Source organism: Sporolactobacillus sp. PKPK-6, assembly GCF_056678885.1.
The window spans coordinates 748,795-806,465 of sequence record NZ_JBWXPA010000002.1; the positions used below are offsets into that span (position 1 = coordinate 748,795).

Annotated in this window: 59 protein-coding genes (2 of these 59 only partly in view); 26 read left to right on the plus strand and 33 right to left on the minus strand. The window is 43.1% G+C overall.

Annotated elements, in window-relative coordinates:
• The 4 genes from AC1MBV_RS14430 to AC1MBV_RS14445 all read right to left on the minus strand — a co-directional run.
• On the minus strand, positions 1-510 hold the 5' portion of the coding sequence (locus AC1MBV_RS14430; RefSeq protein ID WP_480948589.1) for a chemotaxis protein CheC. The gene continues 120 nt to the left of window position 1, outside the view; 510 of the gene's 630 nt are visible here — the first part of the coding sequence; it begins with the start codon at positions 508-510; its stop codon lies off the left edge, out of view.
• Positions 500-859, minus strand: a complete 360-nt coding sequence (locus AC1MBV_RS14435; protein ID WP_480948590.1) for a response regulator transcription factor — start codon at positions 857-859, stop codon at positions 500-502. Before AC1MBV_RS14435 ends, AC1MBV_RS14430 begins: the two co-directional genes overlap by 11 nt.
• Before the next feature lie 308 nt (positions 860-1,167).
• Positions 1,168-1,533, minus strand: a complete 366-nt coding sequence (locus AC1MBV_RS14440; RefSeq protein WP_255748890.1) for an MmcQ/YjbR family DNA-binding protein — start codon at positions 1,531-1,533, stop codon at positions 1,168-1,170.
• A gap of 163 nt (positions 1,534-1,696) precedes the next feature.
• Complete coding sequence (locus tag AC1MBV_RS14445; RefSeq protein ID WP_255748891.1) at positions 1,697-1,900, minus strand: hypothetical protein; 204 nt, start codon at positions 1,898-1,900, stop codon at positions 1,697-1,699.
• Positions 1,901-2,161: 261 nt separating this feature from the next.
• Here AC1MBV_RS14445 and AC1MBV_RS14450 point away from each other — a divergent pair, with 261 nt between their 5' ends.
• The 4 genes from AC1MBV_RS14450 to AC1MBV_RS14465 all read left to right on the plus strand — a co-directional run bounded on the left by AC1MBV_RS14450 (position 2,162) and on the right by AC1MBV_RS14465 (position 5,969).
• Positions 2,162-2,335 carry a hypothetical protein gene (locus AC1MBV_RS14450; RefSeq protein WP_255748892.1) on the plus strand — a complete coding sequence of 58 codons (174 nt, stop codon included), beginning with the start codon at positions 2,162-2,164 and terminating at the stop codon, positions 2,333-2,335.
• Positions 2,326-3,285, plus strand: a complete 960-nt coding sequence (locus tag AC1MBV_RS14455; protein ID WP_480948591.1) for a polyprenyl synthetase family protein — start codon at positions 2,326-2,328, stop codon at positions 3,283-3,285. The genes AC1MBV_RS14450 and AC1MBV_RS14455 overlap by 10 nt, the downstream gene beginning before the upstream one ends.
• 553 nt (positions 3,286-3,838) lie before the next feature.
• On the plus strand, positions 3,839-5,395 hold the full coding sequence (locus tag AC1MBV_RS14460) for a sensor histidine kinase (protein WP_480948592.1): 1,557 nt from the start codon (positions 3,839-3,841) through the stop codon (positions 5,393-5,395).
• A complete protein-coding gene (locus AC1MBV_RS14465; protein WP_480948593.1) occupies positions 5,367-5,969 on the plus strand; it encodes a response regulator transcription factor in 603 nt (200 codons plus the stop codon). Before AC1MBV_RS14460 ends, AC1MBV_RS14465 begins: the two co-directional genes overlap by 29 nt.
• Before the next feature lie 35 nt (positions 5,970-6,004).
• Here the strand turns inward: AC1MBV_RS14465 and AC1MBV_RS14470 are convergent, their stop codons facing one another.
• From AC1MBV_RS14470 to AC1MBV_RS14480, 3 genes are read right to left on the minus strand one after another with little or no spacing between them, the layout of a single operon-like run.
• Positions 6,005-6,736 carry an AAA family ATPase gene (locus tag AC1MBV_RS14470; protein WP_255748896.1) on the minus strand — a complete coding sequence of 244 codons (732 nt, stop codon included), beginning with the start codon at positions 6,734-6,736 and terminating at the stop codon, positions 6,005-6,007.
• A 33-nt stretch (positions 6,737-6,769) separates the two neighbouring features.
• The gene (gene aguB / locus AC1MBV_RS14475) at positions 6,770-7,645 is read right to left on the minus strand and encodes an N-carbamoylputrescine amidase (RefSeq protein WP_255748897.1); all 876 of its coding nucleotides are present in this window, start codon (positions 7,643-7,645) and stop codon (positions 6,770-6,772) included.
• Positions 7,642-8,697 (minus strand): agmatine deiminase family protein, encoded by a 1,056-nt coding sequence (locus AC1MBV_RS14480; RefSeq protein ID WP_255748898.1) that lies wholly within the window; start codon positions 8,695-8,697, stop codon positions 7,642-7,644. Before AC1MBV_RS14480 ends, aguB begins: the two co-directional genes overlap by 4 nt.
• A gap of 198 nt (positions 8,698-8,895) precedes the next feature.
• Between AC1MBV_RS14480 and AC1MBV_RS14485 the strand changes: the two genes are divergently transcribed.
• Positions 8,896-9,501, plus strand: a complete 606-nt coding sequence (locus tag AC1MBV_RS14485) for a DedA family protein (RefSeq protein ID WP_480948594.1) — start codon at positions 8,896-8,898, stop codon at positions 9,499-9,501.
• Here the strand turns inward: AC1MBV_RS14485 and AC1MBV_RS14490 are convergent.
• From AC1MBV_RS14490 to AC1MBV_RS14505, 4 genes are all read right to left on the minus strand, one after another.
• Positions 9,496-9,996, minus strand: a complete 501-nt coding sequence (locus AC1MBV_RS14490; protein WP_255748900.1) for a hypothetical protein — start codon at positions 9,994-9,996, stop codon at positions 9,496-9,498. The two genes, AC1MBV_RS14485 and AC1MBV_RS14490, sit on opposite strands and share 6 nt — an antisense overlap.
• Before the next feature lie 83 nt (positions 9,997-10,079).
• The gene (locus tag AC1MBV_RS14495; RefSeq protein ID WP_255748901.1) at positions 10,080-11,264 is read right to left on the minus strand and encodes a GGDEF domain-containing protein; all 1,185 of its coding nucleotides are present in this window, start codon (positions 11,262-11,264) and stop codon (positions 10,080-10,082) included.
• 316 nt (positions 11,265-11,580) lie between these two features.
• The gene (locus AC1MBV_RS14500) at positions 11,581-13,872 is read right to left on the minus strand and encodes a tetratricopeptide repeat protein (protein ID WP_480948595.1); all 2,292 of its coding nucleotides are present in this window, start codon (positions 13,870-13,872) and stop codon (positions 11,581-11,583) included.
• Positions 13,873-14,277: 405 nt separating this feature from the next.
• Complete coding sequence (locus AC1MBV_RS14505) at positions 14,278-14,886, minus strand: FMN-binding negative transcriptional regulator (RefSeq protein ID WP_480948596.1); 609 nt, start codon at positions 14,884-14,886, stop codon at positions 14,278-14,280.
• A 99-nt stretch (positions 14,887-14,985) separates the two neighbouring features.
• Here AC1MBV_RS14505 and AC1MBV_RS14510 point away from each other — a divergent pair, with 99 nt between their 5' ends.
• Both AC1MBV_RS14510 and AC1MBV_RS14515 read left to right on the plus strand, forming a co-directional pair.
• Positions 14,986-16,440 (plus strand): aminotransferase-like domain-containing protein, encoded by a 1,455-nt coding sequence (locus tag AC1MBV_RS14510; RefSeq protein WP_480948597.1) that lies wholly within the window; start codon positions 14,986-14,988, stop codon positions 16,438-16,440.
• A gap of 50 nt (positions 16,441-16,490) precedes the next feature.
• A complete protein-coding gene (locus AC1MBV_RS14515) occupies positions 16,491-17,420 on the plus strand; it encodes a VanW family protein (protein WP_255748904.1) in 930 nt (309 codons plus the stop codon).
• Positions 17,421-17,481: 61 nt separating this feature from the next.
• Here the strand turns inward: AC1MBV_RS14515 and AC1MBV_RS14520 are convergent, their stop codons facing one another.
• The 3 genes from AC1MBV_RS14520 to AC1MBV_RS14530 form a co-directional block, all read right to left on the minus strand.
• Complete coding sequence (locus tag AC1MBV_RS14520; RefSeq protein ID WP_480948598.1) at positions 17,482-18,309, minus strand: hypothetical protein; 828 nt, start codon at positions 18,307-18,309, stop codon at positions 17,482-17,484.
• Positions 18,309-18,779, minus strand: coding sequence for a MarR family winged helix-turn-helix transcriptional regulator (locus AC1MBV_RS14525; protein WP_480948599.1), 471 nt, complete (start codon positions 18,777-18,779; stop codon positions 18,309-18,311). Before AC1MBV_RS14525 ends, AC1MBV_RS14520 begins: the two co-directional genes overlap by 1 nt.
• Positions 18,780-18,873: 94 nt before the next feature.
• Positions 18,874-19,956 (minus strand): serine hydrolase domain-containing protein, encoded by a 1,083-nt coding sequence (locus tag AC1MBV_RS14530; RefSeq protein WP_480948600.1) that lies wholly within the window; start codon positions 19,954-19,956, stop codon positions 18,874-18,876.
• A gap of 455 nt (positions 19,957-20,411) precedes the next feature.
• On the opposite strand from AC1MBV_RS14530, the gene AC1MBV_RS14535 reads away from it, so the two are divergent.
• The 7 genes from AC1MBV_RS14535 (at position 20,412) to AC1MBV_RS14565 (ending at position 27,063) form a co-directional block, all read left to right on the plus strand.
• On the plus strand, positions 20,412-21,887 hold the full coding sequence (locus AC1MBV_RS14535; protein ID WP_480948601.1) for an MFS transporter: 1,476 nt from the start codon (positions 20,412-20,414) through the stop codon (positions 21,885-21,887).
• A complete protein-coding gene (gene aroC / locus AC1MBV_RS14540; RefSeq protein ID WP_480948602.1) occupies positions 21,884-23,050 on the plus strand; it encodes a chorismate synthase in 1,167 nt (388 codons plus the stop codon). Before AC1MBV_RS14535 ends, aroC begins: the two co-directional genes overlap by 4 nt.
• Before the next feature lie 13 nt (positions 23,051-23,063).
• On the plus strand, positions 23,064-23,618 hold the full coding sequence (locus AC1MBV_RS14545) for a hypothetical protein (protein ID WP_255748910.1): 555 nt from the start codon (positions 23,064-23,066) through the stop codon (positions 23,616-23,618).
• A complete protein-coding gene (aroA, locus tag AC1MBV_RS14550; protein WP_255748911.1) occupies positions 23,615-24,925 on the plus strand; it encodes a 3-phosphoshikimate 1-carboxyvinyltransferase in 1,311 nt (436 codons plus the stop codon). Before AC1MBV_RS14545 ends, aroA begins: the two co-directional genes overlap by 4 nt.
• Positions 24,922-26,034: a prephenate dehydrogenase gene (locus tag AC1MBV_RS14555; RefSeq protein ID WP_480948603.1), complete on the plus strand. Its 1,113-nt coding sequence runs from the start codon at positions 24,922-24,924 to the stop codon at positions 26,032-26,034. The genes aroA and AC1MBV_RS14555 overlap by 4 nt, the downstream gene beginning before the upstream one ends.
• Before the next feature lie 3 nt (positions 26,035-26,037).
• Positions 26,038-26,550: a shikimate kinase gene (locus AC1MBV_RS14560; protein ID WP_480948604.1), complete on the plus strand. Its 513-nt coding sequence runs from the start codon at positions 26,038-26,040 to the stop codon at positions 26,548-26,550.
• Between the two features lie 114 nt (positions 26,551-26,664).
• Complete coding sequence (locus AC1MBV_RS14565; protein ID WP_480948605.1) at positions 26,665-27,063, plus strand: (deoxy)nucleoside triphosphate pyrophosphohydrolase; 399 nt, start codon at positions 26,665-26,667, stop codon at positions 27,061-27,063.
• A gap of 190 nt (positions 27,064-27,253) precedes the next feature.
• On the opposite strand, the gene AC1MBV_RS14570 is transcribed toward AC1MBV_RS14565, so the two are convergent.
• The 3 genes from AC1MBV_RS14570 to AC1MBV_RS14580 form a co-directional block, all read right to left on the minus strand.
• Positions 27,254-27,331 carry a putative holin-like toxin gene (locus AC1MBV_RS14570; protein WP_370646115.1) on the minus strand — a complete coding sequence of 26 codons (78 nt, stop codon included), beginning with the start codon at positions 27,329-27,331 and terminating at the stop codon, positions 27,254-27,256.
• A 91-nt stretch (positions 27,332-27,422) separates the two neighbouring features.
• Positions 27,423-30,269 carry a DEAD/DEAH box helicase gene (locus AC1MBV_RS14575; RefSeq protein WP_480948606.1) on the minus strand — a complete coding sequence of 949 codons (2,847 nt, stop codon included), beginning with the start codon at positions 30,267-30,269 and terminating at the stop codon, positions 27,423-27,425.
• 255 nt (positions 30,270-30,524) lie between these two features.
• Positions 30,525-30,608: a putative holin-like toxin gene (locus AC1MBV_RS14580; RefSeq protein ID WP_353958626.1), complete on the minus strand. Its 84-nt coding sequence runs from the start codon at positions 30,606-30,608 to the stop codon at positions 30,525-30,527.
• Positions 30,609-30,878: 270 nt separating this feature from the next.
• Between AC1MBV_RS14580 and AC1MBV_RS14585 the strand changes: the two genes are divergently transcribed.
• The 3 genes from AC1MBV_RS14585 (at position 30,879) to AC1MBV_RS14595 (ending at position 34,444) form a co-directional block, all read left to right on the plus strand.
• Positions 30,879-31,190 (plus strand): hypothetical protein, encoded by a 312-nt coding sequence (locus tag AC1MBV_RS14585; protein ID WP_255749127.1) that lies wholly within the window; start codon positions 30,879-30,881, stop codon positions 31,188-31,190.
• Positions 31,191-31,395: 205 nt separating this feature from the next.
• The gene (locus AC1MBV_RS14590; RefSeq protein WP_480948607.1) at positions 31,396-33,156 is read left to right on the plus strand and encodes an EAL domain-containing protein; all 1,761 of its coding nucleotides are present in this window, start codon (positions 31,396-31,398) and stop codon (positions 33,154-33,156) included.
• A gap of 352 nt (positions 33,157-33,508) precedes the next feature.
• On the plus strand, positions 33,509-34,444 hold the full coding sequence (locus AC1MBV_RS14595; protein WP_255749129.1) for an aldo/keto reductase: 936 nt from the start codon (positions 33,509-33,511) through the stop codon (positions 34,442-34,444).
• Positions 34,445-34,613: 169 nt separating this feature from the next.
• On the opposite strand, the gene AC1MBV_RS14600 is transcribed toward AC1MBV_RS14595, so the two are convergent.
• From AC1MBV_RS14600 to pplA, 8 genes are all read right to left on the minus strand, one after another.
• Complete coding sequence (locus AC1MBV_RS14600) at positions 34,614-35,405, minus strand: alpha/beta fold hydrolase (RefSeq protein WP_255749130.1); 792 nt, start codon at positions 35,403-35,405, stop codon at positions 34,614-34,616.
• Between the two features lie 130 nt (positions 35,406-35,535).
• Complete coding sequence (locus tag AC1MBV_RS14605) at positions 35,536-36,840, minus strand: DedA family protein (protein ID WP_255749131.1); 1,305 nt, start codon at positions 36,838-36,840, stop codon at positions 35,536-35,538.
• A gap of 127 nt (positions 36,841-36,967) precedes the next feature.
• Complete coding sequence (locus AC1MBV_RS14610) at positions 36,968-37,771, minus strand: energy-coupling factor transporter transmembrane component T family protein (RefSeq protein ID WP_255749132.1); 804 nt, start codon at positions 37,769-37,771, stop codon at positions 36,968-36,970.
• Positions 37,768-38,631, minus strand: coding sequence for an energy-coupling factor transporter ATPase (locus AC1MBV_RS14615; protein WP_370646134.1), 864 nt, complete (start codon positions 38,629-38,631; stop codon positions 37,768-37,770). The genes AC1MBV_RS14610 and AC1MBV_RS14615 overlap by 4 nt, the downstream gene beginning before the upstream one ends.
• Entirely contained in the window at positions 38,616-39,425 is an 810-nt protein-coding gene (locus tag AC1MBV_RS14620) for an energy-coupling factor transporter ATPase (RefSeq protein ID WP_255749133.1), read from the minus strand. The genes AC1MBV_RS14615 and AC1MBV_RS14620 overlap by 16 nt, the downstream gene beginning before the upstream one ends.
• Before the next feature lie 16 nt (positions 39,426-39,441).
• Positions 39,442-40,380 (minus strand): 1,4-dihydroxy-2-naphthoate polyprenyltransferase, encoded by a 939-nt coding sequence (gene menA / locus AC1MBV_RS14625; RefSeq protein WP_255749181.1) that lies wholly within the window; start codon positions 40,378-40,380, stop codon positions 39,442-39,444.
• A gap of 61 nt (positions 40,381-40,441) precedes the next feature.
• Positions 40,442-41,494: an FAD:protein FMN transferase gene (locus AC1MBV_RS14630; protein ID WP_255749134.1), complete on the minus strand. Its 1,053-nt coding sequence runs from the start codon at positions 41,492-41,494 to the stop codon at positions 40,442-40,444.
• Positions 41,495-41,593: 99 nt separating this feature from the next.
• Positions 41,594-42,499 carry an extracellular electron transfer flavoprotein PplA gene (gene pplA / locus AC1MBV_RS14635; protein WP_255749135.1) on the minus strand — a complete coding sequence of 302 codons (906 nt, stop codon included), beginning with the start codon at positions 42,497-42,499 and terminating at the stop codon, positions 41,594-41,596.
• A 260-nt stretch (positions 42,500-42,759) separates the two neighbouring features.
• Between pplA and AC1MBV_RS14640 the strand changes: the two genes are divergently transcribed.
• The 5 genes from AC1MBV_RS14640 to AC1MBV_RS14660 all read left to right on the plus strand — a co-directional run bounded on the left by AC1MBV_RS14640 (position 42,760) and on the right by AC1MBV_RS14660 (position 47,308).
• A complete protein-coding gene (locus AC1MBV_RS14640) occupies positions 42,760-44,700 on the plus strand; it encodes an FAD-dependent oxidoreductase (RefSeq protein WP_480948608.1) in 1,941 nt (646 codons plus the stop codon).
• Positions 44,701-44,723: 23 nt separating this feature from the next.
• The gene (locus AC1MBV_RS14645) at positions 44,724-45,143 is read left to right on the plus strand and encodes a NusG domain II-containing protein (protein ID WP_255749137.1); all 420 of its coding nucleotides are present in this window, start codon (positions 44,724-44,726) and stop codon (positions 45,141-45,143) included.
• Between the two features lie 23 nt (positions 45,144-45,166).
• Positions 45,167-45,700, plus strand: a complete 534-nt coding sequence (locus AC1MBV_RS14650) for a Gx transporter family protein (RefSeq protein WP_480948609.1) — start codon at positions 45,167-45,169, stop codon at positions 45,698-45,700.
• A 24-nt stretch (positions 45,701-45,724) separates the two neighbouring features.
• Positions 45,725-46,705, plus strand: coding sequence for a polyprenyl synthetase family protein (locus AC1MBV_RS14655; protein WP_480948610.1), 981 nt, complete (start codon positions 45,725-45,727; stop codon positions 46,703-46,705).
• Between the two features lie 84 nt (positions 46,706-46,789).
• Positions 46,790-47,308 (plus strand): O-acetyl-ADP-ribose deacetylase, encoded by a 519-nt coding sequence (locus tag AC1MBV_RS14660; RefSeq protein WP_480948611.1) that lies wholly within the window; start codon positions 46,790-46,792, stop codon positions 47,306-47,308.
• A gap of 420 nt (positions 47,309-47,728) precedes the next feature.
• Here the strand turns inward: AC1MBV_RS14660 and AC1MBV_RS14665 are convergent, their stop codons facing one another.
• Both AC1MBV_RS14665 and AC1MBV_RS14670 read right to left on the minus strand, forming a co-directional pair.
• A complete protein-coding gene (locus tag AC1MBV_RS14665; RefSeq protein WP_480948612.1) occupies positions 47,729-48,202 on the minus strand; it encodes a GNAT family N-acetyltransferase in 474 nt (157 codons plus the stop codon).
• Between the two features lie 19 nt (positions 48,203-48,221).
• Positions 48,222-48,749, minus strand: coding sequence for an HAD-IIIA family hydrolase (locus tag AC1MBV_RS14670; protein WP_480948613.1), 528 nt, complete (start codon positions 48,747-48,749; stop codon positions 48,222-48,224).
• Positions 48,750-48,863: 114 nt separating this feature from the next.
• Between AC1MBV_RS14670 and AC1MBV_RS14675 the strand changes: the two genes are divergently transcribed.
• Complete coding sequence (locus AC1MBV_RS14675) at positions 48,864-49,283, plus strand: hypothetical protein (protein WP_255749143.1); 420 nt, start codon at positions 48,864-48,866, stop codon at positions 49,281-49,283.
• Between the two features lie 124 nt (positions 49,284-49,407).
• Here AC1MBV_RS14675 and AC1MBV_RS14680 read toward each other — a convergent pair whose 3' ends face one another.
• Positions 49,408-50,622 (minus strand): MFS transporter, encoded by a 1,215-nt coding sequence (locus AC1MBV_RS14680; RefSeq protein WP_480948614.1) that lies wholly within the window; start codon positions 50,620-50,622, stop codon positions 49,408-49,410.
• 135 nt (positions 50,623-50,757) lie between these two features.
• Between AC1MBV_RS14680 and AC1MBV_RS14685 the strand changes: the two genes are divergently transcribed.
• A complete protein-coding gene (locus AC1MBV_RS14685) occupies positions 50,758-51,627 on the plus strand; it encodes a helix-turn-helix transcriptional regulator (RefSeq protein WP_255749146.1) in 870 nt (289 codons plus the stop codon).
• Between the two features lie 75 nt (positions 51,628-51,702).
• On the opposite strand, the gene AC1MBV_RS14690 is transcribed toward AC1MBV_RS14685, so the two are convergent.
• The 3 genes from AC1MBV_RS14690 to AC1MBV_RS14700 form a co-directional block, all read right to left on the minus strand.
• On the minus strand, positions 51,703-52,146 hold the full coding sequence (locus tag AC1MBV_RS14690) for a GNAT family N-acetyltransferase (protein ID WP_255749147.1): 444 nt from the start codon (positions 52,144-52,146) through the stop codon (positions 51,703-51,705).
• Between the two features lie 65 nt (positions 52,147-52,211).
• Entirely contained in the window at positions 52,212-53,114 is a 903-nt protein-coding gene (locus tag AC1MBV_RS14695; protein ID WP_255749148.1) for an aminoglycoside phosphotransferase family protein, read from the minus strand.
• A 20-nt stretch (positions 53,115-53,134) separates the two neighbouring features.
• On the minus strand, positions 53,135-53,656 hold the full coding sequence (locus AC1MBV_RS14700; protein WP_480948615.1) for an N-acetyltransferase family protein: 522 nt from the start codon (positions 53,654-53,656) through the stop codon (positions 53,135-53,137).
• A 99-nt stretch (positions 53,657-53,755) separates the two neighbouring features.
• Here AC1MBV_RS14700 and AC1MBV_RS14705 point away from each other — a divergent pair, with 99 nt between their 5' ends.
• Entirely contained in the window at positions 53,756-53,977 is a 222-nt protein-coding gene (locus AC1MBV_RS14705; protein WP_255749150.1) for a hypothetical protein, read from the plus strand.
• A 535-nt stretch (positions 53,978-54,512) separates the two neighbouring features.
• Here AC1MBV_RS14705 and AC1MBV_RS14710 read toward each other — a convergent pair.
• Together AC1MBV_RS14710 and AC1MBV_RS14715 are read right to left on the minus strand one after the other, a co-directional pair.
• Entirely contained in the window at positions 54,513-55,547 is a 1,035-nt protein-coding gene (locus AC1MBV_RS14710; protein WP_480948616.1) for a threonine aldolase family protein, read from the minus strand.
• Between the two features lie 85 nt (positions 55,548-55,632).
• Positions 55,633-56,109 carry a flavin reductase family protein gene (locus AC1MBV_RS14715; RefSeq protein ID WP_480948617.1) on the minus strand — a complete coding sequence of 159 codons (477 nt, stop codon included), beginning with the start codon at positions 56,107-56,109 and terminating at the stop codon, positions 55,633-55,635.
• Positions 56,110-56,365: 256 nt separating this feature from the next.
• Between AC1MBV_RS14715 and AC1MBV_RS14720 the strand changes: the two genes are divergently transcribed.
• Positions 56,366-57,671: the 5' portion of a glycoside hydrolase family 68 protein gene (locus AC1MBV_RS14720; RefSeq protein ID WP_255749153.1), read on the plus strand. Its footprint extends 35 nt past the window's final position; the window shows 1,306 of its 1,341 coding nt (coding positions 1-1,306); its start codon is at positions 56,366-56,368; its stop codon lies beyond the right edge, outside the window.

Sequence of the window (57,671 nt, forward strand, 5' to 3'; positions counted from 1 at the left end):
CATAAGTACAAGCCGATAATCTTCACAATCAACAAAGTGCTCCGCATTGGCATCATTTAACACATCTATGTCTGGCAAGGTGTATTCAACCGGAATATTTACGGTATTGCTCAGTTCGCCAATAATTGAATTAATAACGATATTGCCGATTTCTTTAATTGTATCAAAATCAATATCCGTGAATTCCAAATTGTTCTCAAATTCATCACGTGTTTCATGAAGGCAGAGATCAATAAAATGGTGCATTTTATCTGCTGGGAAGAGCAGGCTGACTTTGCCTTCCAGCTGACTGTCAAACGAAATAGAGGAGACCATAACCGCTCCCTCAGCAACATTCAGCAAATACTTGTTAAGTTCAATCTTCCCATTAGCAGCGTCCAAAATACGGACATTAGGAATCGTCAGTCCGATTCGTTTATCAATGATGTCCGAAAGCGTGCTGGCCGCTTGACCCACGCCAACATTAAATAATTCGGTTAGGATGTCTTCTCTGCTTATATTATTGGCCACGGCTACCCGTCCCTATGATGTCGCAGATCTCTTTCGCCTTTTTTTCATCTAAAGGCTTATTAATAAAAGAGAGCACACCCATTTTCTCTACAACATCACGCACGCGATTCTGAACATCAGCGGACAAAACAATGACATTTGCATCTCGATCAATTTGTTTCGCTTTTTCAATCAGATCCTGTCCGCGCAATTTCGGCATTAACAGATCAACAATCATAAAATCAGGCTGAGTCTCCGTGAATTTCTCAAGGCCTTCCTGTCCGTCATTTGCAAAAATAAACTCTATATTTTCTAAGTATTGGTTTAAGAATGAATATGTAATTTTCTGTGAAAATTTCGAATCATCCACAATAAGTATTTTTGTCAAAAATACCACCCTTTCTCCGTTTTGGTCACTGATCATAGCATCAATAAAGAGATTGTGCGAACAATCCATAATTACGATAAGCAATAATAACTAGGCCTTTTTACCTTTGAAAATTCAAAAAAAAATATGTTACTACTATTAATTATAAATAGATGCGGAGAAAAGACAAGAATAATAATCCTCTATAATCTGTTCATCTTTTCTCTAAACCGACACAAAAAGCACACATTAAAGAAAGAAATAGACTACCAAGCTTCAGTAAGATCACGTCACGGAGATTACATCTATTACTATGCATTTTCTTTTTCTATTTCTTGACGCACTTTCTTGCTGAGCGACGACAGCACAAGCATGTGTGCCTGATCCAACATCGTCTTTAATACACTCACTGGAATATCCGCTTCAAGATACAGTGAATTCCAATGCGTCTTGTTCATGTAATACCCCGGAACGATTGCATCGTATTCTTCACGCAAATGTGCGCCAAATTCAGGAGACAATTTAACCGTGATAATTGGGCTGCCCTTTTTGTCTCCACCACGCATCGCAAACATTTTGCCGCGTATCATGTATCTGGTCGCTTGCCATTCCTCTTTAAAATCACATTCCGTGCCGATTTTCGTTAAACAGTAGTCATGAATCCATTCAGTGTCCATCACTAACCTCCGATTCTCTTTGTTTTATCAATATATTGTTTATTTTCTTTTGTTTTTCCAAATTTTTCAACATTTATTTTTTGGATTCCAATTATTTACCATCATAATTTAAGCACGCCAAATAGGTGACAGCCGACGACTGTCACCTAGGAATTAGATTCACTTATTTTTGATCGCAGATTTGATGACGGAATTGTATCATACGTTTATCCTCGATAATTGCAACACCCTGTTTACTTACTGCTTCAGCAATGAGTGCCAGTTCCTGTCGCATTGCGCTTGACAGGAAACCGTTTTCAATATTCTTTTTGATCACATAATATAATTCTGTTAAATAAGTGGTTGAATACTGATCATATGAACTCATTTTATTTCCCCCCACATGTGAAACCTAATTATTAATTCGAATAAGTAAATTCTTTTTCTTTTTACCAAATTGTTCTTTTTCTACTTGAAAATACCCATTGATATACTTCTCCCCTATGCCTAATATACCCAATTCAAATTATTTTGGAATCCGTATTTTCCGCAATTATTTCAAATAATTATTTTAAATTTTTTAAAGGAGTTGTGCTTCATAAGTCGAATTATCACTATATGTAAGACAAATTTTGGAGGTGTTTGAGCAATGAATGAAAAATTGTGGGCATTAGTACAGGAATTTGTCGATAAGGCGCATGTAGGCAATGCAGAGTTGGCAGTTGCAGGTGCAGATTTGGATTCGGATGTATCCTCGATTTTTACCAAGCATATGAGCCAAATAAGCGAGTTGCCTGCGAGCGGACCACTTGAATGGGTTTAATAATGCAGAACAGAGATAAAATAAAAAATTTTTTAAATGAGTATATTTCAGAATGTGAAATTAATAGCGATACGAAGGATTTCATTTCTTCTCTTTTGCATTTAAAAGGGAAGATTTTTAATGTCGAATCGGGATTTACATGGGCAGAATTCAATTATCATATTGCCTCACTCTTTGAATCGACTGATAAGAGGGATTCTTCTATAGTTGCCTGCTCTGCAGCCATTGAACTTCTTGTCCTCGCAACAGATATTCTTGATGATTTGGCGGACCAAGATTTAAATGGCGAACTCTTAACATGGGTTCCTGCTCCCCAAGCTGTAAGCTTATCCAGTGTGCTTTTAATGGAAGGATTGCACATCATCAGTCAGTATAAAAATTCTCAAATATTTTTATCTGTGGTAGCGCAATTACGAGAAGCGGCTCAAGGACAAACCATGGATCTGTCCTTCTGTATCAGCAGGAAACACGTACCGACTGAGAAAGAGTACTTTGCGCAAATCAGTCGCAAATCGGTATCATTGACTCGTTTAGTTTTTCATTTAAATGTGCCACATAAAGAGCTCGCATTTTGGAGTAAAGTCGCAGATTACATAGGATTTTCCGGACAAATCAGCAATGATGCACGGGATATTTTTGACGATACGAAAAATGATCTCGTGGATAAAAAAGCAACATTACCCTTGATTAAAGCAATTGAGGCCAGCCAAGCAAGAGATGACGATTGGCTTTTAATGATGCTGACAACCAAGAATTTAAGAGAAAGCCGAGATTTGCTGCCAATTATTCGTTCCTATATAAAAAAGACGGGCGCAATTAAATATTGCGATATTCTTTCTGAAGTTTATTTAAACAAAGCCTTACTTCTTTTAAAGAAAAAACAAGAAACAAGTACCAATAAAATGCACTATACAGACCTGATAAAGTTTCTCGGAGATGATCATCATTAAGTCGAAATTACACGTCTATTCATTATTTACATTATTTATTTTACTCACAGTATATTACTCTTATTACTTTTTATTCCAAGCTAATTCCAATAAAATCGATGTGGATCCAGTTCCTCGTATCGATCAACTTATCATTCTTTTCTCGATTGGCTTCTTTTTTCTTTACAGCGGTTTTTACTGCTATACAACAAAACCTCACTCCGTCATTACCAAGTATTATTTCTATCTTATGTTTATGACTGGTATAGCAATCATCTCCGCTATCCCTTCTGGCTTTAAAAATATCCTTGCACAGCCGATAGAGGTAATTTCTGTATTGTTTACACCCGTCTGCCTTTTACATTTTTTTCTTTTGTTTCCCTCGACAACAAAGCCTAAGCTGTTCAAGTGGCTTTATGTAACTTTAAATAATATTGTTTTATGCTTTTCAATAATCTATTTTTTCGCCACAATCTTTCGGAGGTTCCATAATCCACTTACTGACGTTTCTCGATATTTAATTCTTTTTGTTATTTGTACATCACTTGTACTCTGTATTGTTTTAATCAGCTTAATGCTGAAATCCAATTCTGCAAAGGTCAAGAATCAGCTCTATATTCTCATTGCTTCTTTCTGTCTTTCCTTTTTTCCGGTTATTTTCTTGAGTCTGATCCCGTATATCTTCTTTGCTTCAGAAAATCATATTCCTTTTTATTATAGTTTAATAAGTGTCATCATTTTCCCAATCTCAGTTACCTACATGCTGACGCGTCAAGAGATCATCGATATTCGTATAAAATTTATGACGCTTCTATCGAAAACAGGCATCATTATCCTTTCTTTAATTTTAACAAACAACTTATTGTTTTTATTTTTTCAGGATCATCTGGATCTATTTTTTCGCATCAATCTGTTAATGTCTGCTGCCATCATCATTTTCATTGGATTCAATCAATTTTTCAGTTCACGCTCCTATCGTCACAAGGTTGATAAAACCCAAGAAATTAAAAGAGAAACGCATCGAATCATGCAGCAGGTTTTAAACGGGCAGCATCTAACCTCCTGCGCACGGTTAATTGTTAATCTCATTCAGCAAACAATCGTAATTAATGGTGCCTGCCTCGTGTGGAAGCAAAACCAAATTCCAAAGATTTATTATCAAACCGGGATTTTTTCAAAAGGATCGTTGACACTTAAAATTTTGAACAGCCTAAACTCAGATACAAAAGAGACGATTCAGAAAAAAATGGATGTAACCATCCTTTCGTTATCGGATCAAGAAAGCATCAAAGGATGGATTTTTCTTGGTCAGAAAAAGAACGGAACACGCTTTGAAAAAAATGAGTTTGCATTGATTGATGGAATTTGTGCCGATGCTCTTAATCTGTTAAACAGCTCTGAAGTGCTTTCTCAGATGGATACTGAGCTTGAGAAAACGAGAAGTCAGTCGTACTCGCATGAGCATTTTAATCAACTGCTGATGAATTCCATTGACGAAAGTAAACGAGATGTATCCATTTTTCTGCACGACGAGATTCTTCAAAATGTTATACTATTAGAAAATAGAGTTGATGATCTGCATCATTCACAAAAAATTGATCCGTCTGCTTACAGTGTAATCAAAGAATCGCTTTTGAACACCATTTATGAAATTAGAGAGAAGTCTCGTGAACTTCATCCTTTTATTGTAGAAGATCTCGGATTGCAGCAGAGCGTTCAATCACTGAAAAAGAGATTGCAGAACAACTATAATGTAATTGTGGATACAAGCTTCGATCTCGGAATGAAAATAATTCCGAAGAGAATTGAGCTTGCAGCCTTTCGCATGGTTAAGGAGCTGCTCCACAATTCGATCAAACATGCGTCGATTCCTGTTGTCTCAGTTTCCCTTAAGTGTACGGATTATTACCTGCTGATCATAGTAAGCGACCATGGAAAAGGGTTTAATCTGACCAACATGTTAAGCACTGCCTCCGGCCATATCGGATTGCTCTCGGTACAGAAAAGCGTCGATTTGATGCATGGACTTTTCGACATACAATCGTCATCGGGAAATGGAACAACAATCAATATCACACTGCCCCTAGATTGGAATGATGGACATGACAATCAACATCATCTTAGTGGATGATCATCTGCTCATGCTCATGGGCCTAAAGGAACTGCTTGAGAAAGAGTCCGATTTTCACGTCGTCGACACTCTGCCTGACCCGATAAATCTTAAAAAGGTAATCAGCGCGCAGCCTCCAGACGTCCTTGTACTTGATGTACGTCTTAAGAACACAAACGGCATCGAACTCACCAGAGAAATAAGAAAGCGTCATATTCCGCTTAAGATTATCATTCTCTCCGGCTATCAATATGACGAGTATATTGAAGCAGCAAAACAGGCGGGAGCGGATGCCTATGTCACCAAAGAAGAATCGAATTCACGACTTGCAAAGGTTATCCGCCAAGTCTTTCACGGGGATAAGGTATTTCCAAGGCTTAAGCCGGAAACTCCATGTGAATCGTTAACCTCCAAAGAGCTTGATATATTAAAACTAATTGCTGAAGATATGACAACTAATGAAATCAGTCAAAAACTGTCCGTCAGCAAACGGACCGTTGAATACCATATATCATCTATAATCCAAAAATTAGGCGCTGATTCTCGTGTTGGCGCCGTTGTCAATGCAATTAAAAAGGGCCTGCTCAACCTTTAAGCAGGCCAACTTGAATAAGATTCAATTTTCCATTTCTAATCCAGCAAATAATGCAGCATTTTCTGCGGATCCTCCAAAAAATGACGCATCACATTATAGTGCTCCGTATCCTCATAACGAGTCTTCTTAACACCCTCATTTGATATAAAATAGATATCCGCATTGGGATAAGCCATCAACATAGGTGAATGAGTGGCAATGATCAGCTGTGATTGCTGATTCACCAATTCCTTAATTCTTACGAGCATTGTCATCAATTTTGTAGGAGATAAAGCCGCTTCAGGCTCGTCTAGTATATAAACACCGTGACCGCGAAATCGATGCAGCATGAGTGAAAGAAAGCTTTCTCCATGGGATTGCTGATGCAACGATTTCCCACCGTACTGTTCTAAAAAAATCGGATCACCTATTTCATCAACGTTAGATGCAAGATTGTAAAAGCTCTCCGCTCTCAAGAAAAAACCGTCCTTAGGATGATCCGGCCCCTTGATGACACGCACGGCTTTATATAAATCTGAGTGTGTCATGCTGGTAGAAAAAGTGAAATTCTTCGATCCGCCTTCAGCATTAAATCCCAAGTTAACGGCCAATGCTTCCAAAATTGTTGATTTTCCCGATCCGTTTTCCCCTACAAAAAAGGTTACCGGGCGATGAAAAGAGAAGTCATAAAGATGGCGCAAAGCTGCAATTTTCGATAGATAACTGTCTGCATATTCCGGTGCATGATGGTCGATTCGAAAGCCTTTTATATAGAGTTTGCCTGCCATTTGAACCCTTCCTCGTTTATCTCTTCATCTCCACTAAATGCTCTGTTCCCCGTCATTCGATGTCAGAATTCGGTACAGTTCCGGCCTGCGATCACGAAAAATGCCCCATTCAAACCTTTGCTCCTGAAGCTTGTCCAAATCAAATTCAGCGACTAAGGTCGTTTCGCTTGTTCGATCTGCTTCACAAATCCTGTTGCCTTGCGGTCCGGCAATAAAAGAGGAGCCGTAAAAAGTGATCTTGGAATCCTCATCTGTTTCGGTGCCAACTCGATTGGATGCGATGACCGGGACCAGGTTTGACGCTGCGTGGCCAAGCATGCACGCTTGCCAATGATCCTTAGAATCAATAGTCGCATCATACGGCTCTGTTCCGATTGCCGTCGGATAAAAAAGCAGCTCCGCACCCATTAAAGTCATGCAACGTGCAGATTCCGGAAACCACTGATCCCAGCAAATACCCACACCGATTTTTCCGAAACGCGTGTCCCACACCTTGAACCCGGTATCGCCCGGATTAAAATAAAACTTTTCTTCGTAACCCGGTCCATCGGGAATATGACTTTTTCGATAAGTGCCGAGCACGGTTCCATCTGCATCGATCATTGCCAGCGCATTGTACAATGCATTATTTTTCCGTTCATAAAAGCTAATTGGGAGTACCACTCCGAGTTCCTGAGCTAACTTCTTGAAGTGTGCCACTGCACGGCTTTCGCCAAGTGATTTCGCCAGCGAATAATACTCAGTCTTCTCTTTTTGGCAGAAGTATGGTGTTTCAAAAAGCTCCTGAAGCAGAATGACTTGCGCACCTTGTGCTGCTGCTCGGCGTACCAATTTTTCAGCCTTACTGAGGTTCTCATCAATCGTCCAAGAGCAGCTCATTTGCGTTGCTGCAACCTTAACTTTTCTCATGACTTCACTTCACCTGCTTCTTTCGTTTTCGGCATTTGCTGCGTGCTGCAATGAACATTGCCGCCTTCACGGATAATCGCCATACCGTCAACCGTTCGGATGGTTCGGTCAGGAAACATCTCCGCAAGAATCGATGCTGCCTGTCTATCTGTTTTATCCGCATTCCCTCCGAATACAGGAAGGATAATGCCGTTATTTACAAAATAAAAGTTAAGATAACTCAGAGTTAATCGCGTACCTTGGTAAAAACGAGCCGGCGGCTGCGGTATGCGAATAATTTCAAGCCGTCTTCCCTGGGCATCAACCGCCTTTTCTAGACGTGCGATATTTTCTTTTGTAATCAGATAATTATCATCTTCCGGATCATCGCAGCATTGGATCAGAACTTTTCCTGGTGCCGCAAAACAAGCGATGTTGTCTACATGTCCATCCGTCTCATCACCGGACAAACCATTTTTCAACCAAATGACCTTACTTATATTTAAATACTCCTGCAGACTCTGCTCAATCTGATCACGATTCATCGCAGGATTTCGATTCGCATTGAGCAGGCATTGCTCCGTCGTCAGCAAGGTTCCCTCACCATCCACATGGAAGGATCCGCCTTCCATGACGAGCGGTGCATCGAATCGACGCACCTGTAAGTCGTCAAGGAGCACATGAGCCACCTTATCGTCTAAGTCCCAAGGCTGATATTTTTCACCCCAGGCATTAAAATGCCAATTAATGCCTGCTAAATTCCCCTGTGTATCCTGAACAAATGTCGGACCGTTGTCGCGCAGCCACGAATCATTATGCGGCAAAACAAATTGCTCGAACTGAAAGCGAGATTGATTGACAAACGTATTTACGAAATTCTGTTCATTGGGATTGACCAGTACAGTAACCGGTTCAAAATCAGCGATCGCCTCAATGAAGCCTGCATAGCCAAGGCAGACACGCTCGTAGTCGTTTGGAAAGCACATCGACTCCCGTACCGGCCATGATAGAAACGTGCGCTCGTGAGTCTCCCACTCCGCAGGCATTTTATAATTCAATGTTTTCGGATTCATAGTTACCTCGTATCATTAATGTTGTTCTTATCAGTATGTTATCATAAAATTACTGCCGATAAATAGCAGTATTCTTTGATTCATTGCGTTTTGGTGAAACGCCGCAAACGGTATAGTGTCACACAGTTTAGGGCATTGTGTTGAGAGATGTTAACTTTTTTAGATTACCCCATCCATCAATGGAAGTGAGGAGCATTCATGCAGGATTGGATCGTACAATTTATGGAACAGCATGGCTATGCAGGAATCTTTTTTATGATTTTTTTGGAGAATGTTTTTCCTCCAATCCCTTCAGAAGTCATTCTTACGTTTGGTGGTTTTATGACCACTCATTCGCGCTTGACCGCACCTCTAGTCATTTTTTTTGCGACTCTTGGTTCAGTTACCGGTGCGGCCGTACTATATGCCATAGGACGTTTCTTGAGCATTGAGCGATTGGAACGAATCGTTGCACGTTGGGGGCATGTACTGCGTCTTAAATCGGGGGATCTCACAAAAGCGAGCAGCTGGTTCGAGCGTCACGGCTACCCGGCAGTGTTCTTTTGTCGGATGATTCCCTTGATCCGAAGTCTGATTTCCATTCCTGCTGGTATGGCGAAAATGAATCTGCTGTATTTCCTCCTGATCACGGCATCCGGTACACTTATTTGGAATACCATCTTAGTCCTGCTCGGCTCTTCGCTCGGAAATTCATGGGACAAGGTCCTTGAATGGATGGATGTGTATTCGCACGTGACGTATGTGCTGATCTTAATTGCTGTTGCAGCAGTACTTATTTATTGGGTCAAAAAAAGAAGATCATAAATGCGGGTAAGAAGAAAATCCATTTTCAATCACGCGTTTATGTAACGGCAGCAAACACCCGTAAACGATAAGGTACATGATTACTGAATAATATAGTTTCCAATGAATAAGATGAAAATAATTAACTTGAATCGTAATGAACTCAATACCTAGCGACAACAGTGTAAACAGAATAAGCAACAACCATTTATTTGACTGCGTCCGATAATTAAGGTAGATAATCGCGAGCCCCGAGGGAATGAATGTTATTGATATTAGATCGGCAATACCGATACCATGATCCGTCCCGTAACGAAAGGCATCAAAATAAATTGCTGAGGTAATATCCATAATCCAAGAAAGAGAACAAATTACACCAAATGTCGCGTAAATCTGCCTCCAGGTTACGTGCCTTTTTTTCATGAACAAAATAAATAGAACGACAAATGCTGAAAATGAAATTGGATACCACATTCCTCTTGCTTCTAAATCCAATCTTCCCAAAATTAAAGACATAGAAAAAACACTCCTTCAACTAAACATTTATGACTAGTATCAGAAGTGCAGCAATTTTTCATTCGGAAAAAAGTAAAATTTAATTAAAGTTCATCCTGATATTGCCCACGGTGCACACTGTTTTTCCCATTTTTCTTGGCGTCATATAAAGCATTATCACAGGAAATATAAAGATTTTCTACGTCTGTAAAACGATTGGGGCGAATCGTAAGCAGACCAATACTGATAGTATAGCGCAGCGTTTTATCAAGAAGATCAATTTCAGCGTTTGCGATTTCTGACCTAATCCGCTCAGCCGAGACTGCAGACTGTTCCTCATCCATTCCGGGCATTAATATGGCGAATTCATCGCCGCCAAACCTGCTCAACAGCTGGTCCGTCTCCATTAATCCATAAATACGTCGCGACAGATCGCGAAGTACACGGTCACCGACATCATGCCCGTGAGTATCGTTGATGCATTTAAATTGGTCGACATCAAATAGCAAGAAAGAAAGCTTCTGCTGTTTCTTTGTGTATTGTTCAAGATACTGTTTTGTCCGTGCAAAAAAAGCGCGACGATTGAGCGTCTGTGTCAAATCATCATAATTAGCGAGACGCACAAGTTCTCTGTCTGTCATTTCCTTTAGGAGTAAGATGAAACCGGTACCGCCTAAAATCATTGACAAATTAAGTGTAATAAAAGTGAAACCGTAAATAAAAGACGCACTTAAAGTGCCTGGTTCAAGTGCATGATACATAAATAGCACCATCATTGCTCTTCCTAGAAAAGAGCCCAGAAGTGCAAGATAAAGGTAGCCCATCAAATGCATCAGCAGTGAATGATTCTTACCTTGAACCATACGATATATAGGGAGAACGAGCAACGCTGCCAGACTCAAGGAAGCAAAAACTACCCGCAGATTAAATTGATTATAAAAAATCAAGATCAAATTGAATCCAAGGATGCTTAAGATTGTAATCCAAAGACAAGTTCGATAAGAACTTTTTCCATAGGATCGTGTCAGTTTGAGTAAAGCAACTGCGTCCAGTGCATAACCGACGAACAAGAGACTGTTCGCAAGTGAAATAGCGACAAGGTCAAATGTGCCGCTGCGAAAAACAGCAACAATCCACGCCACCAATTGGATACATTTTCCAAAGAAGAATGTATTTAACGTCTCATCATCGCGATGGTGCCACAAATAGGCACCAATCAACGCCACAGTGACTAAATTTCCACTAATAATGAATGATAAATACATTTTCATATCAAGCAATATATTCACGACCGATCATCCTCATCCGTTGCATCAAGGTTGTGCACTTATTTTATCAAATCTAGTCGAATTATTATATAAATTGACAGGAATTTAAAAAAAGAAGTGAATTGACCCCTAGAAAGCGGACAACAAAATTCATTTATTGATGTATCAATCAAAGTAAATCAATGAAACCATATCCTTTTCTCTTATCAATTTTGTGCAAACCTGCCTTCACTTAACCAAAAACAAGTGAGTGAGCCTTCATTTACTGCAAAAAAATACAGGTTCCCATATAGGAAACCTGTTTAAATGGCTTTTTTAATGGCATCTTCGCACTGTTTCATTCAGTACTCGCAGCCTCCTGCTTCAATAGAGGCGATGCGTGCTCATCCAAAGTAAGTCCGGCATCAATCGCTGCTTGAACAATCTGCCGAACCCACAATTCGGATTCGTTTGAAAGCAGTCCCTTCGCATACCATTCTCCTACTTGTTTACAAGCGAGCGGATAGCCGAGTTCTGCTGATAATAAAAGAAGATGCAGGCCTTGATTTTCGTCCTTTGCCACTTCCTGTCCACCGAACGAACCGCGCAGACGAATCTGTGCAAGTTCGTAGACTGCTTCCGGATGATGAAGACCTGCTGCCTCTTCAATAAGACACAAGCCGCGCTCCGGATTTGGTTCGATATCAGAACCGGATCCGAATGCCATACCAATCTGAAATAGAGCAGGGCTGTATTTTTGTGCGGCACTGCGGAAGAGATATTCAACTGCGCGCTTGTCTGTAATGATCCGATCTTCTGCACCGTCCTTTTTGCTGAGCACCCATAGCTCGTATTGTGCAGAAGGCACTGTTCTTGCAGCCTTTAACAGCCATTGATAGGCACGTTCTTTATTGATTTTATCATTACGTAATGACTTATATCCGGAAAAATAGTAGTGATACAGCGCAAATTGTGCTTCTGGATAATTCAGCGCTGCCGATGTTTCAATTAAGTGCTTTGCTTCAGCCAAATCAGCAGAAACATAAAATCCGTCGAGCAGCACATTAGCGTACCTGTACATTGCTGGTGCATCGCCACTTTTTGCAGCAGCTCTTAAGTAAGTTACTGCTTCACGGTGGTCCATCATCATCTCATTGCCCTGTTCATATTTATCCATAATCAAAACACATGCCCTTGGATTTCCTGACTGAGCAAAGGACTTTAACAGTTTAAGTGCCTTTGTCTGATTCTTTTCGCATAGAATATCTTTGTAGCGTCCCTCATAAAAGCCTTCATATTGCTTCATCTGAGCTTCCCAATCTTTCTGATCAGATGCTTCTTTTAGATAAGCAATGCCTTTGTGATCATCCTTGTCCAAATAATGTCCATCTATGTAAAGATCCCCAAGTCGCGTCTTTGCTTTTGCAAGGCCATGATCCGCGGCAAAGATCAGCCATTTTAGCGCTTTTTCTTGGTCCATTAAAAACTCATTTCCCTGTTCAAAATAGTGCCATAGATCAAAGGCAGCATTAATACCGCCATGCTCCGCGGAGGAAAGCAGCCATGCATAAGCATCCTTTCTGTTTCCCTCCACCGGTTGACCTAAGCATTGGCCTTCATATGAAATACGAAAAAGTAAATACTCCGCAAGAGACTGCTTTTTCTTTGCTGCCATCTTCAGAATGCCTAAATATTCTTGCGCGTCCTCAATTGAAATAAAGATCAAATTCTTCTCGTACGCGCCTGCCAAAGCTCTGACCGCCTTATCAAATCCGCTTTCCGCTGCTGCTTTCACATAGGTAAAAGCACGGCTGCCATTGTACGAAGATCCTTCAGGCAGGCAGCTGTATGCATAAATCATAAACTGAGCTTCTTTGTCGCCGTTTCCCGCCCATTTTTCACATGTTTTTAACGAAGACTCATCACTGATTTGAGCAGGCAATTTCTTAGTCGTGTCAGACTGTGCTTGCGTCTCGTTTTTTTTAGGCAGGTTTTTTATTGAATGATTCTTCCATTTTTCAGCTTCACTTTTATTATGGATCGTAAAGCGACTGTCGCTGTACAGTTCTGCAAGCCTATCTGCCGCTTCATAGGAACCGTGTGTTGCCAGCTCTTTTAGAAGAGCGACTCCCATGTTCACCACTTTATCATTATCCGCATTCCTGCTGATCCAATAATCAATTTTAGCCAATTGAACCTCTGTCCGCTGCTCGGTTTTGAGATAATCACGCATACGCTGATGCGAAAAGAAATCAAGCAAACCGCTTTTCGTTACCAGAAAATCTACGGATTCATAACTGAGCACTTCTCCGGTTACTTTATTTTCCAAACTAATTCTGAGATTGATCAAATCGCCATACGTAAATGATGGCATTGCCGCCTGTGGAATACTTATGGATTGCTTTTCTTGACGAAGCGGTAAGGAAAAATCCAGCTCCCCGTCTTCATTTCGAAATTCCGAACTTTCCGGTTGATCAGCCGCGTGCAAAGGCAGGTTGCCCGGATTTTGAAAAAGTTGAATGTTAATCACACGATGACGCCTTTGTCTCCAGCTTGTTAATGTACTTGCAACCTGCACCGAAATAGACAGCCTTGATTCGTCATCAATTGCGACATCTACTGCCATAGAGCTTTCAGACTTGTTTTCCATAAATGTCTCCTCTTTTTCATTTAATTTTGGCTAAACTGTACACATGTTGATCTATTCAGGGCCGTGTGAATCTTTCACGCACAAAAGGATGAACACTATCATTTTAATGGGATGATGTGGGAGAAACTATCGGACCAACCGCCTGATCCATTCCATGTTGATCGCTATGCTAGGCATAAGCAGCACATCTAATGACGTATATTCTGTTATTTTCAGAAAATAGCAATAGTTCATTTTATTAGTAAGCTTACGATAAAATTTATTTAATGTAAATTAAAACATGATCAACTTCTGCCCAAACAAAAAAAGCACCCGATATGCACAGCACATGAGTGAAAAAATCAGTCTCTTGAACCATTATGACTTCGTCAATACGTTCCTGAGACATAATTTGAGTCCTGGGACTTAGTTCAAATCTTCCTCCATCAACTCAGCAATCAAATGTTCTGCTTCATGAGGACTCTTTTTTAAGTGGTCGACCACTCGTTTTCTCCTCTCTTGAGAATGATTTTGGCTCAGCTTGCATTTTCCTTCCATTCGATCAATAGACACTTTGAAAGCAACGATTCCTCTTAAAAGTCCGCTGATCATCGCAGGTGAAACTTCATCAACACGATATGGCCGGTGCTCATCTTCATAGTTCATCGTCATTAGTTTCATCACAGTCATGATTTCAGTAGGATCACTGATGATCTCTACCTTCCCATAAACGTGCACCGCCACATAGTTCCAAGTCGGCACCGCCTGCTCAGTTTCATACCATGAAGGAGAGATGTAGCAATGCGGTCCATGAAATATGGCAAGTGCCTCCTGTGCGGCAATGCTTTTCCATTGTGTATTTGCTCGTGCAAAATGTCCGTACAGCACACCTGCCTTCCGGTCCAAAATCAATGGCAAATGTGTGGCACACGGTGCACCTTCCTGCACGGAAATCAAAGTGGCAAAACTGTTTTTCTCAACGACTGAGAACATAGCGTTTTCATCAGTCATCGCAAAATGCTTTGGACGATACATCATCGATCACCTCTTACAGAAAGAATAGAACTATGCTATTCTAATGAAAACATCCAATTGGATCCTTAAAAGGCCATCCAATTTAATGAGGAGACTGTTATGACCTTTCATCCGGACAACACAAATCGACTGCCTGTTTATCAGCAAATTGCCCGTCATTTTGAGCAGGACATACTGAAAGGAATCCTTCGCCCAGGGGATAAACTCCCTGCAGAACGAAAGTTGGCCATACAGATCGGTGTCAATCGTACGACAGTGGTTCATGCCTACGACCTTTTGCGTTCCTGCGGCATTGTGACATCAATTAAGGGAAGCGGGACTTGTGTCACTCAGGAACAATGGGGCGTGCGTCCACTTCATCTCCCAAACTGGCAGGACTATGCGAATGGCGGAACCTTTCTTCCGACACTGCCAATTGTGCAACGGCTCGCTGAAGCAAAGCAGCAAAAATTGGGGATCAATTTGTCATCCAGCGAACTGACTCAAGAGGATTACCCCATTTCAATACTTAAACAGATCTGCAAAGAGCTTCCATTCAACGGTTCGCTTGGTTATCCCGATCCTAACGGCTATGAACCGCTTAGAACAGCGCTTCATCAATTCATGGACACACAATTTAAAATGAATACCGATCCGTCGGGTATCCTGGTGACTTCAGGTGCGCAGCAGGCGCTGCTGCTCATCACCCAATGCCTCTTAAATCCCGGCGAGGCAATCGCTGTTGAAAGTCCTTCTTATTTTTATTCATTGCCCCTGTTCCATTCGGCCGGACTGCGCATGTACGGGGTACAAATGGATGATGATGGACTCATTCCTGGTGAATTGGAGCTTTTGTTCAGTACGCGTTCAATCAAAATGCTTTTCCTAAATCCAACGTATCAAAACCCGACCGGACGAACGTTAACTGAAAGACGAAGAAAAGAAGTGCTCACCATTTGCGAAAAGTGGCGTGTGCCCATTGTTGAAGACGATGCTTATCGCTCGCTCGAGTTGAGCGGTGAGACCCAAAGTCCGCAACCATTATTTTCTCTAGATGCCTCACACGAACGCGTGATCTATATCGGAAGTTTGTCAAAAACCGTTGCACCGGGACTGCGTATCGGATGGATCGTCGCGCCCGAACCCGTGCTGAAACGGCTGCGTGAAGCCAAGTATCAAATGGATCATGGTTCAGACATCATAACTCAGCAAATCGCTGAACATTATCTGCGCTCGAACACGTGGGAGAGACAGGTTGAACGGCTGAGGCATTTGCTTGAGCAGCGAAGAAGAGCAATGGTTGACGTCTTGTCTACCCATTGTGGGGAAATACTCAGCTTTACGGTGCCAAAAGGCGGTTATCATTTGTGGTGCCGCTGCACGCCAAATGTCTCCGACACAAAACTGCTTGAGGCATGTATCAAGCAAGGAGTGCTCATTGTGCCCGGAACCGTGTATGGTGCCCATCCTCGATTTGTACGCTTGAGCTTTGCCTGCAATCAAGTGGAAAATATAGCTGAAGGAGTCCTGCGCTTTATTAAGGCGATTAAGCAGTCCTCTCCGGCAGATGATTGAGGCTAAAAAGCGGAAAAGCGCTCATACTAACCTCGGGAGGTGCGCTCACTATGCGACTACTGATGTTGGCAGGCATTCTGCTCTTTGCTCAACCGCAAAGCATTGCTGGCAATTTATTAATTATGTACCACGGAGACACGATTGCCACGGTTAATCGAACAGAGTTTACCTATCCATTTGCTTCTCTTCTAAATCAAGACAAATACGATCATTTAGTCGATCACATTGCTCAAAAGGTCGATCAGGCACCGGTGAACGCTAAAATTAATGATCAAGGTGCCATTGTTCCGGGGAAAAATGGACATAAGCTGTATCGTTCCGCATTCAAAAACCATTTTTATCGCTATTATTATGGCCATGGCCATGCAAAAATGCACGCCCCGTTAATTAAAGATTATCCAAAGGTAGATGCGGAACTGCTCGCCCACATTCGCGTGCAGCGAATCAGCAGCTATGCCACCTTTTTTAATGCAGGGAATGAAAGTCGTGCGCACAATATTGATTTGGCAGCGAAGGCCCTCGACAACCATGTCGTCTTCCCTAACGAGATATTCTCGTTCAATCAGACGGTCGGCATGCGAACAAAACAGAAGGGCTATCGCTCCGCACCGATCATCGTCCGCGGGGAATTTTCCGAGGGAGTAGGTGGCGGGATCTGCCAAGTATCCTCCACCCTTTTTAATGCTGCCGATCGTGCAGGGCTCAAGATTGTGGAACGTTATTCCCACAGCCGCCGTGTCCCATATGTTCCATCCGGACGTGACGCCACTGTCAGCTGGTATGGGCCGGATTTTCGCTTTAAGAATACATACAACCAGCCAATCCTGATCCGCGCACATAAATATGGCGGCAGCATCTCCTTCGCGCTGTATTCATCCGACATGATCAATGTCGCGCCGCGAAAAGTACCGAGCGCCTCCGCGCATCTCCCTAAAGAAGTTCACTTGGAAAAAGAAAGCCTGCATTCAAGCAAGCCTTGAAGTGGTACAAGTAACGCTACAGAAACTTTATGCCTAGACAGCCATATGGTGATCCTGCAGCCTAACTAAGCGTACGCTGTTCTTCCTCCTCTAACTGTCGCAGCATCGCCGAAAAGAAAAAGAGACAAGTCAAGGTCAAGCCAGAGAAAATGATAATCGGTGGCAAAGTATTCACTTTTAGAAACCACATGGAGACAATCATAAGCGAAACGATATTCATTGCCGTCATTGCCGCAAAAAGAATCATTGGCGGAGCTAAGATGTATCCAATCGATCTCTTCTTAATGAGAAGGACTCCGGCCAGAATCATAAGCGGCAGATAAAACGAAAAATCAAGTGCGTGCACCGGATTTGATAAAAGTCCTGCTTTTGTGATACTCTCAGGCGTCTTGTCCGTCAGTATTGCCGGCAGTGCATCCGACAGCCACACCATTGCAAATACCAAAGCAATCATAATAAGAAAAATTCCAACTGATTTTACAGGGACAAGTTTTCCAAACCAAGACTTAAAAGAAACCTTTATATTCCTGTAAAAAAAATATAAGACAGAATAGATGGACAAACCAAGGATTGCACAATAAAAAAGAAACAGGGAATTAAAGTGAAGCGCAAAGCAGTAAATCGCAAAAGAATATATGTTGGTAATCATTGCTCCAAGCCAGATAAGGATGCCGACTCTGCTTCCTTTCGAAGCAAAAATGGAAGAAAAGAATAACAAGGGAGCAACAACAAATAAATTCGAAAAATCTTGGCCAATTGTCTGTGCATACCAGGCAATGGTCTCTTTTGCATAAGTGGCTGAATGTAAGATGCCGAAGCACGAGGTGATCACCATTAAAATAACAACAGGCACTGTGAAGAACAAAACGCCTTTATCCGTTTGTTTCATTATTGTTCCCCCTGTTCCATCTCGATCATATTCTTGATTACTTGTCTCATGACCCTTCTTGCCGTGTGTAACTCTTCATCAGCTACTCCTTTGAATAATGCTTGAGTAAACACGAGTCCCTCATTTCTCAAATCACTCCAAAAATCCATGCTGCGCTTGGTCAGCTTAAGGCGAGTCACGCGCGCGTCATTTTGATCTTTTTCAAGAACAAGCAACCCCTTCTCCTCCAGTTTCAGAGCAATCTGCTTCACATTTTGATGTGAACTTCCCATTTCTCTTGCCGCCTCTTTAACGGTCGGCGCCTCGTCGAATAGGTTGTCGATGACAACGGACAAAAACCATTGCTTTGTCGTCACATCAAATCGTTTAAATTCATGTTGAAGCAGCGTATCAATCCGGTTCGCCGCGACAAAAATAAAGCCAAACAAGAACTGCTGATCAGGCATAGAATCAATTTTTTTAAACTGCATTTTTCTTCTCCTATACAAAAAAAGGTAATGTATTATATATATAGATAATACATTACCTTTTTACTTTTTGACAAGAGGTTAAGCACATCAATCATTAATTGAGACAACGGTTATCATACAATAAAGTCTGCATTTCCCGGTGCATCGCCCAGATATTGCTGTCCTGATTGCTGAGAATCACAATGGAAACATCGGTTTCCGGATAATAGGACAGCATCGCCGCCACGCCGTCGATCATCCCATCCTTGCGCACACAAAAGATTTTCCGGTCGATCGTGACAAATTCGAATCCATAACCAGTCGTGATGGTTGCATTCAGTTCCGGCTTCCATTTTCTGAACGGTTTCTCGAACGCGCAATGTGGCTGAAACAAAAGGCTCGCCATTTTTGGTGATAACAATTCGCCTGAATGTAGTGTTCGGAGAAACGTGTCCAATTCAGCAACCGTTGAATAAATACCTCCGTCCGGAGAACCAATCGGCGGATACGAGTAAATATTCTTTTTCCATTCAACAATGTGGCTATCCTCATCCTCGCATGCAACATAGCCCTCAGCCGTGTTTTCGTTAACCTCGTCCATCGCGCAGAAACGAGTACGCTCAAGTCCGCATGGTTCGACAATCCGTTCCATGACGAACTGGCGATAGTTCATGCCTGACACTTTCTCAATAGCCAGTCCCAAAAGAACAAATGCGCAATTGTTATAGCGCGTATCCGTACCTGCCTGGAATAGTGGTTTCTTGTAGGCGAATTGAGGCAGAAAATTAGAAGTGTTCCGAATTGAATAGTTCGGCTTATCACGAAATAATTCGGCATAGTCCTCGCCTGCTTCCTCATCCGCATCATCGGCAATACCAGACGTATGCGTCAGCAAATGTTCAATCGTCACATCCTGAGGAATTTCGGTTCCCTCGAGATCAATGAGATCAACGATATGATCACTCAGATTCAGTTGCCCTTTTTCAACTAAGAGCAAAACCGCAACCGCCGTAAATACTTTGGTTATCGATGCTGTATCGAATTTTGTATCCAACTGATTCGGCACCTGAAAACCACGATGTGCCATTCCGCAGGCATCCGAAAAAAGGACTCTGTCTGCTTTTTTCACGAGGACAGTCCCGGAAAAGTCATGATTTTGATAAAAATTATCGAGGATTTGTTGCAATTGTTCGCGCATGATGGACTCTCTCCAAGTTAGCTTTTTTTGTAAATTATAACATTTATATGCATCTCAAAAAGGTGAATTTTTTTTCGCTAATCTCTGTACTGGTTATTTGTAACTCATCTGTAAGTAAATCTTGCATTGACAAAAGCGGATGACAGTGATTAAATGATACCTAACCTAATCGAGAGGAAAAATAAAATGAAAAAGTTGCAATTGGCTCAATCATACTTTAATGGCTTCTATTACTACTTTAGATAGTTCGTATCCGCTCTGGATACGAACGCAAACGCGTAAGTATCTAGAGTTGGGAAGCTGTTTTGGTCTGACCAACTAGATGCGTAAGATTAAATCTAATTGGTTGCCATTACAATCCGGATCTTTTTATTTTCCTGACGAAAATTCGTAACCAGTTAGATTAATCATCTAACTGGTTATTTTTTTAACATTTTTTTTGGGGGAAATGGGGCATGAACACATTGACGAAATCAAATAAAATGAGACTAAGTATTTCTTTGTTCCTGAACTACTTCGTCCATGGCATCGGACTATTAATTTTAACGCAAAATATGAGACCGCTCAGCAGCGAATGGGGCACATCAATCGCAACCGTCTCCTACGTTATTTCCGGAGTCGGAATAGGCCGACTGCTTGCCTACTATCTTCTTGGCAGCCTGTCGGACCGCTACGGCCGTAAAAAAATTATTATCTTCGGGATGATCAGCTACTCCATCTTTTTCATCGGGATCCTTTTGACCAAGGACTTTAAAGTGGCTTACTTACTTGCGATCCTCGCCGGGGTGGCGAACTCAGCCCTTGACTCGGGGACCTACCCAACTTTTTTGGAAATGAACCGCAATAATGGAGCGGATAACATTCTCATTAAAGCCGCGATGTCAATCGGAGAGTTTGTTCTGCCTCTATACATCGGCCTGAATGAAAATCTGGGCGGCTGGTACGGATTAAGCTTTATTTTTGCGGCAGCACTCCTACTGATCAATGCCGTGCTGATCAGTCGCTCGCAATTTCCAATGCAGTCAAAACCTGAGAAAACCGCGCAGCATCATTTATTTTCTAATGGAAAGCTTTCAAAATCAAAGATCAGTTTAGTCGCCATTTTATCTTTATACGGATATACATCAATGGCCTTGATGATTCTCTTTACCCAATGGATCACACTCTACGGAATTGATGTATTGCATATGAGCAATATGCAGGCGCATTTTCTACTGTCGCTTTACAGCATCGGATCGATTGTCGGCGTTTTGCTGGTCTTTACTATTCTAAAAAGCGCGCTGATCAAAGATGGCACGTTAATGGTCATTATGAACAGTCTCTCGCTGCTCTTTCTTTTAATCGTCTGTTTTTCACCCAACCATCTATCAGTCACCGTTGCATCCTTTTTCTTCGGTGTCACGGCAGCGGGAGGCATTATGCAGGTTGGTTTGACTATTTTCAGTTCCATGTTTCCTCACGCTAAAGGACGTGTTACAGCAATCTTTTTTTCTTTCGGAAGCATCGCATCATTCACCGTGCCTATTTTCACCGGCATGCTGTCCAATGTTGGAACGGCATACGCCTTGCGCAGCGACCTTGTGATCGCGTCGTTTTCTTTAGTTCTCTGGATCATCGGTCATCGACTGCTCTCTCTTTCCAATGACCAAGCGGGTTACGAGACGGAGCGCAGCCAAATTAATTTTATCGATTACTGGATTATTAAATTACTTCAATGGCGATTCAAGCTTGCCAAGTCGATCGGAATGAAAAAGATGAAACAAGGTCAGCGGGTCTTAGATTCTTTTCGGGAGAAAGAAATTATTTCGAGGATTGATCAGCACGTAAAAGATCATGAGAACCGTGACCATTATCATGAAATTTTCCAAACCATCTTAACGAATTCAAAGCAATGCCAAACGAACTTGCAGGAGAAAGGAAGAGTTAAATGATTTATTTTACAGCAGGAGAGTCGCACGGTCCGCAATTAACAGGAATCATTGAAGGGTTCCCAGCCGGACTCCACTTGTCCATTGAAAAGATCAATCAGAAACTAAGTGAACGGCAAAAAGGCTACGGACGCGGTTATCGCCAGAAGATCGAAAAAGACCAGGTCAAGATTACTTCCGGCGTGCGCCACAGTATCACCTTAGGTTCACCAATTACATTAACCATTGCCAACATTGATCACAAACACTGGAGTGAAATTATGGATCCGGTCCATAAGCCCGATCCGGAAACGAACCTGCGTGAAGTGAAAAACCCGCGCCCCGGTCATGCTGATCTGGTTGGCGGCATGAAATACGGACACCGGGATCTGCGCAATGTGCTTGAGCGCTCTTCCGCCCGCGAAACAGCGATGCGCGTAGCTATCGGTGCTGTCTGCACGCAGCTTCTGAATGAGCTGGGCATCCAAATCGCCGGTTATGTTCGGCAAATTGGTCCCATTGAAGCAGACATTGATCAGCTTTTAACTCCTGATCAAATTGAACAGGAAATCAGCCGCAATGATCTTCGTATCGTCAATCAGGATAAGGTTGAGGCTATTCATGAGTTTATTGATCAAACCAAAAAGGCAGGAGACACATTGGGTGGCATCGTCCGTGTCATTGCCAAAAATGTTCCGGCCGGATTGGGAAGCTATACCTCATGGAACGAGAAACTGGATGCCAAAATAGCAGCGGCGGTTATCGGTATTAATGCGTTCAAAGGTGTGAGCTTTGGCGACGGCTTTGACTTGGGTACAAAACCAGGCAGTCAAGTGATGGATCCCATCTATTGGAATCAAGATCAAGGCTGGTACCGAAGCAGCGATCATCTCGGCGGATTTGAAGGCGGCATGACGAACGGAATGCCACTGATTATTAACGCAGCCATGAAGCCTATACCTACGCTTTACAAGCCTTTGCACAGTGTCGCTATTGATACAAAAGAGGAACATAAAGCCAGTATCGAACGCTCTGATGTCACGGCCATCGTCCCGGCATCGCTTGTCATTGAAGCCGTCGTCGCAATCGAGCTATGCAAAATCATTTTGGACACCTTTGATTGCGCGAGCATGGAACGTTTGAAAAAACAGTATCTCGATTATTGTGATGAGTTGAAAAAATATTAAGGAGACCACGCCGGTGATCATTCATACTCTGGGACCTGAAGCAACGGACAGCTGTCGTGCTGCGCAGTATTATCTGAATGAGCATCCTGGTGACATCCAGATTGAGCTTCATGATTGTTTTGAAAGTATTATTGAGCATTTTAATGACTATCAAGGCGATTATTTTATGATTCCCGCTGCATTTAAGTCATGTCATGAACAGCTTGATTGGGCGGACATTCACTATACCTACTTGGATCAATTGAAGCTTGTCACGTGCTTTCGCTATGCACTTGATCCGCTCGTACTGATACGGCGCCTGAAACCAAACACGAATGCCGCCTATACGCATCCATCAACCGCCGCCTTGATGAAGAACTATCTACGCTCCATTCAAGATGAAGCTGTGATTCATTATACCGACAGTAAGTATTTGGCGTATCAAAACTACAAGGATGCCCAGGCACGCTATGTCATTACCAATCAAAAAAATGTCCAATTGGGGGACGATGAAAAAGTTGAGCGCACCTACACGCCGGACATGGTCTGGTGTCTCTATCAAATTTTGAAAAAACAGGTGATCACATGAAAACCCTAAGAACGAATCAGCAACAAGGACTTCAAGGCGCACTTGAGGTACCCGGGGATAAAAGTATTTCCCATCGAAGCATCTTTTTCGGTGCAATCAGCACCGGCGACACGGAAATCACTCATTTTCTTTCCTCTGAGGACTGCCTGAGAACCATGCAGGCATTTGGGGATATGGGCGTATCGATTGAACGGACAAAAGATCGTGTCCTGGTGCATGGCGTCGGATTAAATGGACTTCGGCAGCCAAACCATGCGTTGAATATGGGCAACTCAGGAACCACAACGCGGCTGATGCTCGGATTATTGAGTGGGCAGCCCTTCACCACAGAATTATTTGGCGACCAGTCACTAAGCAGGCGACCCATGAAACGGGTCACCGAACCGCTCAGCCAACTAGGCGCGCGGTTCAAAGTGACGGAGGACGGAAGATTGCCAATCACGGTTTACGGTTCACCGAATCTCAATCCCGTTGACTACCGCCTGCCGGTCGCCAGCGCTCAGGTAAAAAGTGCGCTGATCTTAGCAGGACTGTGTGCAAACAAGACATCAACCATTATTGAAAAGCAGCAAACTCGCGATCATACCGAACTTATGCTAAGCGCATTCGGCGGACAAATTGAAAAGCAAGGGCTGACACTAAAGGTAGCTGGAAAACCGAAGCTTATCGGTCAGCCCATTAGGGTACCTGGAGATCTGTCATCGGCCGCATTTTTCATTGCTGCTGGCACCCTCGTGCCGCACAGTGCGATTACGCTCCATAATGTCGGACTGAACCCGACCCGTACCGGTTTTCTTCGTGTCCTGAAGCGAATGGGAGCGAATATCACCATTCAGAATCGTTCAACTCATGCAGAACCTTCAGGTGACCTGCACATACGGAGTGCGTCTCTGCGTGCGATTGAGATTACGAGCGATGACATTCCAAGCGTCATTGATGAACTGCCTCTGATCGCTCTCTTGGCGACTCAGGCTGAGGGAACAACGAAAATAACCGGAGCTGAAGAACTGCGCGTTAAAGAAACAGATCGTATCACCGTTGTGGCTGCCGAACTACGAACGCTTGGCGCAGAAATTACGGAACTTCCTGACGGGATGATCATTCAAGGCGGAACACGACTTGCTCCGCAGGAAACCGATCAGGTGGACTCGCACGGAGATCATCGAATTGGCATGATGCTGGCAGTAGCTGCCTTACTTGTTAAAAGCGATCTGACCCTCGCCAATGAATCAGCAATCAATATCTCCTATCCCGATTTCTTCGCTGATCTGAATCAACTCATTCCATCAAGCAGGGCTGCTTTATGATGAAAACAATTGTCATCGACGGCTTGGGGCTCATCGGCGGCTCCATCGCCTTAGCGATTAGGCAGCAGTGGCCGGAGCATAAAATCATCGGTGTCGACATCAATCACCGTTCATTGACGCACGCAAAAGAAAAAGGGATCATTGATGACGGCTTTACACAGCTGCAAGGCTGTGCCGAAAAAGCAGACATCATTCTTTTAACAGCACCGGTCTCCATCATCCTAAAACACATGGAGCAGCTGGCACAGATGCAGCTGAATCCGGAAGTCATCATTACTGATGTCGGCAGTACAAAAAAGCAAATCATGGCTAAATCATCCTTATTTGTCGATCGAGGCATTCATTTTATTGGCGGCCACCCAATGGCCGGTTCACATAAAACAACGATTACAGCAGCGAGAGCTGATCTTTTTCAGAGTGCTTACTACTTCTTAATTTCCGATACGCTCATCGATCAACACGTACAAAAAGCGGTGGATGAACTGCAGGCATTACTATCCGGCTTGAATGTCAAATGGCAACTTGTTTCAGCGCAGCAGCATGACCAAATTGTCGCTCAGATCAGCCACTTGCCTCATATTATCGCAGCAGGATTAGTCAACATGGCGCAGAACGAATTCAGCGGCTCGACTTTATCTTTGAAACTAGCTGCCGGTGGATTTCGAAGCATCACACGGATCGCGTCCTCCGATCCGGACATGTGGACAGACATACTCTTAAGTAATCGTCAGATACTGATTGACAAAATCAACACGTTCAGCGAGCTTTTGAAGCATGTCAAAGAGGCACTCCATTCATCAGATCGTTCTGCCATTCGAAACTACTTTCGGCGTGCCAAAATTACCCGAGACAGCATCAATGCTCAAGCTTCAAGTCATGCACCTAATTTCTATGACTTGTTCGTGAACATTCCCGACCAAGTGGGTGCAGTCGCCGAAGTGACGCGCGTTTTGGCAGAGGCAAAAATCAACTTAATCAACATTCATATTTTGGAAATCAGAGAAGAAATTAATGGCGTTCTTCAGTTGACCTTTTCCAACCAAAATGATCTTGCGGATGCAAAATGCGAACTTATCCAGCATGGGCTGTCCGTAGTGCGAGGTGAATAAATTATGGTACACAGCATACTTGTCGGCTTTATGGGGAGCGGCAAAACAACTGTCGGACAGCTCTTGGCAAAGCATCTGAATTGTCCCCATCTCGATTTAGACGCACTCATCGTCGCACATGAGGGTAAATCTATTAAACAAATTTTCACGGAACACGGGGAAGCATACTTTCGTTCATTGGAATCGGAAATGCTTGCCGAAGCGTTCAAGCGCGAGGGCATTCTGTCCACCGGCGGAGGTACACCTGTCCGCCCCATCAATCGCCGATTATTAATAAATTCCGGCGTCCCTGTCGTGTATTTAAAAGCATCTCCAGAAGTGATTATTGATCGACTGCACGGGGATCAAAACAGACCGCTCTTTCAATCACTAGACAAGAAGAAGCTGATTGAGCTTCATTACGAACGAGAAAAAGCCTATGAACAATCAGCAACAATTAGATTGACTACCGATCATAAAGAGCCATTAGAGATCGTTCGCATTATTTTGAAGAGCATCGGTGCGTCTGTTCAATGAGAAATGCGCCATGTAATCGGGGTTAGTGGTGCAGCGCTTTTCGCTGCACCATTCATTTTCATAATGAAGAATCATGTATAATCTACATGTATGAATTTGATTTGAGGTGATTTGATGCGTAAAACATTGTCTGTTGTTGCGGCAATACTAGTGAACGAAAATGAGGAAATTTTATGTGCTCTGCGTTCGCCAAGAATGTCGATCCCAAACCGTTGGGAATTTCCCGGCGGCAAAGTTCAAGAAGGCGAAACACCTGCAGAAGCTATTGAACGCGAAATTAATGAAGAATTAAAATGCTCGATTGAGGCTAAAGACATTTTTCTCACCAGTCATCACGACTACGATACATTCTCCATTGATTTGACTGCCATTACATGCAAACTTGTAGAGGGGTTCCCAACCGCACATGAACATTCCAAGCTCATTTGGTTAAAAAGAGAAAATCTTGATTCGCTAAAATGGGCACCGGCCGATGTCGCAACAGTGGAACGACTTGTAAAAGAGAGCATGTAATAGTCTTTTTATTTTATTCGAAAAATGTGTATAATAAAGACAGGAAATACGTAAAATAATACCGTCCGAAGTGACGCAATCACCTCGGACGGCTTGAGCTAGGCAATATCCGCATTGAGCGGAATCAGTGCATGAACTGAATCAATTGAAATGATCCGTTTCAGCTATCTGTGGAGAGATATGAGACGGATCATTTTTTGTTTCTTGACAACATCAGCACTAACATTCCAAAGGAAATCATGAGTGTCAGTACTTGAAATGTTGTCATAAGCGCCACCCCCAATCATCAGGGCGTCACCGATCCACTCACATACTTCATCTATTACCTTACCAAATTATAACAGATTAATAGAATCCTTTTATACCTTCGTCGTAAATTCTTGATACAGCGGCATCGGCACTTCATGATGCAAAGCAATCTCAGTAGTAATTGGTTTGTTCCCGCTATATTTAACCACATCTCCTGTTCCGATATAAATATAGGGTTCAGAGATATTTTTCTCTATAGTCTTGAATTTCCGCACAAATAGGTACAGATTTATTCCATATTTTTTATTATTTATAATTCGATGACCTTGAGTTGTATCCTGACTATTTGTATTAGGCGTCTCCCACTGAAAAAGCGAGGGGCTAATAAAATGATCTTGATAGTTGATGCTCTCCTTAATCCCCTCATCTTTGTGAAGATCAATAAACAGATAGTAGTCATTTCCATTTTTGATTGTGCCGGATCCTCGGAATGAACTGAGTATTTTTCTATAATTAGATAGTAAAGCAGATTCCACCATTGAATACTGCTCATATAGTTTTAGAAATGGGATTTTATAATTCTCATGTCCAAACATCTTCTCATAACGATAAATTCCATAATTAAGCACATCAAGAATGTAAGCCTTGTGCTCCTCATTTTCACAGATCCTATCCAAAGTTTCCGACCGTTTCAAAAACTTACCTTCGCGGTCATAGCTTCCCAATTTTACTTCTCGTGATTTCTGCCCTTGATCATCATAGGTTTGATTCAGATGTTCAAACGCATGATCAAGCGTCTCTTCATTTATGGATTCTAATAATTTCTGAACTTCATTTTTTGCCTGTTCCCACGACACGGTTTTATGAGTCATCAATGAACGTAAAATACAAAATTCATAGGGACGTTTTATAGGAAGATCAGAAGATAGCTGTCGCAGCACAGTGTTGAATGGCTCTTCATTCGCCAATTTTTTTAGCTCATCCGTTTTTTCAACAGCCGCAAGAAAAGCAAGATAGGTTTTCTTATTATTAATAAACTTAATTGGATCAGGGGCATTTTCGAATTTTGCATAGTCTAATAAGTAGTAGGGAATGGTTCGATCTTCTGCCCCAGCAACAAATTGTTTCTTAAATTCAAGATACTCTTCCTTCAAATATTTCATCGCACGGAAATTCTCTTGATTTAATTGGTCAATGATTCGTTGCTGCGAAATTCGATCCATCTGAATATGAGTCGCGCCTGGGAGATCCGGGAAACCGCGATGAACTGCAACCTTTAAGCTGTCCTTGTCATAGAAGCGTTTTCCGCTTAATGCAATCGCAATAAGAAAAGTTTTGCTGTGATTGCCGATAAAATCGAGAACTGTTAAAAAGGATTGTCCTTCATATTTTCGCAAGCCACGACCAAGCTGCTGCATGAAGATAATCGGTGAATTGGTTGGGCGTAGCATCAAAACTAAATTTACAGACGGAATATCGATGCCTTCGTTAAAAATGTTGACCGTAAAAATGACTTGCAACGGATCGTCATCATTTTCAAGTCTGCGGACCATTTCTTGGCGCTTAGACTGCTTGTCATCCCCAGTTAAATAGGTGCTGACAATACCGCGTTTATTGAATTCATCGGCCATATATTGGGCATGATCCTTGGTTACACAATAACCCAGACACTTACACTTTTCTCCGTCATAGCCGTAAAAATTCATTTTGTCGATAATAAAATCGACGCGCTCATTCACTTTGAGCCGCTTTGCAACCTCCGCCACATCATCGATGGAGACATCAGAAAGATCCACACCATCCACATCTGAAATGCCGAAGTAATGAAAAGGCAGAACCAAATCTTCCTCTAATGCTTCATTGAGTCGAACTTCAAGCGCAATATTGTTATCAAATAAACCGAAGATATCACCACGGTCACAGCGTTCCGGAGTAGCCGTCATTCCCAGTAAAAATTTCGGTTCAAAATAATCCAGTACGCGTGTATACGTTGAAGCTGTTGCATGGTGCGCCTCGTCAATAATAATATAGTCGAAGTAATCAGCAGGAAACTCGCTATAATGATCCTTGATGGTTTGGATCGTTGTAAAAAGATAATTCTTCTCTTGGTAGTCTTTGCTATTTCCAGTGTACATGCCCATTTGATTGCCGCGACCGAGCAGTCGTTCAAAAGTCTCTTTTGCCTTCGTTAGAATCTCTTCACGGTGCACGATGAAAAGCATTGTCTTGGGCTGAACCTTTTGAACGTCAAACGCTGACATGTACGTTTTCCCTGTACCCGTCGCAGAAATGACGAGTGCTCGCGTTTCGCCATGGCTTCTTAGCCGCTCAAGATTATCAATCGCCTGCTGTTGCATCATATTCGGAACGATCCGCTGCATCTCAGCATTCCCGTAGCTGTTAAAGGATGGCTCACGAGCAACCGCAACCTGAGCTTTCAATCCTTCAATAAACTTCTCGTATTTCTGCAAGAACAGATCATCTGCAACGGTACATTGCGCCCACAACTCTTTGTATTCCTTAATGGCTTTTTCCAGAAATGGGTTCTGCCTCGTGGACACTGTCGACACATTCCACTCAACATTGCTCTTCAGAGCACTCTGCGTAATGTTCGATGAGCCGATCATAACTGTATACATATCTTTATTCTTAAAAATATAAACCTTGCTATGAAAGCCTTGAACCTTGTCAGCCTCAAAAACTCTCAGGTCGATATTATTGAAGGCTTTAATCTTCTTGAGTGCTTTGGGTTCTGTAAAATTCAAATAAGTGGATGTCATGATCTTTCCACGAACGCCACGATCACGCAGCTCTTTCAAATTATCAAGCAGCAGTTGCAATCCGCTGTAGTTAATAAAGGCAACACTAAAGTAGAACTCCTCGCAGGTTGAAAACGCCTGCTGCAGTTCATATAAAAAGGTCTGTCCATTTGAATTTGTGATGAGTTTGGGGGTCATTGACTATCTTCCTTGCAACTATTAGACTGTTTTGACAACATTATACCAGGAAATAGACATAAAATTGACTGCATTGTATAATGTATTTAAATGGTTTAGTGATGTGTCCCTTGGCATACACTAATAAAGCCGTCAGTGCTGTTACACTGATGGCAAGCATGGCAACGTCCGCATTGAGCGGGCAGCAGTGCATGATAAGTAAATCAAAGATGAAAATTGATCCACTTCAGCCACTGCAATGGCATATGAGGCGGATCATTTTCTTTCTTTAAACGACAGTATCGCTATAATAAGTCCCGCAAAAGAAATTGCGAGCATTAGTGCTTGATACACTGTCATGGGCAGCACCTCCAATCTGAAGGTGTCACTGCCATCCGCTCATATGCCTTATTGCCATAATTAAAGTATATCGAATAAGATCATGCGTTCGCAATATGATTCGTATAATTATTTCTCCTAAATCCAATTAGTGACGCCATGAAAGCTACTACGTTAACAAGTAAAGGTTATATATCAAAGTTTCGAACTATCATAAGCACATCAAGCGGTAAATCCATCTTATTTGCTTATAATAGGAATTAGATATCTTGAAACCTAGGAGGCGACCTTATGAATCAACATTCTTTCTTGAAGCTCAATCTCTTCAGCTGTCTGTACGGGTTTCTGCTGTTCGCCCTGACTATGATGTTATTCCGTCCATACCAGGTCGCGGCTATTGTGCATGTTACACCGGAAGAAATCTCCGGTGGATTCTTTTGGGTCGCTATTTTGGCTGCAGTAATCTACATGATGTTTATGAATCGCTTTGCCCGTCAGAGACCGAAAAACTGGAAAGAGGCACTGGGCATCGCTTTATACGCCGTGCTCTGGTTCCCTTATTGGCTTCTTTTTGTTTTTATTGCGTTTCTCATAAGATTCTGAGATATAGACTTCCCCCTAAAAATCTGCCTCCACGCCATGGCACCTGCATCCCTCTTTTCTTTGATCTGCAATGATCTGTACATAAATCTTCTGCCCACCACAACAACAAAATTTACAAATTCTTTACCTCTATGGCCTACGTATCCCTTTTCTGCTCAGTTATAATTATTTAGAAGATACTGGGAAAGAACGGGTACGATGGTCTATGAACAATACAGTAGTAACTGACTTGGACAAGATTATCAATGAACAGAAAATAAAAGCTGTTTTTCAGCCAATCGTCTCTCTGCGTAATGGTGAGATTCATGGCTATGAGGCATTAAGCCGCGTGACATATGAAACAGAATTGGCGAATCCGGAAAAGCTGTTTTTAGCAGCGGCAGAACACAATCGGTTACACGTACTTGATTCGTTGTGCCGCTCCACGTCGTTGCGCTCATTTTATGATCTATGCGCAGGCTCACCACCAATAAAGAAACTGTTTTTGAACGTCAGTCCTGTTATTCTTCAAGACCCGCGGTTCATTCAGACATTTAGTTCTCATTCTTTGAATTCCTATCCCTTCGAGCCGAGCCAAATTGTCTTTGAGGTCACCGAACGGAGTTCCATTAATCATCCGGATCAGTTCGCTGTTTCGATACAGGATCTTAAGTCGCATCACTTTCAGGTTGCCATTGATGACGCGGGAGCTATGTATTCCGGACTAAATTTGATTACGGACACCCACCCGCACTATGTTAAACTTGATCGACGTCTCATTGAGAACATTGATCTTGGTCGTATAAATTTTGCACTCGTCAAGGGACTCGTCGAATTTTGCAGAATTTCTAACATTCATTTGGTTGCCGAAGGTATTGAGACTTTATCTGAATTAACAAGCTTAATTGATCTCGGTGTCTCTTATGGACAAGGGTTCTATCTTCAAAGACCGTCCGAACGGCTTATGGAGATCGATGAAACCATAAAAAAAGAAATTATTGACCATCATAAGATGAAAAATAATGTATTCGGTCAACCTAATGCCAATGGCTATATTTTAAATATTTGCAATCCCACTGAAACCATAACCATGCAAATGAAGATTGAACATGTGCTGGAAAAATTCAAAAAGGATGGAACGATTCCCGGTCTCTGCGTCATTGATAATCATAGAGTGGTCGGTATTATTACCCGATCTCAATTAACGATGCAGGTAAGCGGGCGCTTCGGATTCAGCCTTTATCAAAATCAGCCGATTTCAGTTCTCATGGATCGAGATTTCATTTCGGTTGACTATCGAACGCCAATTAACGAAGTCTCGAAGCTGGCCATGTCGCGACCTCAGGACAAGCTCTATGATTTCATTGTCGTGACTAAAGAAAATCGCTATTTCGGAACGGTGACCATTAAAAATCTGCTGCTTAAATCAACAGAAATAGAGGTTATAAAAGCAAAATACGAGAACCCGTTGACCGGTCTTCCCGGGAATCTGGTGATTGAACAGAAGATGAAGCAAACACTCGAAAAAAACGAGACGTTCAACGTTTTATATATCGATATCAATCATTTCAAGGAATATAACGACGTCTATGGCTTTGAAAACGGTGATTCGATCATTAAATTGCTTGCCGACATTCTCATGCTCTACTTGCCTCGCGGGCAGTTCGTCGGACATGTTGGCGGCGATGATTTTATCACCATCATGGATAAAGGAGCTATTGATAATTACTGTGAAAAAGTCAGTGAACGTTTTCAAGAAAAAGTACTTTACCATTATAATGAGCAAGACCGAGAACGAGGCTTTATCATCACTGAAAATCGTTTAGGAATCGTTGAAGCGTTTTCCATTGTTTCCATATCCATAGCCGGTACCTGTGTCCCATGTGATCATTTTTTGAACTTATTTGAGTTGACAAAGAAGCTGGCGAAGTTAAAAAAGAAATCTAAGAAGCAAAAAGATCAGCACTATTTATATATTGAGTCTTAACCCAAGATCAATGGCAAATCGATTGTTGGGTATGAAGGTGCTGTGTCTTGCTTGGTGAGCCTTTCATTCTTTAGCCACGAAATCCTTTGTAAATCATTTTGCACGTGTATTTTCTTCTGGATTATTTTTCCCTGCACCGTCTGATCCAGTATATCCTCCATCAGGCCGCGACCTTTTTTTCATGCCATTTCTGTGTTTCATGGCAATTTTCCGGGTAAGCTTGGCCATGTAAATTATCATGATTCATTCAATGCCTCATTCATCAAGTCCTATTACTTTAAATTCTCGCTTATCCGTTCTATGATTAATAGCGAAAGGCTTTTCAATAATCGGTATAGTGGAGGGAATTATCTTGAAACAAATCGCAATTGGATCTGAAAAGAAATTGGGATCGGCGGTTGTTCAGGGATGCATGCGCATCGCAGATATGCCTGAGGAAGCGGTAGATCGCCTAATCAAGACCGACCTAGAGAACGGTGTTACATTCTTCGATCATGCGGATGTTTACACGGACGGCGCATGTGAAGCATTGTTTGGCAAGGTACTGGCAAAGCAGCCCGGCTTGCGCGACAAAATCACTTTGCAGACGAAGTGCGGCATTGTTCGCGGCAATGGCGATCACAATAAAGCGTTTGACTTCTCAAAAGAACATTTGCTTGAGACGGTAAACGCTAGTCTGCAACGTCTGCAGACGGATCATGTGGATTATCTGCTTCTGCACCGCCCTGATGCCCTAGTTGAACCTGAAGAAGTGGCTGCTGCATTTGATCAGCTCCACTCTGAAGGGAAAGTTCTTCATTTTGGCGTCAGCAACCAGAATCCATATCAAATAGAACTGTTGAAAAAATCAGTGCGTCAGCCGCTGGAAATTAACCAGTTGCAGCTCAGTATCAAGTTCACCGGAATGATAGACGAGGGATTGAATGTGAATATGACAGTTGGCGGTGCTTCCGTTCGCGATGGCAGTATTCTCGATTATTGCCGGCTGAATGACGTAACCATTCAGGCATGGTCTCCATTCCAATATGGATTCTTCGAAGGCGTGTTCCTCGATAATCCAAAATTTCCTGAATTAAACAAAGAAATTGATAAGGTCGCAACGAAGTATGGTGTCAGTAACAATGCGATTGCGGTTGCCTGGATCCTGCGCCATCCGGCAGAAATGCAAGTCATCCTCGGAACAACGAACGTATCACGTATTGCTGCATCGGCAAAGGGTGCGGACATTACGCTCACTCGTCAAGAATGGTACGATATTTATCAAGCGGCGGGCAACAAGCTGCCTTAACCTTAGAAAACGAGAAGCTGAGCAATAATAGGTCGAGCAGTCAGCTCGACCTATTTTAATTCTGCTTGATCCCTCCTCACAAGAAAAGGATCGATAGTGATGACGAAGGAAACGCGCAGCACTAATTATTGCATTGCGTTTTCAATGCTCGATTTGCCTTTGTTCTTTTTCACGCCTTCTGATTCATGTCGAGCAAAAATCGCTGAATGACCTGATTGAACTGCTCATGTTGGTGCGTCGGAATTTGATGGAAGGCTTTATCAATAAAAATAATTTCTGTTTTTGTAAGAAAATCAAAATACTTTTTGTGTTTACTGATAAATTTATCGCGTGTTCCATAAACAATCCACATGGGAAGCAAATCCAATTGCTTAAGTTGAGCGGAAAAATCCGTTTTCAGTCCTGCTTTATATAGATCGAGCACCGCGTGAACATTAGCTTTTTTACAATATGTGTAAAACATTTTTTTGTCTTCTTGGGTCATTTTATGGGCATTCGCTAATAGGTTACTCAAAGCCTTTTGACCGCCGCTCGCTTTCATGATTAGAACGCCGAGCTGATATTCCATGAACAGCATTGCTGAGCCGACACAAGGAAATCCGCCGGAGAGAATCATTCCACCAACCTCATTGGGGAAAGTCAGTGCATAAGAAAGAGCTATTAAACCGCCGCTTGAGTAACTGGAAAGGATTGGCTGCTTCAATTGAAGTTCTTGAATGAGTGTTCTAAGATCAGCGACATGATCCGGAATCACACGTTCAAGGGAACGAGAAGGTTGATAACTGCTCCGTCCATGTCCTCTTTGGTCATATAAAATAATCTGTGCATGTTCGGATAAAATCTTTTGATAATGAAAAACGACATGGCCCATTAAAGGGGGATGAATGAAGATAATGGGTCTCCCTTTTCCACTTTTTTCGTAATACAAGCAAATGTCCTTTGTCGTGTTGATATACGGCATCGTAAGTCTCTCCGAGTGATCGTTTTATATTAGAATGCTTATGGCCTATTCTGCCCCTAACATTGTCATTCAAACAGTCACCTAGCATTGTTTTTAAACACACTACTGAAGGCATCTGCCTTTTAGATCATTAATGATGCACCTCGTCATTGCTAAAATTTTTCTTTAATAGCGACAGAAAACGAAACAGTTCCAATGAAAGGATTAAACCACTGACCCATACTGCTCCGAAAACATATCCTGCCACGAGATCACTTGGGGTAATGCCGAAGGCGCTGATTGCGCTTGCTGTGTAAGCAAGCAAAACGATTAAGAAGAAAAATAATTCGGACATACTGATCATGTACTTTTTTTGATGGCGTACCAGCATCATCAAAAAATACCCTAAGAGAATCAGCAGCATCATCGACTTCTTATTTGGAAAATCCAGACTCATGTAGGTTCCAGTCAGAATAAAGTGAAACAGCCAGCGCACGCCGTTTGCGAAGATAAATCCCCCGGATAATGTCAGCCCAAGAAAAAGCAGTTCAAGCCATTTGTCCCTGTTATTAAGAAGAATTGTGACCGCTGTAAGAATGATGATTACAGAGAGTGTTGACCAGGAAGACAATCCATAAACATGCTGCAGCGCCTGCTGCCATTGATTATCCACAATGAATGAAACAATTCGTCTGGAAACCTTGTCGAACGGCACAAATTCATTGCTGAGAAAATCCTGGATCATTCCTGCCATCAAAGTGATGAGTGAAATAAATGCAGCCAGAATCAAGAAAATAAATAGTTTGATCTTCAAAAAGCTTTTATACCGTTTAAAGGTTGCTTGAAAGAGGAGCAAAAGCGATTCCTTGATATATCTTCGATTCGTTCTAATCACGATATAACATAGCAATACGAGGGCAAGCAAAACGCTTGCCAGCACCAGCCATTTCTTGATTTCCACCTGATACTTGTCCCATTCCGGTCCTAATACATACCCAAGTGATATAAAGGTTCCGGTCCAAAGAAAAACACCGATATAGGCAAACACACTAAAGGACTTAAAGGGCAAGCGGATCACTCCGGATATAATGCTCGCGATATGCCTGATGCCGGGAACGAAGAACGAAAAAATGAGCAGAACCTTCCCATACTTTTGGTACCATTTAGATATGTGTTCCATCTTTTCCTGCCCCATATGAATGTACCGACCATATTTACGAAAGAAAGGTACGCCAAGCTTGTAGCCGATCCAATAGGAGATCGTCGCGCCGATCATGCCCCCAGCTCCCGAGGAGCACAAAGACAAGAAAAGATTCATCTGTCCATGAAAGGATAAGATGCCCACATAGCTCAGCAAGGCTTCATTTGGAATAGGAACACAAACCAGTTCAAGCATTAACGCAAAAAAAAGTGTCAAATATCCGTATTCATTCAGTAATTGATCTAAAACACTCATTCATGGTTCCTCCGCATGGCAGCAAATCCATAGTCAATTTCACTTAATAGTATTCGATTCGCTTCACCGTTACAGTACCTTTATTATTCAAAAAAATGATCCACTCTCCGATGAGAATGGATCAACGTTAATCAATAACAAGATTAAGAACTGCAAAAGCAGCGATAAGCAGCAAAATGACAAGTATGCAGACCGTATCTTTTATTTTCCAAGTCAACTGACGAAACGAAGAACGCGGCAGCTCGGAGCGATAGCCGCGAACGTCCATGACGTTGGCAAGCTCCTCCCCACGATTCAACGATCCCGAAAATAGCGGCAAGAAGATCGGAACCAGTGCCTTCATCTGGCGAAAAAGGGAACCTTCACCAAACACTGCACCTCGCGCCTTTTGCGCATCCATAATCCGTTGCGTTTCATCGAGCAGATTAGGGATAAAACGAAGTGAGATGGACAGCATGATCGATAATTCATCGACCGGAACATGCAGAAAACGAAGCGGACGCATAAGAAAGTTCAAGCCGTCCGTAAGTTCCATAGGCTTCGTTGTTAAGGTAACGGCAGTCGTAACGAAAATGATTGTTACGAAACGGGAAAAAATAAACAGTGCATTAATTAAACCGAATTCGGAGATTTTGATTGGCCCCCAAGTGAAATAAATGATTCCGCCGGCAGTAAAAAGAATCTGAAGGAATACCGTGAATAAAATCAACCAAATTAATGGCCGAACGCCGCGAAAGAAAACTCGGAAACCGATTTTCGTCAAGCTCATCACAAAAAAAGTAAACAGCCACAATAAAATGAGCCCCTGTCCGTTTTTCGCCATAAAAGAAATAAAAATAAAAGCAATACCTGCGATCATTTTGGCACGTGGATCAAGCTTGTGAATTGGTGAATCACCTGGAAAATAACGTCCGAGAATCAGTTTATTCATACACGTCCCACCCCGATCAAAGCCTCTGCCAGTTCTTCCTCTGTCAGGCAGACATTTGGCAATCGAATACCTGAATAAGTCTCAAATGCCAACTGGAACCGCCTCGCTTCAGGAACATCCAGCTGCCATCTGTTCAACTTTTCGCTGTCCGCAAATAGGCTGCGCACGCTTCCATGATAGACAACTTTTCCTTGATCCATGACGACCGCATCATCTGCGTAGCGTGCCGCTGTCTCCATATCATGAGTAACAAGAATAACAGTCAATCGTTTACATTTGTTCCATTGCTTAAACAGCGACATCAATTCCGCTTTTCCTGAAGGGTCAAGGCCTGCGGTTGGTTCGTCCAGTGCAATCACTTCAGGTTCCTGAGCGAGAACGCCGGCAATCGCCACTCTCCTTTTCTGTCCGCCGGAAAGTGAGAACGGCGACTGTTGAAGAATAGATTCATCCAGCCCAACTTGGCGAATCATCTTGATTGCCAGATCATGTGCTGCTTCCGGACTCGCACCGAAGTTCAGCGGACCGAAGCTGATGTCTTGTTCCACAGTTTCAGCGAACAGCTGCGATTCAGGAAATTGGAACACCATCCCGATATGCTTCCGGACTGCTTTCAACGCTTTTTTGCTCGTTTTACTGTCAATCTTAATGTCACCAACCTCTGCCCAACCGGATTTTGGAAGCAGCAATCCGTTCAGCACTTTTAGCAGACTCGACTTACCGGCTCCAGTAGGACCAACGACTGCCGTAAACGTTCCCGGAGCTATTTGCAGGCTGACGTCCTGAAGAACACGAGGGCTGTGCACCGGGCCAAGCTGATAATCTGCGCTCACTTGATTCAGTCTTATTTGCATAGCCATTGGATCCATTCACTTTCCGTCAGATAGGATTCCGGAGTGCGTCGCTCTTTGCTCATAAGCAGACGCCGCAATCGTTCGCTGAACGGTGCCTCTACGTCCATTTCCTCGCTAAAAATATCCGCAGGCAATCCACTGTTCGCCACGCTGCCGTTTTTCAACACAAGGATACGGTCACTTGCTGCTGCCTCATTCATGTCATGGGTGATGGACAAAATGGTTAATCCTTGTTCAGCCCTCAACTGTTTTAAAGTTGCCAATAGCTCTCTCCTGCTTCGAGGATCCAGCATAACAAAGGCTTCGTCCAAAATAAGCAGATCAGGATGAAGGGCAAGCACACCGGCAATCGCGACGCGCTGTTTCTGACCACCAGATAAACGGGAGGGATCTGCCTCACGATGCTCCAGCATACCGACGAGCTCCAAGGCTTCTGTTACACGCTGCCGCATGTCTTCAACCGGCATGTTGAGGTTTTCCATGCCGAATGCAACATCATCCTGCACGGTTGCTCCGATGAATTGATTATCAGGATTTTGAAAAACAATACCTGCATGACGACGAATCGTCCACTTTGTTTCCTCATTCAAGGGCATACCGCATACGAAAACGGATCCGCTCTGTGGTTTCAACAGCCCAATCAGCAGCAATGCCAAGGTAGACTTACCCGCACCATTATTACCGATAACAGACAGCCATTCACCTTTATTAACGGCAAAGGAAACAGAAGATAATGTATTGTTTTTTGCAGGTTCATATTTAAATGTCAGATCTTTAACTTGGATTATTTGCTCGTTCATCGGACATACCCTCTTTTCACAAGACAACGGCAACGAACAGTAATAACGCAACGGTTCCATTCACAAGCACCAGATTTTTCACAGCAACCACAAAGGTTTTCGATTTGACTTGAATTTGATTGAACTGTTTCACCTGTTTAGATACAGGAATGATGGCCAGCAGTGCAAGCAGCATAATCATCGGCAGTATTTTAAACAGGACACAGACAACAATTGCAGCAAAGGTCGCAGCATAGAGTCCATTAAAAAGCCAAATTGCGTAACGTTTGCCAATGTAATAGGGCAGCGTAAAGCGATGATTCTTAATGTCATCATCCAGATCGCAAATGTTATTCGCCAGCATGATATTCGCTATGGTGAACATGCACGGCAGCGAGACGAGCACGATTTCAAAGAGCAGGAGCAGATCGGCCTGCACGGTTATTGTCCGTCCTTCCCAAATCAAATTGACAATGCCTTGGTCCGTTGCGTTGACATAAACGGTTAAAAATAAAACACCGAGCCCTTCCGTGATCCCTGAAAAAATTTCACCGATCGGCATTCGTGACAGTGGAATTGGTCCGAACGAATAAAGGATGCCAATTCCAAAGCAAGCCATGCCTACGAGTAAAACAATTAGATCAGTACGTACCACAAGTACCAGTCCCAGCACCGTCGCAATCGCCAAAAGGATGACGATGGTAAACGCGACCAAAGGTTCCGAAATATGCTCCTGTCCAATGATGTTTTCTCTTCTGCGATACTCCTCACTCGTTGCTTTTCGATAATCCATGTAGTTATTAATCGCCGTTGCTGTCATATCAAAAAAGAGCATGGAAGCAAAGAAAATCGTTGTGTTGATTGGATCCAGTAGATGGAACCGGTATGAAACAAAGAGACAGCCAACAATAAAAGGAAAGAGACTGGCTAATTTGGTCTGAATTTCAACGAGTTTAAGGAACGCGCCCAGCGACATCTTTTTCACCCCTTCTTCAATTTAACCCCTTCGACACCTTCTGAAAAAAATACAGTCCTTTTTATTCTATAAGTTTAAAAGCTTTATTCGTCAGCACAAAATTATTTTTTAGATTAGGTGTTATATAGACTTTCTTATCGCGCGTCACAAATACGGCCTTAATCCCCCATTTTTTCGCATCGCTCATTCCGCCTTTAAGCCCGCCCGCAAACAGGACGGTGGAAAGCGCATCTCCGTCAGTCGAAGCATCTGTAATTACTGATACCCCTGCAATGTCATTCATAAATGGATAGCCGTCAAATGGGTTCAACAAATGATGATAGGTCTTACCATTCACCTTAATGAATCGTTCATAGATTCCAGATGTGACAATGGACTGATTGGACTCCTCGATTTTCCCGACAATCGCCCCGCGCGGTTCAAAAGGATTCTGGATACCAACGTTCCACTTTTCATCTGAGGCATTCTTCCCCAGTACGTAAATATTTCCGCCAAGGTCAACAATCGCAGACTGAACATGGTATTTCTTCAACACAGTTACCACTTCATCCGTGATAAAACCTTTAGCAATGGCGCCTAAGTCCAACCGCATGCCTTTATTTTTGAGAAAGATCGTGTGCTTTGAATCATTGAGGATCATTCGTTTGTATCCGATTAACGGAAGCACATGGTCAATCTCGCTCTGCTTCGGTTTTCTTGCATCGGAATAGCCGATATGCCACAGCTTCGAGAGCGGTCCAATGGTCAGATCAAAACCGCCATTTGAGCGTCCGCTGTACTTCTTCCCAATCTTGATCATGCGGTAAATGTCATTAGATACCTTAACCGGCTTAATTCCTGCCTCTTCATTCACCTGATCAATCTCAGACGAATCATGCTTATCTTCAACAGTCGTCGCGTCCGCCAACTCTTCGATCCGTTTAAAAACCGGCTTGAGTACATCTGCTTTCCCTTTATCAAAAATTTTCACCGTAACTACCGTGCCCATTATAAATTCGGTCCTGCTGTATGGGCTGCTGAGAATCTCCGCCTTAACAGGCTGCGCTTTATGCCCACATCCTGTCGTAATCAGCAGGCACACGATGACCATAAACATAATACCGATCTTCCTCATCGGACTCATTCCTTCCCAATGGTTAACTGCTCCTTAGAGTAAGAAAGGCTTTAGAGCAATTCCGCGCTCTAAAGCCTTTGATGGCACTGCTTCCATTCATTATTTCTCTTGGAAAACAAGATTATCGACTTCGATTGGCGTTGTATCGCCCTTTTGAGCCGCGTTAATCAGCTGTGCCGCATAAATACGGAACGAATGACTGGAGTGTGTCGCGCCGGAGACAACATCCACTTCTTCTGCATTTTGTTTGTCAAGTAACGATTTGCTGAGTGCCGGAATATATTCTTTTGGTCCAACCCCGGATTTTGCTTTCATTGCCTTTTCATATGCGGCATTTTCTGATTTTAGTTTTCCATTTTTGTCCAGAAAATCATAATTAACTTTTGTGATCTTACCGCCTTTAACCGTCATATCAATAAATGTTTTCCAACCGGTAGTGCCCAGATTTTTTTCTGCCAACTTGTACGTTCCATCCTTCAGCTTGGCATATGCATCAATGACAATTGGTGTCGTGTCGCCTTTTTGTGCTGCCTGAATCAATTGCTGCGCATAATTAATGAAATGATTAGATGATTCGGTTGCACCGGATACGGCTTCAACCTGCTGTGCATCTTGACTGGCAACAAGTGCTTTATTCAGCTTAGGGATGTATTCCTTTGGTCCAATTCCGTTTTTCGCCTTCATCGCTTTTTCATAAGCTGCATTATCTGACTTCAATTTTCCATCTTTATCTACGTAATTATAATCAGATTTAGTAATTTTTCCGTCTTTAACTGTTATAGACATTGTAGCTTTCCATCCGTGACTGTCCAATTCCTTTTCTTTTAATGAATAAGTCCCATCTTTCAAAGGTGCTCCTGCAATTAATTTTGCGGTTGCAGGTTCACTTGACCCGGAAGCCTTTTTTTCTGTGTTTGATTTGGTAGCGTTTTCATTTGATCCGCAGGCAGCAAGCATCATGATGATTAACAACCCCAACGGTAACAATAATTTTTTAATATGCATAGCTAACACTTCCCCCTTAAATCGACATTTTGTGAAATTCATCACATTATCTTGCTCTTTCATCTTACCATGTCTATGATTCATTAGCTACATCAAAATTGTGAACGTTTTCATAAAAAGTTTTCTTGTTCATTTGCTATACCTAGACACATAGATATGAAATGTGTACTATTTAATTTAGATGGATTGTTATTTATTTCACAAATTATTTCATTTTTTTGATAGCGCTTTAATTTTGTTTTTTCGAAGGGGGAAGAATAATGGGGATTAAGAACATTGTAATTATCGGGGCCGGATACGCTGGTGTTCATGCTGCGAAAAAATTGGCAAAAAAGTATAAGAAAGATGCTTCTGTCACCATTACTTTGATTGATCAGCACTCATACCATACGATGATGACAGAACTTCATGAGGTTGCCGCGCATCGCGTGGAACCTGAAGCCATCACATTCGATTTGCGCAAACTCTTCAAACACACAAAAGTGAATCTAGTCACAGATCGGGTCAAGAACGTCGACCATGAGAATAAAACAGTGACCACTGAACATGCTGCATACAGCTATGATTATTTAATTCTCGGTATGGGCGGTGAGCCCAATGATTTCGGCACGCCGGGGGTACGCGAGCATGGCTTTACACTTATGTCTTGGGAAGACGCAATGAAGTTGCGTGAACATATTGAACACATTGTTCGCAAAGCAGCAACGGAACATGACCCCGATAAGCGGCGCGCAATGCTTACCTTCGCTATCTGTGGCTCAGGCTTTACAGGTGTTGAAATGATCGGCGAACTGATCGAATGGAAAACGCGGCTTGCCAAGGTCAATAAATTGGCAGAAAACGATATTTCTTTGTATTTAGTGGAAGCGGTTCCAACAATTTTGAATATGCTTGAGCGAAAGGATGCAGGCAAGGCAGAAAATTATATGCGCAAAAAAGGCGTTACTATCTTGACCAGTTCGCCCATTGTAGAAGTTAAAGCAGACCGTATCGTCCTAAAATCGGGAGATGAACTTCCAACGCACACCTTGATTTGGACAGCAGGAGTGAAAGCGAATTCCCAAGCAAGCAGTTTCGGCATGAAATCGGCACGTGCCGGACGTTTGACGGTCAATAAATATATGGAAGCTGAGGACTTGGATCACGTTTACGTCGTTGGTGATCTCTCCTATTATGAAGACGGCGGAAAACCCGTACCTCAAATTGTCGAAGCGGCCGAGCAAACAGCCGGAACGGCAGTTAAAAATATTGCATGTGCAATTAGCGGTGGCGAAAAATCGGCATTTAAAGGCAATTACCATGGTGTGATGGTTTCGATCGGTGCCAGATACGGAGTTGCCCATCTAGGGAGCATGCATTTAAGCGGGTTTCTTGCCATTTTAATGAAGCATATGGTCAACCTGTACTATTTCTTTGGCCTTCGCAGTGCACATTATATGTTCCATTACATTATGCATGAATTTTTCCAAACGAAGGATAAACGAAATATCCTCCGTAACTTTTCCACGCGGTACGGCAATGTACTCTGGAGTCTGCCTCTTCGCGTTTTTGTCGGCGGTTTCTGGCTTAATGAAGCATTCGGCAAGATATGGGGTGAAAGTATTTGGAACAAGGTCACGTCACACTGGTCGAATTTCCATCTGCTGTTTAATGGACTTGGTAAGGATTCCTGGCTAGTCGGATCATCTGTGAAAATGCCGTTTGATTGGCTGCAGACAGCGACAACCGGTGCGAGCCAAGCGGCAAGCAGCGGTGCGGGCGACACAGCAAGCCAGTATGCCACACCTATTCTGAGCAAGATGCCGTTCTGGTTTGAATGGATCATGAAGCTTATGCTCCCGAACGCCGATGTGGCCGTATTCATGCAGAAAAGCATGGTGTTCATCGAGCTCGCCATTGGTCTCGCAATACTTGCCGGCTTGTTTACATGGATCAGCAGCGCAGCAAGCGCAGGATTCATTGTTATGTTTACGCTAAGTGCCATGCTCGGATGGGATAATTTGTGGGCACTGCCTGCTTCAATTGCATTAATGAATGGTTCCGGCCGATCTGTCGGATTTGATTATTGGGTTGTCCCTTTCCTGCAAAAGACATTGAGCAGATGGTGGTATGGCAAAGAACAGGCGATCTATAACGATGCTGCCGACAACGAAAGTCCCGCTCTCATTAAGTCGTCGAATACAAATAATTTGAACCAATAAGCTACAAGAAGGGAGGATCAGCAGTGAGCAGCTACTTAAAAATGATCAAACGCTGGGATATTATCATTGTAACGATACTTGTTCTGATCTCTTTTCTTCCCTTCACAATTTTCAGTGTGGTCCAAGCGAAAAGTAATAATGATCCAAACAACATCAATGTTGCAGTAATTTCTGTGGATAATAAGGTCGTCAAACGCATTGTACTCACAGGTAATGTAAAAACCCAGCAATTTGATGTTCACGACCTTGGCGGGGATTGTAATACGATTGAAGTGAAGAAGAACCGAATCCGGGTCAAAAGCGCCGATTGTCCCGACCAAAATTGTGTGCTGACCGGCTTTATATCTAAACCCGGCCAAACGATTGTCTGTCTGCCTCATCGTGTCGTTATTGAAATTAAAAGCAATCACGAACCGTCACAGGATATCATTGTCAGTTCATAAGGCGGCAAAGGAATCTGGTACTTATGACAAAAAATCAGCTGAATGCTTATATCGCACTGCTCGCCGCCCAAGCGGTGGTCATTAGCATGTTCGAGAACGCCATACCTTTTCCTTTTGCTGTGGCACCCGGGGCTAAGCTTGGGCTTGCGAATATCATCACATGTATGGCACTCTATACGCTTTCAACGAAAGATACACTTAAAGTACTCACCATTCGGCTGATCTTGGCAACATTGCTCGGCGGCACCATTTCCACATTCATGTACAGCGCAGCCGGTATCGTGCTGAGTTTTTTAGGGATGTGGCTTGTCAAAAAACTTGGTCCTGATCGTGTCAGTTTGATTGGTGTGAGCACAACCGGAGCTATTTTGCATAACATCGGACAACTCATTGTCGCAAGCTGGATTGCGCAAACATGGACGGTGCTTCTCTATCTTCCGGTACTGTCTTTTGCCGGTATTCTAGCAGGCATTGCGATCGGTGTCATGGCTAATTATTTGTTAAATCATGTCGAGAAATTACACAATTACCGAAGTTTGCGGGAATTGAATGAATAAGGTGCAAGATTGGTGGTGAAACAGATGGGCATTCATAAAATGTGGAAATCGTATCCGGAACTTAATGATGAGCTTGCGGATGTGCTTAAACTGATCGAATCCTATATTCGTGTACGAGACACAGCTATTCAGGATAAAATACTCGCCATGATTCGATCGGGAGGAAAGATGCTCCGCCCTGCTTACTCGCTTTTATGCGCACATATTGGTCCGGAATCGGAACGTGCGCGGCCAAAAGCAGTGGCGGCAGCACTCGAATGTCTGCACATGGCGACCTTGGTTCATGATGATGTCATTGATAAAGCGGACACGCGTCACGGACAGACAACCGTGCATGTGGATTATGGAAATAAACTCGCCGTTTATACTGGAGATTATTTGCTTACACTCGCCTTTTCTATTCTTTCCAAATATGCGGATTCCGTTCCTCAAGTGAACTTCCGCGGCTTTGAAGCAGATAAAATTTTGGCCGGTGAACTGGCGCAATTACATGGACAATACCGTGCGTCCGTTTCTGTCAAGCGGTATCTTTCTCAAATTTCAGGAAAAACGGCGCAATTATTTGCGATCAGCTGCTATGCCGGTGCATTAGCAAGCAGGGCGGATGAAAAAGCTTCTGCACACGCCTGGCGAATGGGGCATCATATTGGCATGGCTTTTCAGATCATTGACGACTTGCTCGACTACCAGGGGAACAGTCAAACACTTGGAAAACCGGTGATGAGTGATATTCGGCAAGGCATTTACACCTTACCGCTCATTTATGCCGTCAAAGCTGATCCTGACTCCCTTCGATCGTATCTGATTAAGGGAAAAGAACTAAATGACGAGGATATTCATGCTCTTTTAGGACTGATTAAGAAGCACAATGGAGTAACAAAATCTTTGCTTATAGCTCAGAGATTTACACAAAAAGCACTGAATGAACTACGGCAGCTTCCTGACGGTGCATACAAATCAACCCTTGAAAAGCTGACCAAGTCGTTGCTAGACCGAAAAATGTAAGAAGGGGATAACCTTCAATGTTGTCATCAAAGTCTCTTGTTCGCGTTATAATAGAGGCAATGATACGCACTGGAGGTTATTTTTATGAAAGAAATAACGATTACACTTGGTGACATTACAACGGTGAAAGTCGATGCTATTGTCAATGCGGCAAACACCTCCCTGCTTGGCGGCGGAGGCGTCGACGGCGCGATTCACCGTGCGGCAGGGCCTCAGCTTCTGGCCGAATGCAGGACGCTGAATGGTTGCCGAACTGGTGAAGCAAAAATCACAAAAGGTTATCAGTTACCATCCAAGTATGTCATTCACACACCAGGTCCCATTTGGCAAGGCGGCACTCATCATGAACGGGAATTATTGAGAAACAGCTATGTGAACAGCCTTAAGCTTGCAGAAGTCCATGACTGTCGAACGGTTGCCTTTCCCTCGATCAGCACCGGTGTCTACCATTTCCCGCTTGAACGAGCCGCTCCGATCGCGATTACGGCTATTCAAGATTTTTTACAAAGCGCTAAATTTGTTGAGCAGGTCCAAATGGTGTGCTTCGATGCCGGCACAAAACAAGCCTATGACCATGCATTAACCCAAGTGAATGAGGCATGAGCGAGCCTGATCAGTGTTCCATTAAACCCTGCGTTTAATTCTGAAGTACTGCTCGATTAAAGTCCATTGAACCTGAAAAAAAACCGCCGACACACTTTCAATTTGAAGGCGGTACTGCCTTCGTTTCATACATATGCTTTTACTACGCAGTAAAGACGGACTGGGCACTATCTATATTTTCGTCTTTTTGGATTTTGGCAGTTAAGTTAAACATTCGCTCTGTTCGGTTGAACCTTCCAACGGTTAGGTTGAACTTTTCGAGTGTTGGGTTGAATTTCTGCTCTTCGGTTGAAATTAGTTACAACTTTTTAGAAGTTCGTTACAATTTTCGGGTCGTTCGTTACGATTCTGAATCAAAGCTGATTGCTGCGCCTCTTCCGTCAAACGAGAATCAGAACCATCACCTCACATTATTGACCATTAAACCTTGTCCTCTGTTAACACCATTGAATAAAAGGGATACACGCTTCCATTTGACTTGACCATCATCGTTTTTTCTACTTTGAATCCCACACGTTCATAGACTTTCAGTGCTCGTTCATTGAAAACGGCTACCGACAATGAAAACATAGATGGGTTGAATTTTTCTTCAGCAAAGTTCAAACCTGCTTGGATAAACGCCCGACCTAGTCCCTTTCCTGTCAAGTCCGGTCTCAACCCTAGACCCATTTCAATTGTTCCTGAATCATTAAAATAACAAAAAAAGCCAATTAATCTATTTTGATCATCATAAACAGAATAATAGACGCCCTGTCTCGCTTTTGAATTCAGTAATTCTTCCAAATCCTCTTCATCATTTCTGAAATCGTAGAAAGAATACGGTTCCTCATAGTGCCAATCCGCAATGGCATTTGCCTCTTGATCAGTCATTGGTTTAAATGTGTAGTTTGCCATGATTACCTCCATTTTTGCGTTACAACTTTGCCACAATCCATTGCGCCGCTGCGAGAAAATGGTCTGCGATATAATCAGGTTCAACCTCGACCCATGTATGTCGATAGTCATGCAGTGAACGCTCGCCCCATCCGGTTCGAACCAAAATTTTCTTGGCTCCGGCTGCATCAGCTGCCTGCATATCCGTGCCCGTATCCCCGATAAACATGGTTTTCGTTAAATCCAAGTGATATTTTTTCGCCGCTTCGAAAAGCAAGCCCGGCTTCGGTTTCCGACATGTGCATCCGTCATCAGGGCCATGCGGACAGATGAAGGCATCATCAAGATCATAGGACCTGAATTCCTCGTAAAAGTCATCTATTGTGGCCTGACCTTTACTGATCCTTGTTTGATTCGTACAGGCAAAGAGAGGGATTCCATGAGCCTTCAGCAGATGAATTGCGTCTTTGCTGTAAGCATACGGTTGAAAATCACAAGGATGAATAAAGTGACCCGTTCCGCCAATCGTTCCGTCACGATCAATAAACACGGCTTGAATTTCTGTCATCAATAACAAATTCCCCCTATTTATTCTTCCTCTACCTCCATATTAAGCTTTTCTTAAGAAAATATCTTTACAGTAGATGTATGGAATTTTGAACAACTAAAGGGAGAATGGTCTATGGAACGTATGAGCAAAATCAATTATTGGTTAGGAATTGTTATCGCCGCTGCGCTGCTGCTCGAGTCCGCATTTGGGATTTACAGCTTTATACAAAGTAAACAGCAAGCACAATCCTTTCAAAGTAATGCTTCACAAAACATGCCGAATTTTAATGGAGGAAACGGGTCAGCAAGTCCTTCCAGTGGTTCCAACGGCGCTCCACAGTTCGGCGGCGGTTCGGGATCGCAAAAAAGCGGACAGCGTCCATCCGGAATGAGCGCACGCTCAGGAGCGCAAGCAAGTCCCGTTCAACTAGTCATTCATATCATTTCATTAATTTTGGCCGTTGCCGCACTGATTATGACCGCAATTATCGGCAGAAACAACGCACGGAAAAGAAAAGAATTGATGGAGCAGGAAAAATTAACACAAGAATAAGAAACACAGCAGCCCCTCGCAAATGTTTTTTGCAGGGGGCTTTTTTGTGATATCCAATTCATCCAAATTAATGAATACTTCTCTTCCGCACCGATTGGTGTAGTGACGGATCTGAATTTCTAGCTCAAACCTTTTCGCTACCGCTGAGAAGGCTCCGCTCGCTCGGCAGCAACAGTGAGAGCAAGGCGGCGACCAGCGGTAAAAGCGCAAGAAAGGCAAAAATGGCATTGACACCATAGAGATCGGACAGCCAGCCAATCATCGTCGCACCAATTCCGCCGGCACCAATCCCGAATCCAACCATCAGCCCGGAAACCAAGCCGATATTCTTCGGGAACATCATTTGCCCGTAAACAACCGTAACGGCAAATGATGAGAGGACAAAGAAACCGAATAGGAAAAGAACAATGATTGATAGTACACCGTGAACATGCGGAAGTAGCCATGCAAAGGGAACCGTTACGGCCATGGAAATAAACAGCAACCATTTACGACTGATCCGATCCGAAACACGGCCGCCGATGAAGGTTCCGAGTGCGCCGGCGCCAAGAAACAGGAAGGTCAACAGATCACCGTATTTGAGCGCAATCCCCTGGTGCAGATAAAGAAACGGCAAAAATCCAGCGACACCGATCTGTGTCCATGACCGGAGAATAACAACAACGGTCAGCAAACAGAGTCCGGCAACATGATTGCGGCCTTTAATCTTTTTCTGTCGTGCTTTATTTTCTGCAAGACTGCGTTTATACCATGGCATGACGGAAAGCACTAATGCTAAACCGGCAACCGTGGCCAAAACAAACCAGCCCAGTCCATGAAGCCCGGTCGCAATCAGGAATAGGGGAAGAAGCAGCGGTCCTACGGATTGGCCGAAATTGCCGCCGACCTGAATAATCGCTTGTGCAGTTCCTCTCGCTGTGCCCGCCGCCATATAGGCGCCGCGCATCGCTTCCGGATGAAAAATTCCCGAACCGATTCCGGATAATCCAACGAGGATAAGAAGGACCCAATAAGCAGGAGCATAACCTGAAGCCGTGAGACCAAATCCCGTTAAACAAATCCCCACCGGCATAAACCACGTTTTCGGATTCTTATCTGTGATGACACCGAATATGGGTTGCGCCACAGATGATGTCAGCATGGACACGAACAAAATAATGCCGGCTTGAAAATAGTTCAGATTAAAAGCATCTTTGTATAAAGGCAAAAGTGCAGGCACAAGTCCGGTCGTCATTAAGTCATTAATAAAATGGACACCGCTGAGACTGAACAATTCCCGCCTCGCTGCCAGCCTTGGTTTGACGGCCGTCTGATTCTCATTTTTTAATGCAAGATTCATTACGTTCATCCTCCTTGACCACTGCAAAATCATTTACATTTTTTTCGAACACTCTTAGACTAACAAGGAAACGACAATAAAGCCTGCAGTATCCTGCTCACCTTTAGCACAATTTTGACTGAAAGGGATTTCTCAATGAAAAATGAAACGAATTATTCACCGAAACGAAATGGCAACCGTCATGCCTACTTGGACATAAATTTAAGAGAAGGATTGGGGTATGGTTGGAGATATCAGGAAAATTGGCACGAGGAAATGCAGTTTTACTATGTTGTGAGCGGTCAGGGACGCATCCGATGCGAATCGGACGTATTTGATTTACATGCAGATGAGACACTTCTCGTCAACTGCAATGAACTGCACGTGATTGAGAGTCTTTCAACAAAATTAACCTTCTATTCCATTCGCATTGATCTTACGTCTATGTTTCAGGACATGCCCGATCTGCACAAGGTAAACTATGTTGAACTGCTTATGCAGCAGCGCATTGTGTTCAACCGTTTTATTGATAAAAAGGAACCGATTACTCCCTTACTGCGCCGATTAATTCGCGAGCAAACGGCTCGGCGGCCGGGGTTCGAACTCGCCGTGAAATCGGATATGCTTCAAATTCTGCTCATTCTGATCCGCAATCACATTCAAAAAGTGTACACGAAGAAACGTTTTGACTTGAAGCTTAACAGTTTGAACCAATTAAAATCAGCATTTACCTATTTAAATGACCATTATAAAGAGGCCATTACTGTTCACGATCTGGCAGCACGCGCGCACATGAGTGAAGCGCATTTTTGCCGCACATTCAAAAAATTATATGGTCGATCCGTTATCGCCCATATGAATGAATTACGCATCGACAAAGCAGAACAATTACTGCAGAACACGCCGTTGACCATCACAGAAATCGCCTTCTCGGTCGGTTTCAACGACGCAAACTATTTTAGTCGCGTATTCAGGAAAAAAAGAGGTCTATCGCCGCAGCAAGCACGCACTTTAAAAGAGAAATAAATGAATTGCGGTCATTTTTTTATTCTCTGAGCTGATTTCCATGAAACACCTTGATTGCTATTTTCATCAACAGTTTCACTTTTTTTCCATGCGGACATGAGGAATACCGTCAAGCACGAAAATTTCAGATGCTGGCTCAAAACCAAAAGGAGTATATAAAGACTGAATATATTCCTGTGCCTCAATGGCAACCGGCATATTAGCAAATCGTTTCTTAATTACCCTTAGTACTTTGGCGACAAGCAATTGGGCAAGACCCTTGCCACGGCAATCTTCGCGGACAAGCACCCGGCCGAACGATACCCCGTCATCCATCTCAAAAATACGAGCATAAGCTATGATTGCGCCGTCCTCATCCGTCGTGAAGACATGCAGACTAAATAAGTCATAAGGATCTACTTCATGGTAAGGACATTCCTGCTCAACCACAAAGACATCGACCCGCGCTTTGTAAATCTCATATACTTCCTTTCCAGTCAATTGATGAAAGTTTTTAACTGTCCATTGTAGACGATCCATGGTTTTCACTCCCAGTATGTCATTGTGTTTCAACAGATTATCCAGCTTGGAGGATTATCTAAAACTTATTCTTGCGGCTGATACCATTTTGGAATCATTGTTTGAAAATGGTCATATGCATCGAGCGTTTGCTTAATTTCGCGTTTCATGACTTTCACTTCATGCTCCCCATAGTCGATCGCCCATGGAATTGAACTCAGCATGTTTGTCGCTATGTACATTGCCATTAATGGGAAAAAAGTATCCGGCACTTTATTTTCAAAATATCCGTTAATTCGTCCGGTTGCAAATGCAGGACTTATATTGGCACACCACGTGATGCGGTTAAACTCTTCCCAGGGATCGCCGTAATCCATTCGATCAAAATCAATTACACCGATTTGATGATCCATAGAGATAACCATATTGCCACAATGATAATCGCCATGCTGGAAGGTTTGTGGCCGATCCTTTAGAAGCGCTCTGTTTGCTTCTATAACATTTATGATCGACTGGTCATGATCAACTCTGATTCCACAAGTCTTATAAGCGGCAAGCTTGCGATCAATCTTATTGTTATAAAAATCACTCCACGATGGTCGTGTGGCAGGAGCGGCAAGTCTATGAATCTGTCTCATGATTTGTCCCGCAGAATAGCCAAGCTTGTACTGTTCTTCAAAGTTCAGCTTCGGCAAAACGACTGCAGCCTGCTCACCGCCGATCCACGTCATGATCGTATAACATTTTCTTCGTTCATCGCACCATCCAAAGGCGATCGGCTTTGTCACGTTGCAGGTTAAATCGTTTAAACCATTTAACGCCTTAAATTCTCTCTTTCTGCGTTCATAGAGTGCTCCTTCAGACAAGCGCAGCAAATAATTCTGATTTTGTAATCGAAACGTATATTTGTGATCGTGCGACCAGCCCGCATTGAGCGGATGCAGCTGTCCCCAATCCGTTGATCCCGGTATGCCAAGAAAAGCAGTCATAGTGTTTTCTCCTTAATCTGTCAATCAATGAAAAGCCCCATGTGGATTGAGTCATAGAATACGCCGTCAATAAGAAAATCGCGTGTAATGACACCTTCCTTTTCAAATCCAAAGGATTGATAAAGGTGGATGGCACGCGCATTATCCGAACGCACACGCAGGTTGATCTTACGGATGATCTTGGTTTCTTTGCTCCATTCAATCATTCTCGCAATGAGTGCTTTTCCGATTCCCTTGCTCCAGTAATCCTTACGCACACTAATTCCGAACTCGCCAGTGTGCGCCGTTCGCTTCTTCGTTCCCCCTGCAAAATTTAAAGTTCCGGCAATTTGTCCGCCATATTCGGCGACCAAGTACAATGCGTTTTCTCTTTTTGCATAATCCTCAAATATTGCTTCTTCTTTTTCAATCGTCAGATGCAGTTCTCCTGCAGAACCAAAAGTCAAAAAATCAGATTCGCCGGCAATTTTTTGTAAAAAATCGATCACATCTGCGGCATCCGGCCTTCTCGCTTCTCTGATTAGAATATTTGAATTTCCCATGCTCGTCCCGCCCCGCTGATTCATATGTATCACTTAATATAACACATTGTTCATCGTAAATTGTCTGCCATCTCTTTCACCAATCACTTAGTGAGGCAAATGCCATGGCAGCAAAAACTAAGTAATTTGATCGGTCAGCCTGTGGGTATTTCTTTGACCAATGGGCAAGGCGTATCAGGCATTTTATGCGGCGCATCCGGAGGACAAATTTTTGTGGTCGAATATCTCTACCAATCTCAATTTGCGCTCAAACACTACGATGAACAGATGATTCAAGACATTAACCCCTTCCCTCCATGTGCCCCACACACAATCGGATGATCATTGACAGAGCCGGACACTTTTACGGCTCTTTTTAATAAGATGAGCATATAAAGACGAACTGCGCAGCATAAGAGTTTATAACATATATAACGCCTCATTGGGGATTAATCCGGGGAAAATGATTCCTAATCCAGGAATTGGTGCTGAGCTCAGGCTTTATCCTGATAAGTTAGGACTTAATCTGGGTAACTAGTCATTTGATCTGGGAAAATTTCAGATCTATCCGGGGAAAATGATTCCTAATCCAGGAATTGGTGCTGAGCTCAGGCTTTATCCTGGCAAGTTAAGACTTAATCTAGGTAACTAGTCAATTAATCTGGGAAAAACCAGAACTATCCCAAAATAATGGCAACTATATGTAGCAGAATGGTTTGTCCACGCAATCTTTGGTACGTTCAGACTTTGGTTCAGTGCGTCGCATGTTCTTGTGCATCTTCCGTCTACTGTTCAGGAAGGAAAGTTTCTTTCTTTTTTGCGTACACATGCAAAAGAGCCGGGGATCATTACCCGGCTCTACAGAATTCGCATTTTTTTATTTAGTAATCGTCTCTTTCAAGCTGCTAATAAAAGCATCGACTGCTTCTTCTTTTGTCGCCCATGACGTGACAAGACGAGCGGCAGAATAGCGTTCATCAACTCTTTCCCAATCGAAAAAATGGAACTGCTGGTGAAGCTCGTTAAGCAATTCATTAGGCAGGATTGGGAAAATCTGATTGGAAACAGGCGGTGTCAAGAATTCATATCCGGCCTCTTTAATCGCTTCGGCAAGCTTCATCGCCATCGCGTTGGCATGGGCTGCGAGATCAAAGAACAGATGGTCACGGAATAATTCGAGAAACTGAATGCCGGTTACTCTTCCCTTGGCAAGCATGGCTCCCCGCTGCTTCATCATATATCGGAAATTTTCCTTGAGTGCGTCATTACAAATCACGAGCGCTTCGCCAAGCAGCGCGCCGTTCTTTGTACCGCCAACATAAAAGGCATCGACAAGCTGCGGCAGATCGCTGAGCTCCAGATCATTTGCCTTCGATGTCAGTGCAGACCCGAGACGCGCACCATCCAAATAGAGGAGAAGCTGGTGGCTCTTGCAAAACGCGCTGATCGCTTTCAGTTCGCTGCTTGTATAAACAGCGCCATTTTCGGTCGTATCAGATATGTACACCAATTTGGGCTTGACCATATGCTCATCGGGATGAGCGTCAAGCATCGATTGGATCCCTTCAGGCGTCAGCTTGCCGTCTTTTGCACATGGTACAGCCAGTACTTTATGACCGGTCGCTTCAATTGCACCCGTTTCATGAACATTGATATGTCCGGTTACGGCGGCGACTGCCGCTTCATAAGGACGTAAGAAGGCGGCAATTGCCGTCATATTGGTCTGCGTGCCACCGGTCAGAAAATGAATGTCTATATCTGCATCATTCATTCTTTCCTTAAGCAATTCAGCGGCTTTCAATGAATACTGATCTTCACTATAGCCCTCTTCCTGGACTAGATTCGTTTCGATCAACGCGTTCAAGATTTGCGGATGCGCGCCTTCACTATAATCATTTTTAAAGCTGTACATTGCGATGAATCACCTCAGCTGTCTGATTTTTCAACTCATTACTTGGACTATAGCACAGTCACGCGGACAGCGGAACCCATTTCCATTAACCGCCATAATAAAAGCCGGTTTCCTTCATCGTGAGCGGATCACCCTCGCGATGAACGCCGACGTTGATTACTTCACCAACATAAATATAGTGGTCACCGATTTCTAATCGATCAACAACCTTACATTCGAAAAAATTCAACACGTCTTTAAAAATCGGACAACCGGTCTCTTCTGTAGTGAATTCATAACCTGCGAGTTTATTATCTTCAACTTCAAGCGGTCGAAAAAAGGCAGTGACCATATCCTTTTGTCCACTTTCCAGTACATTCACACTGAAGACTCCACTTGAGGCGATTTGCTGTTGCGAACGAGTACCCGCTTTAACGGCTATAGTGACTAGCGGTGGTTCGAAGGAGGTCTGAGTTAAAAAGTTGCCTGCAAAAGCATTCACACCGCTTTCATCTTTTGTCCCAATGAGGTACAAACCATAGGTGATACTGCGAAGTGCTGTTTTTTTCGTTTTCGGATCCAATTTGCTTACTTCCCTTCTCTGTTTGTGTTCACATTTTTGCCATATATTCATTATAAAGCAAATCGTATACCTTCCCTAATCTTTAATTTATTTTGAGACAAGATACCGATTTTTTAATAGAAAAGGCGCGTACAAATGTTGCTTTTTTCTCCATTCATGCTGTTCGCTTACTCGCCCAAGTCAACTTATTCATAAGGTATCAAAGTAGATGAAGTAGATCATCTGCAAATTCACCAAAGAAAAGGAGCTCGATTTTATGTTTTATGATCAACCAAATATCCCAGCAGACTGGCAGGTAACCAGTTGGACACGGGAAGACGCATCATCGATGGGTTATAACAGCAGCAATACATTTCCAGTATTTGATATCAGCAAGGTGAAGTCGCTTGATCCGGAGCGCGATATCTGGGATAACTGGCTTGTTGTGGATGAAGAAGGAAAAACGGCTGACGTGAATGGATACAACATCCTGATTGCCCTAGGCGCGCCAGTAGGAGATCTCAGTCAGGCACGACTGATGTATTTTTATTCTAAACAAGATGAAAACAGCTGGGCACCGGGCGGCTATGTATTCGCCGATCGATTAATTGAAGATACTCAAGAATGGTCAGGATCGACCATTTTCACTGAGGATGGCTACTTGCAGTTCTTCTACACCATTGCCTCATCCTATCAAGATCCTGAAACAGGAATCTACCAAACCAACCAGCGTTTTGCGACTGCAAAAGTTCCTGTTGCGGCAGACAGCGATAAATTACAGCTGCTTGACCCGACCTACCATGAACTTCTGATCGAGCCGGACGGTTATTTGTATCAGAGCGTAGAGCAAGCGTCGCGCCAAGAACAGCGGTTCCCCGTACAGCATCGCGCTGATCTCGGAAGCGACCAGGTGAATAATTTTACATTCCGCGATCCGCATTACTTTAAAGATCCGGCGGACGGAACCGAATACCTTCTGTTCGAAGCCAACACCGGCGAAGCATTGAATGCTGAAGGGACGGTCCGTGATCAATTTATCGGTGCTTTTCCGGAAGGCTATCAGCCGTCTGCAGACGACCTAAAAGCAAACGGATGTGTTGGCGTGCTGAAGCTGAGCAGCGAACGGACAAAAGCAGATTTTCTGCCGCCGCTGCTCACCTCTAACCTTGTCACAGATGAAATTGAACGGATTAATGTCATCGTTCGCGGTGATCTCTATTACTTGTTTGTCGTAACTCATGGAAATAAAATGACTGTTGACGGTAACGACTTAGTCAACCGTGATTTTATGATTGGTTTTGTGTCCAGCGAGCTGTTTGGCCCCTACGTACCACTTAATAAAACAGGGCTGGTCATTACGCAAAAATCACCCGGCGATCCATATGTCGGACAGGAAAATAACGAGCAGTATGTCTACTCATGGCTCGTCGTTCCTGCAGAAAACGGACGCTTTGTTGTGATCAGCTACAGCAATTTCTCCTCTGACTCCAAAGGAACGGTACAGAAAATAAAATCAGCCGGACCGGTGATCGAACTGCTGATCAGTGGGACAAGTACCCGAGTCGGCCGAATTCTCGGGACAT

Bases quoted from the DNA above. Each gene is read 5' to 3' on its own strand.
- AC1MBV_RS14440 (WP_255748890.1), bottom strand. From the start codon at position 1,533: ATGGACACTGAATGGATTCATGACTACTGTTTAACGAAAATCGGCACG.
- AC1MBV_RS14445 (WP_255748891.1), bottom strand. From the start codon at position 1,900: ATGAGTTCATATGATCAGTATTCAACCACTTATTTAACAGAATTATAT.
- AC1MBV_RS14450 (WP_255748892.1), top strand. From the start codon at position 2,162: ATGAATGAAAAATTGTGGGCATTAGTACAGGAATTTGTCGATAAGGCG.
- AC1MBV_RS14455 (WP_480948591.1), top strand. From the start codon at position 2,326: ATGGGTTTAATAATGCAGAACAGAGATAAAATAAAAAATTTTTTAAAT.
- AC1MBV_RS14460 (WP_480948592.1), top strand. From the start codon at position 3,839: ATGCTGAAATCCAATTCTGCAAAGGTCAAGAATCAGCTCTATATTCTC.
- AC1MBV_RS14465 (WP_480948593.1), top strand. From the start codon at position 5,367: ATGACAATCAACATCATCTTAGTGGATGATCATCTGCTCATGCTCATG.
- AC1MBV_RS14470 (WP_255748896.1), bottom strand. From the start codon at position 6,736: ATGGCAGGCAAACTCTATATAAAAGGCTTTCGAATCGACCATCATGCA.
- aguB (WP_255748897.1), bottom strand. From the start codon at position 7,645: ATGAGAAAAGTTAAGGTTGCAGCAACGCAAATGAGCTGCTCTTGGACG.
- AC1MBV_RS14480 (WP_255748898.1), bottom strand. From the start codon at position 8,697: ATGAATCCGAAAACATTGAATTATAAAATGCCTGCGGAGTGGGAGACT.
- AC1MBV_RS14485 (WP_480948594.1), top strand. From the start codon at position 8,896: ATGCAGGATTGGATCGTACAATTTATGGAACAGCATGGCTATGCAGGA.
- AC1MBV_RS14490 (WP_255748900.1), bottom strand. From the start codon at position 9,996: ATGTCTTTAATTTTGGGAAGATTGGATTTAGAAGCAAGAGGAATGTGG.
- AC1MBV_RS14500 (WP_480948595.1), bottom strand. From the start codon at position 13,872: ATGGAAAACAAGTCTGAAAGCTCTATGGCAGTAGATGTCGCAATTGAT.
- AC1MBV_RS14505 (WP_480948596.1), bottom strand. From the start codon at position 14,886: ATGTATCGTCCAAAGCATTTTGCGATGACTGATGAAAACGCTATGTTC.
- AC1MBV_RS14510 (WP_480948597.1), top strand. From the start codon at position 14,986: ATGACCTTTCATCCGGACAACACAAATCGACTGCCTGTTTATCAGCAA.
- AC1MBV_RS14515 (WP_255748904.1), top strand. From the start codon at position 16,491: ATGCGACTACTGATGTTGGCAGGCATTCTGCTCTTTGCTCAACCGCAA.
- AC1MBV_RS14520 (WP_480948598.1), bottom strand. From the start codon at position 18,309: ATGAAACAAACGGATAAAGGCGTTTTGTTCTTCACAGTGCCTGTTGTT.
- AC1MBV_RS14525 (WP_480948599.1), bottom strand. From the start codon at position 18,779: ATGCAGTTTAAAAAAATTGATTCTATGCCTGATCAGCAGTTCTTGTTT.
- AC1MBV_RS14530 (WP_480948600.1), bottom strand. From the start codon at position 19,956: ATGCGCGAACAATTGCAACAAATCCTCGATAATTTTTATCAAAATCAT.
- AC1MBV_RS14535 (WP_480948601.1), top strand. From the start codon at position 20,412: ATGAACACATTGACGAAATCAAATAAAATGAGACTAAGTATTTCTTTG.
- aroC (WP_480948602.1), top strand. From the start codon at position 21,884: ATGATTTATTTTACAGCAGGAGAGTCGCACGGTCCGCAATTAACAGGA.
- aroA (WP_255748911.1), top strand. From the start codon at position 23,615: ATGAAAACCCTAAGAACGAATCAGCAACAAGGACTTCAAGGCGCACTT.
- AC1MBV_RS14555 (WP_480948603.1), top strand. From the start codon at position 24,922: ATGATGAAAACAATTGTCATCGACGGCTTGGGGCTCATCGGCGGCTCC.
- AC1MBV_RS14560 (WP_480948604.1), top strand. From the start codon at position 26,038: ATGGTACACAGCATACTTGTCGGCTTTATGGGGAGCGGCAAAACAACT.
- AC1MBV_RS14565 (WP_480948605.1), top strand. From the start codon at position 26,665: ATGCGTAAAACATTGTCTGTTGTTGCGGCAATACTAGTGAACGAAAAT.
- AC1MBV_RS14570 (WP_370646115.1), bottom strand. From the start codon at position 27,331: ATGACAACATTTCAAGTACTGACACTCATGATTTCCTTTGGAATGTTA.
- AC1MBV_RS14575 (WP_480948606.1), bottom strand. From the start codon at position 30,269: ATGACCCCCAAACTCATCACAAATTCAAATGGACAGACCTTTTTATAT.
- AC1MBV_RS14580 (WP_353958626.1), bottom strand. From the start codon at position 30,608: ATGACAGTGTATCAAGCACTAATGCTCGCAATTTCTTTTGCGGGACTT.
- AC1MBV_RS14585 (WP_255749127.1), top strand. From the start codon at position 30,879: ATGAATCAACATTCTTTCTTGAAGCTCAATCTCTTCAGCTGTCTGTAC.
- AC1MBV_RS14590 (WP_480948607.1), top strand. From the start codon at position 31,396: ATGAACAATACAGTAGTAACTGACTTGGACAAGATTATCAATGAACAG.
- AC1MBV_RS14600 (WP_255749130.1), bottom strand. From the start codon at position 35,405: ATGCCGTATATCAACACGACAAAGGACATTTGCTTGTATTACGAAAAA.
- AC1MBV_RS14605 (WP_255749131.1), bottom strand. From the start codon at position 36,840: ATGAGTGTTTTAGATCAATTACTGAATGAATACGGATATTTGACACTT.
- AC1MBV_RS14610 (WP_255749132.1), bottom strand. From the start codon at position 37,771: ATGAATAAACTGATTCTCGGACGTTATTTTCCAGGTGATTCACCAATT.
- AC1MBV_RS14615 (WP_370646134.1), bottom strand. From the start codon at position 38,631: ATGGCTATGCAAATAAGACTGAATCAAGTGAGCGCAGATTATCAGCTT.
- AC1MBV_RS14620 (WP_255749133.1), bottom strand. From the start codon at position 39,425: ATGAACGAGCAAATAATCCAAGTTAAAGATCTGACATTTAAATATGAA.
- menA (WP_255749181.1), bottom strand. From the start codon at position 40,380: ATGTCGCTGGGCGCGTTCCTTAAACTCGTTGAAATTCAGACCAAATTA.
- AC1MBV_RS14630 (WP_255749134.1), bottom strand. From the start codon at position 41,494: ATGAGGAAGATCGGTATTATGTTTATGGTCATCGTGTGCCTGCTGATT.
- pplA (WP_255749135.1), bottom strand. From the start codon at position 42,499: ATGCATATTAAAAAATTATTGTTACCGTTGGGGTTGTTAATCATCATG.
- AC1MBV_RS14640 (WP_480948608.1), top strand. From the start codon at position 42,760: ATGGGGATTAAGAACATTGTAATTATCGGGGCCGGATACGCTGGTGTT.
- AC1MBV_RS14650 (WP_480948609.1), top strand. From the start codon at position 45,167: ATGACAAAAAATCAGCTGAATGCTTATATCGCACTGCTCGCCGCCCAA.
- AC1MBV_RS14655 (WP_480948610.1), top strand. From the start codon at position 45,725: ATGGGCATTCATAAAATGTGGAAATCGTATCCGGAACTTAATGATGAG.
- AC1MBV_RS14660 (WP_480948611.1), top strand. From the start codon at position 46,790: ATGAAAGAAATAACGATTACACTTGGTGACATTACAACGGTGAAAGTC.
- AC1MBV_RS14665 (WP_480948612.1), bottom strand. From the start codon at position 48,202: ATGGCAAACTACACATTTAAACCAATGACTGATCAAGAGGCAAATGCC.
- AC1MBV_RS14670 (WP_480948613.1), bottom strand. From the start codon at position 48,749: ATGACAGAAATTCAAGCCGTGTTTATTGATCGTGACGGAACGATTGGC.
- AC1MBV_RS14675 (WP_255749143.1), top strand. From the start codon at position 48,864: ATGGAACGTATGAGCAAAATCAATTATTGGTTAGGAATTGTTATCGCC.
- AC1MBV_RS14680 (WP_480948614.1), bottom strand. From the start codon at position 50,622: ATGAATCTTGCATTAAAAAATGAGAATCAGACGGCCGTCAAACCAAGG.
- AC1MBV_RS14685 (WP_255749146.1), top strand. From the start codon at position 50,758: ATGAAAAATGAAACGAATTATTCACCGAAACGAAATGGCAACCGTCAT.
- AC1MBV_RS14690 (WP_255749147.1), bottom strand. From the start codon at position 52,146: ATGGATCGTCTACAATGGACAGTTAAAAACTTTCATCAATTGACTGGA.
- AC1MBV_RS14695 (WP_255749148.1), bottom strand. From the start codon at position 53,114: ATGACTGCTTTTCTTGGCATACCGGGATCAACGGATTGGGGACAGCTG.
- AC1MBV_RS14700 (WP_480948615.1), bottom strand. From the start codon at position 53,656: ATGGGAAATTCAAATATTCTAATCAGAGAAGCGAGAAGGCCGGATGCC.
- AC1MBV_RS14705 (WP_255749150.1), top strand. From the start codon at position 53,756: ATGCCATGGCAGCAAAAACTAAGTAATTTGATCGGTCAGCCTGTGGGT.
- AC1MBV_RS14710 (WP_480948616.1), bottom strand. From the start codon at position 55,547: ATGTACAGCTTTAAAAATGATTATAGTGAAGGCGCGCATCCGCAAATC.